Below are 57,671 nucleotides of genomic sequence, written 5' to 3' on the forward strand. Positions count from 1 at the left end.
AGCATGGTCAGAAAGATTCAGTTGATTGTCAACATGTATGTGGTTTTGAAGATACGATAATAAAGCCGGAGCGGATAAAATCTGTTCCGGCTTTTATGTTTTATAAACACAGACATATAAAGGGTGAACACATGGAATTTTATCAGTTAAAAATCACAAGAAAAGGAACAAAACCTCCGGTATGGAGGCGCTGCCTGATACCGGCAGACATTAACTTTGAAAAATTGGCAGAAATGCTGCAGGACATTCTGGAATATCAGAGTACAGATCTGTATGAAATTGAATTTTTCCAGAAAAAAGTCAGAATTTCCAACCTGACTGCACAGGGAGCAGACACCGCAAAAGGAAACTATGAATATCTGGAAGCCAAAGATACAAAGACTTCAGAGTTTTTTGATACAGAAGCATGGTTTACCTTCCGCGTAAAAGAAGCGGATCTTCCGGAATACCGTGCAGATATTGAGAAAAAGGTTGAAGATGCAGAAATCAAAACAGCTGATGGTGTAAAGAAAGTTTCCACCCCGGTTATTTTGAAAGAGACAAAATCTTCGGACGATGATTTCTGGTCAAAAGAGTCAGAGGAAATCAATACACTTCTTAATAAAAAGTATGGTGTACTCGGACTTGCAGATGTGATCGCAAAGAAAATTACAGAGATGGAGCTGGAATCCGGAGCAGAGCAGCCGGAAGTTTCCTTTACAAGAAATCCGAAAGTAAAAGATTATCTGAATTCCTATAATAAAGAAGATCTGGTTGAAAGTGCAAAAGAACTGGAGATCCCGTATGAAGGACTTTCCAAAGAAGAGCTTGCAGAGCAGATTGCTGCGAAAGTGCTTGATCCGGAAGTGATGAAATCTATTTTTCTGCAGGCGGATGAATGGGAAATAGATGCTTTTGACCATGCATCTACAAGAAAATGTTTCCTTGCAACACATAAAGACTGGAAAGAACTGGAATGGTTCAGCAATAAGGGTTACATTGTAGCATACAGTGATAATCATGCAGAAGTTCCGCAGGAAGTTATTGCTGTTTATAATCAGATCAATACCCCGGAATTACAGGAAAAATGCCGTCAGCTCAGCTGGATGCGTTCCTGCCAGAGTATGATGGGACTGATTTATGCAATCGCACCACTCAAGATCGTATACCGCATGTACCGCAAACGCGATGGCTTCAGAGTGAACTATGAAAAGTTCATGGAAATTCTGAATGAGCTGTCTGAAAAAGATGATATATGCATCATAAAAGGTGATAAGATGATCTGGAAAGCGGTTCTTCAGGACAACCTTTATGAGAAGATCGAAGAGTTCCAGGGAGACAGAGACTTCTATATTCCGACAGTGGAAGAAATTCTGGACTATGCAAAACACGGATATCCTTCACAGGATGTTTCCTACAGAAAACTGGCTTCTTTCCTGAGAGATGAACTTCATATTTCAGAAGAAAAGATTGAAGAACTTCTTTACATTGTGTACAAAGAATTTTCCATGGATGGAATGCTTTCTGACATCATGGAAGAGTTCAAAAAACGTGATATTGTGTTTGATTCTGACCGTCAGATGGAGAGATTTGCTCCGATCATGATGGAAGTAAATAATAACACAAGAATGCTTGATTTCCGCGGATATACACCAAATGAGGTCAGCCGTGCCGAACAGGCTGCTGCCCCGGCCCCGGTTGCTCCGGCAATGCCGTCTTTCGTACCGATGGCAAATACTCCGGCAGTAAATATGAAGCCAAAGAAAAAAGTTTATCCAAATGATCCATGCCCGTGTGGAAGTGGAAAGAAATACAAGAAATGCTGCGGAAGAAACTGATATTTAATGAAAGCATAGGGTTTATACAGAAAGGTTGAAACAAAAATGAAATTATTGATTGTGCGTCATGGTGATCCTGATTATTCTATAGATTCACTGACTGAGAAAGGCTGGAGAGAGGCAGAGCTTTTATCCAAAAAACTTTCAAAACTTGACATCAAAGATTTTTATGTTTCGACTATGGGACGTGCGAAGGATACAGCTTCGTGCACATTGAAAAAAATGAACCGTACAGCAACAGAATGCGACTGGCTTCGTGAGTTTGATGTACTGATCCATCGACCGGATGTGCCTGACCGCAAAATCTGCGCATGGGACTGGCTGCCACAGGACTGGACACAGGATGAGCGTTTTTATCAGTACGATCACTGGTTTGAGAATGAAGCCATGCAGGAAGCCAACATGAAATATTATTATGATCAGGTAACCGGTGAATTTGATAAAGTTCTTGCAGAGCATGGTTATGTCCGTGACGGACACTACTATAGAGTAGAAAAAGCTAATAATGATACGCTTGTCTTCTTCTGTCATTTCGGGCTGGGCTGTGTGCTTATAAGTCACCTGCTCAGTATGTCGCCGATGGTACTCTGGCATAATATGTGTGCAGCTCCGAGTTCTGTTACTACTCTGACAAGTGAAGAACGACGCAAAGGAATCGCAGGTTTCCGTATGAATTCCTATGGAGACATTTCCCATTTATATGCATATGATGAACCACCTGCATTTGCAGCACGTTTCTGCGAATGTTATGACAACGATGAACGACATGATTAAATAACAAAGACTATCCTTTTGGATAGTTCCATCTGTAATCCTCTTTTGATACAATTATTTTATGATAATTCGATTACATAAGATAAATTGTGCGAATCAAAGGAGGATTATTTTTTATGAAGAGAAAGACACTGGCTTTAATACTGGCAGCGGCTCTGACAGTAACTAGCGTGGAAGGAACGGCGGTTATGGCAAGCGCAGCCGAGTTCACATCGGAGGCTGTGGAAGAAACAGAGGCAGAATTGGAGACTGCGCCGGAAGATAGTGCTGATGTAGCAGTTTTGTCGGATCAGGGGGATTCATCTGAGTTGAATGAGATTGAAATTTCTGACAGTGAATCACAGGATAGCGATAGCGCAGAAGAGCAGATTGATGTATTCGAAGAGACGCAGGACGGTGCGGATGAAGAGGGAATAGAGATCACTGATGAAGAAGCGTTGACAGATGCAGACGCAGAGAATGAGGAAACGAATATTGAAGTTTTTTCTGACGGAGATGAAAGCACACCGACACTGACTGGTATGGAAGTAAAGGGAATAAGTGAGAATACCATGCGTGACGGTGTGGCAGGGATAGACTATTATGTTGCAGTTCAGATTACGTTAAAATTTGCTGATGATACGACTTCAGAGTTCATTTTTCCATTAGGTGAAACATCATATTGCGATGCTGAAAAGACAAAAGGATATACGATAAGGGCATCGCTGAGAAGAGGACCCGCAGGTGAAGATTTAATGGGACAGAAATTGCCGAAGGGCAATTACTATCTGTATTTTAAATGTGATGAAGATGAAACTATAAGCGCAGATATTCCTGCATATATACATAATCTTGAAGAAGTTGGAGTGTGCCAGAGTGAAATTACGACAGGAGAAACCCCAGTGATTTCGGTCAGAAATGCATACAGATATTATAAATTTGTGCCGCAAAGAGACGGTATTTACCAGGGCAGCACGAGTTCAGCCTATTGCATTCCATGGATTGAAGATAAATCTGCGGATGAAAGTACATCTTATAAAATCTATAAAAAACTTGAGGGCAGCAGGTGGGAGCTGAAAGCAAAGGAACCGGTTTATTTTCAGGTATATGGCGGAGATAAGGATGACTCTTCAAATGAAACGGCAACTATTACTTTAAGCGAAGTGCCACAGCTTGAAAGTATCAGCACCACACAGTCAGAAGTTACTTTGCTTGAGAATTACGAAACTTGGTATGGTGAAGCAATTTCGCGCCTTCTGCGCTTTAACTATACGAATCAGGAACCTAAGGATTTTGACGTAAAATTTGGTTATGCAACGTACAGAGATCCTGATGGAAATATAGTAATGTCAGATCTTGTTTATGCAGATGGTGAAAATAAGGGAAAGTCGTTTGACTGGAACAATGCATATGTGCCGAAAGGTTCTTATACGTACATTTTTACATTAGAAAAAGATGGTCAGGAACTTATGAAAGTGAAGGTTCCAATAAAAGTAGAATCTCTGGCAGACCGTTATGCTCAGCTGAATAGCATCAAAGAAGGAACACAGGAAATAGATATAACCAACAGACAGTTTTATAAATTTGAACCGGAAGTAACCGGAGACTATATGATCAGCGCAGAAACAGGGCTGTCGTATTTAGTAATAGAAGTGAAGGAAGACGGAACAACTGAGCGTCTGAATGAAATTAACGGAAGGGTTTTGTACAAACTTGAACAGGGTCATAAATATATCATTGATATTTATAATCATACGACAGATACCACCAGTACGAACCTGACTCTGAAACGACTGGCGAAAACGGAGTCTGTGGAAATTATATCTTATATGCCGCAGGAAATTAAGTGTATAGAGGGGCAGAAACCGGAATTCAATTTTATAAAAGTACGTATTAATACAGAAAAAGGATCTGAGGTTAGAAAACTGAATTACGGTGGTATTTTCGGAGTGGAAACAGATTCATATGGAAAGACTCTGAAATATTCCTTATATAAAAAAGAAAATGATCAGTATACGGAAGTATACGATCCGGAAGCAGGAGAATATGTATACAGAGTATTTTATGATGGCATAGAAGCGACGACTTCTATTCCGGTACATATTGCTTCTTTTGAAGAAGTGGCTCCGCAGGATAGCTTAGAAGAAGGCGAGAGCAAGACACTTTCAGCGAAAGACAATCAGATTTCTGCAAGGTATCTGGCTAATTTCACAGGCAGACACCGGTTTGAATTTAATAAGAAGGTAAATGTGTATTGTGTTGGGGATACAGGTACATCAAAGACCTATTCAAACGTTTCGGAATTTTGCGAAAAACTTGTAAGAGGAAACGCGTACTATCTGTACATTACATCAGACACAGGACTTGAAGATCTTCAGGTCAAAGTTACGGAATTGCAGAAACCGGTGAAGCTGGAAATACTTGCAGATAAGAACGAATACATTGCGGGCATAGATGATCTGTCGAATATCAATCTTCGAACCAGAGTTACATACAGTGATGGGTCTGGGCAGATAATAGGAATGAATGATCCGGTATACGGAGGTATGCTGTCATACAGAGCCAGTACAGAAGGTGGAAAAACAGCGGAATACTACAGTCTACTGACAGAAGGAGAATGGAACTGTGTACCGTATATTTACGGACAGGGGAATGAAATCTCACTGAGTGGAACTGAGATAATAGGTACAACAATTAAGGTAACGATGCCGAATGCAGAGAATCTTGAGGAGCTTGAAGAGGGGGCTTCAAAGACTGTCGAACCTGTAAAACGTAAATTTTATAAATTTATACCGAAAACAAGTGCCGGTTATGAAGTGAAGGTTTCTGACGGAGCGACTGTAAATGTGTATTCAGTTTATGATGGCAGCTTATCAAATCATGGAAGTATGCCGAATCTGACTACGGGTGTAACATATTTTGTCATGGTTTCCACACCGTATTCTGTAGATTTGCAGATCAAGAAAAGAGAGAATGCAGAAGATGATGGATATGTGATGGATGAAAAGTATGATCAGACATTTAACCTCAATGACATGCATAGGGAGGAACCGCTTTATTTTATATTTAAACCGACTGAAACAGGGTATTATAAGTTCTGGACAGAAGGTAATGTATATCCATATGTTGCACTTTATGAAGAAGATGAGAAGATTGGAGAGGTTTATCCTTATGCGGCAGATAATGTTGTCCTGACAGCAAAACTGGAAAAAGGAAAAACTTATGGATATTTAGTGATCTGGGATCCATATGAGGGATCAAATCTTACCGTACATTTTGCAAAGACAGAACATCAGAGCATCAAGAGTCTGGAACTGGTTCTGAAAAAAGGTGCGACAGAGGATGCAATGACAGTTATGAACGGAGTACTGGATGTATATGATCTTCGGATTAATTATGCAGATCATTCCACTCTGGTTGAAGCTGCATCGGAATTCAGATCCTGGGGTTCATATGACTGTGAAGGAAGCGATGAATATGGCAATAAGTGGAAGATATTTGTAGATAACAGCGAAGCAGTGCTGGATGCAAAAGACACAAAGTACGAGATAAAACTGACATATTATGATCCTGAAAAGGAAAACAAATATCAGAATACGGTTTGGATTCCGGTCAAAGGAATCGAGGGCATGAAGGCTATTGAAAATGGCACTTCTGTAAAACCATTCCAGAATAGTGGTGTAGATGCATATTTTACCTTTACACCATCTGAGTCAGGCGAATACATTATGCAGTTTGAGACAGAAGATGGAGAAGCGATACCATATGCTTATGCCTGCAGTTATAATGTGCAATATAGTGACTTTCAGTATATAGAAGTAAATAGTGTACCTGCAGAGACACTTACCGAAAAAAGTGTCTCTGCAATGCTTACCGGTGGTGAGACATATCTTGTCAGAGTCGGCAGAAGGAACATGGACTGTAACGGAAGCACCTCCTTCAAAATCGAAAAGGCAAAAACAGTAAAAAGTGTAGAAGTCAAGAATAAACCGATTCAGAATACGGTGTATAACACAGATGGTAATATAGAGGCTTCTCTGGAAGGACTGATTCTGACAGTTTACTACAAAGACGGAACTGAGGAAGATGTTGCTTATGGCGAAAATGATGCAGCAGGATATGGTATAACCGTAAAGGATGGGTATTGGAAAGATGCAGATACCTACACAGTCACTGTATCACTTCGAAAGTATTATCTTCAGGTAGATTATAATAGAGTAGATATTCCGGATGAGATACAGACAGTGAATACAGGTATCAGTACAAAGCTTCCTGCATCTGATCAGGTGGTTGTTCCGGTAATGTTTACCCCGGAAAAAACAGGCTATTATTTTGTTGATGTGGAAAATGGTTCTGTAAGCAGTGTACAAAAACTGGCAGCACAGGAGTCAGCGCAGGCCCGGATGCGTGGAACAGGAACTTCTTCGAATGCCGGAGATACGCAGTATTTTGAAGCAGATACTAGTTATATGATCTACATTTATACAAATAAAAAAGAATCTACGGTGACCATCCGGGAAGGTGCATGCAAATGGGAAACAATTGCAGGAACCATTGTTAAAGCATCCTGTACAACCGGTGCATCCTGCAAACAGGAATGCAAAGTTCATAACCATACACGTGTGGTTGAAGGTGATAAAGCAGCCGGTCACGGTTACAGTTCATGGAAAGTAACGAGGGAAGCTGACTGTACGAGAGCCGGTGAGAAACAGAGAAGATGTGTTTATTGTGGTCATGTAGAGAAGGTACAGACGGAACCGGCTAAAGGACATAAATATGGGTACTGGAAAACGACAAAAGAATCCACTGTCCTTAATACAGGACAGAAGGAACGTATCTGTCGCGTATGTAAAAAGAAAGAGAAAAAATCTATTGCGAAACTGAAGGCAACGATCAGTTTAAATGTATCAGGTACGATTCCGCTTAAGACGAGACAGACTTTCACAGCAAGAGTTACGATGGGAAAAGGCGACAGAGTTGTTTCCTGGAAGTCGAGCAATACAAGAGTCGTTTCTGTTGATAAAAACGGCAAAGTAAAAGGACTGAGAGCAGGTAAAACTGCGACGATCACTGTGCAGCTTCGGAGCGGTCTGAAAAAAAGTTTTAAGGTCAACGTTCAGAATGCAAATGTTGCGACAAGATCTCTGCAGGTGACAAATGCGTCTACCAGAAAGAGGGTTTCTTCACGGGTAAGTCTGAAACGCAGACAGACATTGAAACTTGCGGTGACACTCTCGCCAATTACAAGTAGAGAGAGAGTAGAGTATTTTTCTTCTGATAAGAGAATTGTAAGTGTATCTTCCAGAGGTGTGATCAGAGCAAACAGGACAGGCAGAGCAATCATTACTGTCAAATCCGGAAGAAAAATTTACAGGATCAGAATAACAGTTAAATAAAATGTGAGATATTTGATACAAAAAGTCATGCCGGGGGAAATCAATCCTCCGGCATTGCTTTTTGTACTTTCAAAACAAAGCATTTCGCGATACAATAGGAGCAGATGTAAAATATGAATTTGAGGATTAACAAATGAATGAAAAAATCCTGAAAGAGAACAAAAGTCAAAAGGAGAAAATATTTGATTTCAAAGACAATGCGCACGATCTTACACGCACTATCTTATGGAAATATTGAGGTGGAAGCATCCAGGCGGCTGGCAGATATCAAGAAGCTGGATGCGATGCGGATTTTTTTTAAGACATTAGATACAAAGGTTTATAATGGGAATCACGAGGTGCCGGTGCGGCTTTATTTTCCATCGGAGGAAGCCATGAGCGGCGATGTAGTAGAGGGAGAAAAATATCCGGTACTGCTGTTTTTTCATGGTGGCGGCTGGGTGACTGAAAGCATCGAAAATTATGACCGGGTATGCAGCCGGATGGCGCAGTCCACCGGACATATCGTGATGTCGGTGGAATACCGCCTGGCACCAGAATACCATTTTCCGATTCCGTTTGAAGACTGTTATGAGGCGGCAAAAGCACTCTATACAGGGCGGTTGATATTACCTGCTGATCCGGATCGAATCACGATCATCGGGGACAGTGCGGGCGGAAATCTGGCAGCGGCGGTTTGCCTGAAAGCCCGTAATACAGGAGATTTTACACCGAAAAAACAGATTCTGATCTATCCGGCAGTAAACAACTGTTATACAGCAAAATCACCTTACAGATCAGTACAGGAAAACGGAGAAGACTATCTTCTCACGGCAGTCAAAATGGAAGATTATCTGACCCTGTATGAGAGTTGTGCAGAGGACAGAAATAATCCGTATTTCTCTCCGCTGATGGAAAAAGACTATACAAATTTACCTGACACACTGATTCTTACAGCGGAATTTGACCCTCTCCGTGATGAGGGCGAAGAATATGGAAAACGATTAAAAGAAGCCGGAAATTATGTGGAAATACACAGGGTTTCGGATGCGCTTCATGGCTATTTTGCACTTGGAATCAGATTTTTGCATGTACAGGAAAGTTTTGATATTATGAATCGTTTTTTAAGTAAAGGAAGCGAATAAACGTGGAAAAAGGATACTCAAAATGGAGAAAATTAGATAACGCAGCACTGGCTTTTCCACTTGTCACAGATAAAAATGACACCAGAGTTTTTCGGTTTTATTGTCAGTTAAAAGAGGCTGTCAACAGTGAAATTCTGCAGAAGGCACTGGATCAGACATTGGAGAAATATCCGTTGTTCCGTGCAGTTCTGCGAAAGGGACTGTTCTGGTTCTATCTGGAGCGAAGAGATATAGATGCATTTGTAAAAGAGGAAAAGAGGCCGCCGTGCAGCAGCCTTTATATACCGGATAAAAAGAGCCTTTTATTTCAGGTGAGTTATTACAAAAACCGTATTAATTTTGAGGTATATCATGCGTTGACAGACGGTACCGGAGCAATGAATTTTTTAAGTGAACTGGTACAGAATTATCTGATCCTGACGCATCCGGAGGCAAACTTACCACGTGTAGAACATGCAGAGGAACCGACACCGGGAGCGCAGGAAGAAGATAGTTTTTCACAGTATTATTCCTCAGATATTCCGAAAAATAAAGAAAAAAAACCGTCAGCTGTGAAGCTGAAAGGTGAAAAATTACTGCATGCAGATATGCAGATCACAGAGGTAGTTATTCCGGTAAAAGAGACATTGGCGAAGGCGCGTTCTTATAGTGTTTCGATTACGGTTCTGCTTACTGCAATGTTGCTTTGTTCGATACATGAGGAGATTCCGAAGAACCGGCAGAAGAAGCCGGTTGCATTGATGATACCGGTCAATCTGCGCAATTATTTTCCATCTCAGTCGATGGGGAATTTCTTCGGATGGATTGAAGTTGGATATACTTTTTCCGATGAGACAATCTTTCAGGATGTATTATATGACGTAAAAAAACAGTTCAAAGAGAAGCTTGTAAAAGATAAAATAGCGATGGATATGAACGGATATGTGCGTCTGGAAAAGAATCCGGTAATACGTGCGGTGCCGCTTGAAATTAAAAAATATTTTATGATGGCGGGGGCGAATCTTGGCAGCAGGAGTATTACAGCGGTATATTCGAATATCGGGATTCTGCGTTTCCCAGAAGCGTATAAAACCTACATTGAACGGTTTGGTATTTTTGCAAGTACTAATTCTCTGCAGCTTTGTTCCTGTTCATATGAAAATCAGATGGTGCTTGGATTTACGTCCAAAATTCCGGATGACAGTATTCAGAAGAAGTTTATGCGGATGCTCCGTGAGGAAGAAATTCCATATAAAGAAGAGAAAAATGACTTTCCCGGATGTGGGGAGCAGCAGAAAAAAGAAGAGAAAAAGGTTTTACAGACATTCAATTTTCTGTGTCTTGCCGTAGCTGTGATCTGTGGGATGATCAACTATCTGATGCTGGAGACACTGAACTGGTTCTGGTTTGCTGCGGCTGGTTGTCTGTGTGCATGGCTTGTTGTCGGAGTGGCATATTTTAAACGCAGAAACATCCTCAAAAACCTGGCATGGCAGCTGCTGCTCATTACGATTTTGTGCGTATTATGGGATCATTTCATCGGATGGAAAGGCTGGTCCGTAGATTTTGTATTTCCGTTTGGGGCACTTGCGGTGCTTGGAAGTGTCCCTGTAATCGCAAAGGTCAGCCATCTGGAGAGGGAAGAATATTTGTATTATCTGCTTCAGGCGGCGATGATCGGATGCCTTCCGGCAGTTCTTATCTGGATCGGAATCATAAAATATACGATGCCTTCCGTACTTTGTACAGGCATCAGTTTTCTGGTTCTGGCGGGGATGTTTATCTTCCGAAAGAAAGATACATTAAGAGAATTTCGAAAAAAACTGAGAATGTAAAATGTGATTTACGAGAAAGGAAAATACCGATGTTAGAATGTGATTATGAAGTGAAACGGATTGATGGAGATTATGCACATCTGCAGAGAATCGACAGACCGGAGGAAGAACTGAAGCTGGTGGCGAGGGCACTGCTTCCGATGGAAATCTATGAGGGATGTATTCTACATTATGAAATGATGCAGTATTCCATGAAATAGAGGAGCAGGAAGCGGAGTTGTCTGCAATGCTTTGAGAAAAACCTCGGGAGAAAGTTATGGAACAGTATTACTACAACCATATGAATAAACAGGAACAGGCTGCCTATCATGGAATCCTTCAGGGACTTTCCGGACTGGCGGATGAGTTTCAGATTCCGGCACTGGACAGAGAAACTTTGTATAATGTCTTTTTCCAGCTGCGTCTGGATCATCCGGAGATTTTCTGGGCAACGGGATATAAATACCGATATTACAAAGAATCACCGAATATTATTTTTGTTCCGGAATATCTGTTTGATAAAGGCAAAATAAAAGAGCATCAGAAAGCAATGAAATCCAGAGTTGAAAAGCTGGTGCGTCCGGCGAAGGAGATGTCCGAATGGGAAAAAGAAAAATATGTACATGATTTTATCTGTCAGAATGTACACTATGACAAGCTCAAAAAGGCTTATTCTCATGAGATCATCGGCCCGCTCGGACAGGGAGTGGGTGTCTGCGAGGGCATTGCAAAGGCAGTAAAAGTCCTTCTGGATGCGCTGGGCGTCTGGTGCGTGATCGCAATATGTGGAAACAATCCGGAAAAAGGTATCAAATACCGTCATACCTGGAACATTGTCCGGATCGGAGGGACTTATTATCATCTGGATGCGACTTTTGATAATACACTCGGAAACAGTGATAAAGTCGAAGATATTCGTTATGATTATTTCAATCTTGATGACAAAAGTATCTTCCGGGATCATGAGCCACTGATCGCAGCAGCACCTCATTGTACAGATCACGATCGCTTTTATTACCGGGAAAAGAAGCTGTCTTTTACAAAGACAGAAGATGTGTATAAACGTTCACTTCAGGCAGCAAAAAAAGGAAAAACGCTGACATTTCACTGGAGAGGCGGTTACCTGACAAGAGAAGTTCTGAATGAACTGCTTGGGCTTATCCGTAAGGCCGGTGAAGAAAAAAACAAGACAGCAGCAGTCAATATCAACTGGCCGCAGGCTGTACTGCGTCTGCATTATACAGAAGCACAGATGCAGGAAAGCATCACAATGGAAGATGCAAATGAAGGGGAAAAGGAATAACAGATACACGGCAGTACAATGGTAATAAAAGGGGAGACAGACATGCTTGAGACATTCAATGTTCTACGAATCGATGAGCCGGATTTCGGATGTGAGGGACGTCCGGACGGGATGGCAGTGAAGGACAATGTCCTTCTGAAAAGTAATTATACAGGTGAAGAAATGACAGTCAGAGAGAAAGATGCCCGGCTGTATGAGCTGGATATCAATGAAGGAGATCAGGTATTTCTGATTGATGGTGAGATGCGTAAGATTCGCTGAGATGATGTGCCCTGATTGAACGCGGCTTACGGAGCGCTGATAAAAATAGACTAGAAAGTGCAGGAAGATAGATGGAATTAAATATTCTTGACTGGTTCCAGACGTTACATACACCGATTCTGGATAAAATTATGACATCGATCACAAAGCTGGGGGATGCGGGGATTTTCTGGATTATCCTGACACTGCTTTTTCTTATCATACCAAAGATGAGAAAAACAGGAATCATTATGGCAGCAGCACTGATCATGGATCTGCTGATCTGCAATGTAGCAGTAAAAAATCTGGCAGCAAGAACAAGACCATACGATGTAAACACCAGTGTGCAACTGCTGGTGGCAAAGCTTCATGATTATTCATTCCCATCGGGACATACAGCCGCATCTTTTGCTTCGGTTACCGCGTTATATCTCGCAGGTGAAAAGAAGCTCTGGAAACCGGCACTGATACTGTCCTGTCTGATCGCAGTATCGAGATTATATCTGTATGTCCATTATCCGACGGATGTTCTGGGTGGTATGTTTTTTGGAATTCTGGCAGGATATGTGGGCTACCGGTTGGTGAAATTTCTGGAAGCAAAGCTTTCCGGAAGAAAGAACGCAGGGAAACAGAAACAGGCACGGAGGTAATGACATGCACAGGATAAGACAATCCATTCAGTTCTATGGAAGAGTTCAGGGCGTGGGCTTCCGTTACAAACTTGGTTATCTGGCAGACAAATACAGTGTGACCGGATGGGCGAGAAATGAATATGACGGATCGGTTTCGACAGAGCTGCAGGGGCTGGAAGAAGATATTGACAAGATTGTACAGGCACTTTACAATGACCGGTATATAGAGATTGACGATATCCGAAGACGTGAGATTTCTGTGGATGAGGAAGAACGAAGATTCGGAGTTCGATACTAAAGGAGGGCACACGAGTGGACGAATTATATCAGGCAATTGAGGAGAAGATCAAAGCAGCAGGATATCCGAGAGAGATTTCCGGTCAGGCTGTGTACGAAGATATCTGTGACCAGATCGAGGGAAAAGAAAACGGCAGTTATGTGTTACTGTCCAAATTTGATGACGATGTGATTTTTGAGTATCACATTACGATCATGGATCACGAATTTAATCTCGGAATTCTTACAATGAGACTTCCGGAGGGCATATACGCAGCAAACTTTGATGAAGACTGACAGAACAGAGCGGGTGAAAACCTGCTCTTTTTGTATGATGGTTATGGTAAGTACTATAGCTACATGCAAACATTTCGCATTTTCGTGAAAAACTACAGAAAAACATTTTGCTATTTCGTGAAAAAAACAGGGATGTGCAGAATCTTTTCATAGATGAGATGGACGATTTGGATAGCTTTTTCCGTAATTTATTTCTTTTGAAGGGACGGGAATTGAAGGGGAAAAAGTGTGTCCTGATTTTTGATGAAGTTCAGTTGTTTCCGCAGGCAAGACAGGCAATTAAATATCTGGTAGCAGATGGTCGGTATGATTATATTGAAACAGGATCATTGATTTCGATACGTAAAAATATTCAAAATATCCTTATTCCATCAGAAGAATATAGGATAAAAATGTATCCAATGGACTTTGAAGAATATCTGTGGGCACTGGGCGATACGGTCACATTTGAGGCGATTAAAAGTGCTTACGAAAAGAGAAAACCACTGGGTGATTCTATTCACCGAAAAATAATGAAAAAGTTCCGGACATATATGGTTATAGGAGGAATGCCGCAGGCTGTCAGTGCATTTGTTGAAGGAAAAACTTTTGCACAGATTGACTTTATAAAAAGAAATATACTGAGTCTTTATGAAGAGGATCTGGCAAAATATGATCGAGATAATCGGGAAAAAGCGTCGGTGGTTTTTCGAACGATTCCGGAACAGTTGGAGAATAAGAATTCACATTTCAAATTTTCTGTGATTGATAAAAATGCAAGATATCAAAACTACGTAGATGCGGTAAGCTTTATATCAGAGTCTATGATGGGGAATGAGTGTATTAATGTAACGAAACCGGAAGTGGCACTTGAATTGTTTGCAGACCGTAGCAATTTCAAACTGTATATGGGCGATACCGGACTTCTGGTAACACAGATTATGAAGAGTAGAGATGAGACAGATGAAGATTTGTATAAAGCACTGATTATAGATAATCTCAGCGTTAATCAGGGGATGATTATTGAAAATGTGGTTGCACAGATGCTCAGAGCATCTGGTCATGAATTGTATTTTCATGAGTATTTATATACTCCGGAAGATTCTGTCAGGGAAAAGAAATATGAAATAGATTTTATGACTGTTAAAAAGAAAAAAATCTGTCCGATTGAGGTAAAATCTTCCGGATACATGTCTCACAAATCTTTTGATTATCTGACGAAAAAATACCAGTTGAAGATGCAGGATCGTTATATTATTTATACGAAAGACTTAAAATATAAAGATGAGATTATGTATATACCTATTTATATGACAATGTTGATATAATAGAAGTTTTGTAACTATTCAGAAGATGATTTGGAATGCATTTTGACTCGTAACTGTGAGGGTGCTGAACAGCACTTCAGAAGGGGGATATCAATAAAGTCGTCCCGATCGATAAGTCCAGTACGATTCTGACGATTTTACTTGCGCTGATTTTTCTTCATGAAGGATTATCATGGGCAAAGGCTGGATGTGTTATTACCGTGCCCTGCAGCAGGGACCGGCAAGTGTGGTCGTGCCAATCGACAAACTGAGCATTCTTGTGACGATTGCATTCTCATGGATCGTATTCCATGAGAAACTGACACGGAAATCAGCGGTGGGGGGTGTACTTATCACGGTGGGAACCGTATTGATGACAAAGCTATAAAGATTAGGAGTTAGAGATTATGGGACATTTTTATTTTATAAGACATGGACAGACTGTATGGAATGTAGAGAACAAAATCTGATTTTGAATAATCTACAAATTATGTGCACTGTGTTTAAAGGATTTACAGGTTGTACGGTTTACTGCAATATGCTATAATACACACTTGAATACTAGGTTAAAAGGAGCGTTTTATAGTGACTATTCATGATAAATATAGAGTACTACAGGAGAATCTCAAAGCACTGGGAAGTGTAGCAGTTGCGTTTTCAAGTGGAGTGGATTCTACATTTCTTCTGAAGGCGGCGCAGGAAGCTCTTGGTGACAAGGTGATCGCGGTTACGGCAAGCTCCTGTTCTTTCCCGAAGAGAGAGTTAGAAGAAGCAAAAGCATTCTGTGAAAAAAACGGAATCCGCCAGATCATTGTTGAATCCGAAGAACTGGATATCGACGGTTTTCGGCAGAATCCGAAGAACCGCTGTTATCTGTGTAAGCATGAACTGTTTGAGAAAATCTGGGAGATTGCGAAGGAAAACGGCATGAATGCTGTAGCCGAAGGATCCAATATGGATGACAACGGAGATTACCGTCCGGGTCTGATCGCAGTCAAAGAGCTCGGTGTCAGCAGTCCGCTTCGTCAGGCAGAGTTTTCCAAAGCTGAGATCCGCGAACTGTCCAAAGAAATGGGACTTCCGACCTGGGATAAACAGTCCTTTGCATGTCTTTCTTCACGTTTTGTATATGGAGAAACGATCAATGAGCAAAAGCTTGGAATGGTTGATAAAGCAGAGCAGCTGCTTCTTGACATGGGATTCTATCAGGTACGCGTCCGTATTCACGGAAATATCGCAAGAATCGAAGTTCTTCCGGAAGAGATCACAAAGATTGTTGAAGAAAAAAACAGAATGAAGATTGCATCGAAACTGAAAGAATATGGCTTTGATTATGTAACACTGGATCTTCTGGGTTACCGTACCGGAAGTATGAACGAAACACTTGAAGATAAGGAGATTAAGAGATAAATGTTGAATCAGTTTTCCAGAACACAGCTTTTATTTGGCAAAGAGGCAATGGAGAAACTGTCCGGCTCCCGTGTTGCCGTATTTGGAATCGGCGGAGTTGGTGGTTATACTGTCGAGGCACTTGTACGAAGCGGAGTCGGAGCAATTGACCTGATCGATGATGACAAAGTATGTCTGACAAATCTCAACAGACAGATCATTGCGACCAGAAGTACAATTGGCAAATACAAGGTAGACGTTATGAAAGAACGTATTCTGGACATCAACCCGAAGGTCGAGGTGAATGTTCATAAATGTTTCTATCTGCCGGAAACAAAGGATGAATTTGATTTTTCGCAGTATTCCTATGTGGTAGATGCGGTAGATACTGTGACTGCGAAGATTCAGCTTGTCATGGAGGCAAAAGAAGCCGGAGTTCCGATCATCAGCAGTATGGGTGCAGGAAACAAGCTGGATCCGACAGCTTTTGAAGTGGCTGACATTTATAAAACATCTGTCTGCCCGCTGGCGAAGGTCATGCGGCGTGAATTAAAGAAACGTGGAGTGAAAAAACTCAAAGTAGTTTATTCAAAAGAACAGCCGACCAGACCGATTGAAGATATGTCAATCAGCTGTCGTACTAACTGCATCTGTCCTCCGGGAGCTGCACATAAATGTACGGAGCGTCGTGATATCCCGGGATCCACTGCATTTGTGCCGTCCGTAGTTGGTCTTATTATAGCAGGAGAAGTCATCAAAGATCTTGCTGCAAAATAAATATGGCGGATGTCAGAACTAAATAAGGTCCCTGTTTCGGGCTGTTATCTTGCGATATATCGAATGAAATTGCGGATAATGGCCCGTTTTGGACTCGCTTTATATAGCTAAAACGAATTAATGATAAGATGAAAGTATCGTTTTGACTCGTAACTGTGAGGGTACTGAACAGTTACCGTATTTCTATACAAAGGAGAAAATTCGTATGAGAAGAAATAAAAAGAGTAGAATTCTTGCAGTCTTACTTGCCGTGTCCCTGTCAGGAAGTTCTGCAGTTTACGCACAGGCAGAGGTAAGTATTACTCCGGCAGCAGAAGCCGAAGATCCGGATACGGATATCGAGATATGTGGTGAAGAACATGAGATGAAGGAAGTGCAGGTAGTGGAACCTACCTGTACAGAAGCAGGATATGTACTCTGGAAATGTCCGAGCTGTGGCTACGAGGAAAAACGTGATCTCAAAAAGGCACTTGGTCATGAGCTTGAGGTGGTTTCTACAGAAGAAGCTGCGGAAAATACTCCGGGAAAAGTTGTTTATAAATGCAAAAGAAAAAACTGTGATTATACAGAGACCATACCGATTCCTGTCAAAGAACCGTGTACAGAGGGAAAAGAAGACAACAAGGATAACGACAAAGACAATAACCCGGGAAACGGTGAAAAGTCAGATGTGCCAGCTGATCCGAACGAAAATGATAAGACTGATAACAATGGTGAGACAAAGCCGGATACCGGAAATGAATCCGGTGAAGATTCTGATAAGACAGAGGAACCCGCGGTTGACGAAGAAGAACTCCCGGATGTGGATGAAGAATATGCGTCCTATGCTTCTTCTACATCTACGGAGGTTGTAGCAGAATATGATCCGACAACGGCTTCCCATACAATCAAAGTAGTGAAAGACGCGAAGCACCCGGAGGAAGTTGAGGAGATTGAGGGCAAAACTGTTGCAGATAATACAGCCAGAATCAGCAGAGATGAACAGGGAAACCTTACGGATCTGGCGATATCTACGGAAATTGAAAAGATTAAAAACGGATTTTCTCTGACCAGTGAATCAAAAACATTGAAATCTATTTCCATCATAAATGCGAAAGATCTGCCAAATGACTGGTTTACTTTAAATGCAGGCAAAACGGCAGGTGAACTTGGAATTCATGTAGAGTATACAAAAGATGAAATAGTTCTGACTCTGACGGAAAACAAGAAGATACTGAATATTGTAAACGTTACAGAGGATGAGACAACGATTACAATGAAGACTTCAACCGGCGGAAGCTTTGGGATTCGAAAAAATCTTCAGAAGTTTTCAACAAAACTTGAGGGCGTGGTAAAAGGCACAAAGAACCGGATCGTACTGAAAGGTACAGAAGGTGCGAAACCATCTGTGGAGCTGTCTTATGTGAAAGAGAAGAGAGAGGACGACACGGCAGTTAAAGAAACAGCAGAAAAAGATAATGAAACTGAAAATAAAGAAAACGATGAAGACTCTGCAAATGCAGAGGAAGAAAGAAATGAAGAACATTACTGGATCAGAGCCTATAACGACGAGGTGGAGGATCCAATTGTGATCACTGTTTATAAGAAATAAAAATTAACGGGGCATATCAAAACGATATGCCCCGTGATTTTAGTATTCGCCTACAACTGTAGCTTTAAGCAGGTTGGTGTTTCCGGAACGTCCAAGCGGAACTCCGACAGTCAGAACAACGACATCGCCTTTTTTTACATAGCCGTTTTCTTCGGCGGCTTCTGTAGCGTGAAGGAGAAGGATCTCCATGCTGTATTCTTCTTTTGTCAGGATCGGAGCAACACCCCATACCATGTTTAACTGACGCCATGTACGTTCATCCGGAGTACATGCGATGATCTGGCATCCTGGACGATATTTGGAAACCATGCGTGCAGTGTTTCCGGAACGGGTAACTGCGATGATGGCTTTTGCATTCAGGTCGATGGCTGTCATGCAGGTAGCATGAGAAATCGCAGTTGTTACGTTGGTAGTGTCATCTTTTGTACGAACACTGAACTGTTGGTTGTATTCAACATCAGCTTCTGTACGGCGGGCAATCTTGACCATCGTCTTGAGTGCTTCAATCGGATATTTACCGGCAGCAGTTTCACCGGAAAGCATGATCGCACTCGTTCCCTGATAGATGGCATTGGCAACGTCTGTAGTCTCTGCACGTGTCGGACGTGGATTCTTGATCATGGAATCCAGCATCTGAGTTGCTGTGATAACCTGTTTGCCGGCACTGTATACTTGGGAAATGATATCTTTCTGAATAACCGGAACGTCTTCAAGCGGAATTTCAACACCCATATCACCACGGGCGATCATGATACCGTCTGCGGCTTCAATGATGCTGTCGATGTTGTCAACACCCTGCTGGTTCTCGATCTTTGCGATGATCTTGATGTCGTGGCCGCCGTTTTTCTCGAGGATATCGCGGATCTCTTTGACATCGGCTGCTGTTCTGGTGAAGGAAGCAGCGATGAAATCATAGCCTTCTTTGATACCGAAAAGGATATCGTCATGATCCTTTGGGCTGATAAATGGCATATTTACTTCGACGCCAGGAAGGTTTACACCTTTTTTGTTGCTGAGGACACCGCCGTTTATAACGGTACAGACAATGTCATGACCTTTGATCTTTTTGACTTCAAGTCCGATCAGACCATCATCGATCAGAATGCTGTTGCCAGGTTTGACATCTTTATATAAATCCTTGTAGGTAACAGAAACGATTTTTTCATTTCCTTCGATCTCATCTGCAGTCAGAGTAAATTCCTGACCTTCCTTCAGAGTGATCTTTCCATCTGCAAATTCGCAGATACGAATTTCAGGACCTTTTGTATCGAGAAGCGCTGCAACTGGTTTGTTAAGACGTGTGCGGATTTCTTTTAATTTATCAATACGGCCTTTCTGTTCATCGTGTAAACCATGAGAGAAGTTAAAACGTGCTACATTCATTCCTTCTTTAATTAATTCTTCCAGAACACCGTCTTTGTCAGTAGACGGACCAAGGGTACAGATAATTTTTGTTTTGCGCATTCAAATTCCTCCTACTTTTCCTAAAAAATACACCTTTATTCTAACATATAATTGTCATTGTACAAGTTAAGTTTTTGATAAAATACACGTTAAATTTATAACATAATATCAAAGATTGTGGGAGCAGTTTAATACAAAACAATCTTTGATATCTAAAACACAACAATCGCCATACCAGTTTAAAATCTGGTATGACGATTGATGTATTTTGCCTTATATTTAGAATATACGATCGTCTGATCTTTATACAGTCCGTAATAACCGGAAACGGCATAGCTGATGGAAACTGCGATCAGATAATAGGAAACACCACGGAATCCGAAGAGCTCAAATGCGATCAGGATCGAGGTGATCGGGCAGTTGGTAACACCGCAGAAAAGTGCTGCCATTCCGGCGGCCGCGCAGATAGACGGGGAAAGTCCTATCAGATGCCCCATGAGACATCCGAAAGTTGCGCCGATGCAGAACGACGGAACAATCTCACCACCGCGGAATCCGGCACGCATGGTCAGCGCGGTCAGAAGAATTTTCCAGAAGAAATCCAGTGGACGCGTCTGTCCCTCTTCAATGGCAAGCTCGATCAGATTGTTGCCTGCGCCCATGTAATCAGTAGTTCGTAAAAGCAAAGTGATCGCAATGATGATCGCACTGGCAGCAACAATACGAATATAGGGATTTTTGAAATATTTTGTGTAAAGTTTGCTGATTCCCTGCAATGTCATGCAGAAAATGATACTGATCGCGGCACATGCGACAGCGACGAGAACCATTTTCAGACCGGTTTCCACAGTAAGATCCGGAATATCTACAACGTGAAAAGATTCTGGATGAATTCCGAAGTTGGCAGCAAATTCCGAAGCAATAATAGAAGATATCACGCATGGAACCAGTGCTGCATAGTACATGATACCGACGCTGACTACTTCCATGGAAAAAACAGCTGCAGCCATCGGAGTACCGAAAACAGCGGAGAAAGCCGCACTCATTCCACACATGACCATGACGTGACGGTCTTCTTCGTCGAGACGGAACCAGCTTCCGAGCTGATTACCGATACTTCCGCCAAGCTGGATCGCTGCACCTTCACGTCCGGCAGAACCACCGGCAAAGTGTGTCAGGATCGTGGAAATGAAAATCAGCGGAGCAGAACGGAAGGGAACGTCATCCTGTGAGCGGATGGTGGAAAGTACCTGATTGGTGCCGCCATCGTCCTGTCCGAGTTTCTGATAGAGAAAGACGATGACAAGGCCGGTAGCGGGCAGCAGAAAGAACACCCAGAAGTGTTCTGTGCGGTAAGTTGTAACAAATTTCAGTGCCCGTGCAAAAAGACTGCTGATGAAACCGACCATCAGCCCGGTCAGGACTGCGAGAAGCAGCCACTTGATCAGATTTGTCATGTCATACCGGATGTGCCCGGCATAATAGTGCAGATCGTGAGTTTTTCCCGGATTTTTATTATCCTGTGTGTTGTTCATAAGCTCCCCCAAAAGTTAAATAGTGTTTTGCATATTCCCGAAGTATTTTTGTTTATATCAGGACATGCAACAAACGGTTCCGGGAAATATTCTGCGGAACCGTCTGATGATTGTGATTATAAGTCTGTGTGATTTGGTATTACTCCTGAGTAATTCCTGTAACCTCATATCCTGCTTCTTTGATTGTAGCGCGGATCTTGTCTTCGTCAACTTTTTCCGGTGCTGTGAAAACAGTTGTGTTGCTTTCATGGGAAGATACGACATCTTCTGCGCCGAAAACTTTTTTGATTGCTTCATTTACATGTGCTTCGCAGTGTCCGCACATCATTCCTTCAACATTAACTGTAACTTTTACCATAGTTTTTTGCTCCTTTTCTTTTATATTATAATCATTTTTTAATTCAATGGAAGTAGCTTGTTTCATTTTTTTATCTTTTTTTGCATCGTGAATCTTAAACAGATTCAGACGAAGTGCATTTGTAACGACGCAGAAGCTGGAGAGGCTCATTGCTGCAGCGCCAAACATCGGGTTGAGTGTCCAGCCGAAAATTGGGATCCAGACACCGGCAGCGAGCGGAATACCGATGACATTGTAGAAAAATGCCCAGAAAAGATTTTCGTGGATATTTTTCAGGGTAGCACGGCTGAGACGGATCGTAGCAGGAACATCACTCAGGCGGCTCTTCATCAGGACAACATCGGCAGCGTCGATTGCAATATCTGTTCCGGCACCGATCGCGATTCCGATATCAGCCCGTGTAAGAGCCGGAGCATCGTTGATACCGTCACCGACCATGGCAACTTTGCCCTGCTCCTTCAGGGAACGGATCACGCTTTCTTTGCCATCAGGGAGAACTCCGGCAATGACATCGTCAACGCCTGCCTGAGCACCGATTGCTCTTGCGGTACGTTCGTTGTCACCGGTCAGCATAACTACGCGGATGCCCATGTTCTGAAGTTCTTTGATTGCCTGCGGGCTGTCCTCTTTGATAACATCAGCGACTGCAATAATTCCGACCAGTTTGCCGTTTTGTGCAAAAAGGAGGGGAGTTTTTCCCTGCTCGGCAAGTTTCTCTGCTTTCCGGGAGAGAGAAGCAGGAACGTGTACCCTGCTGCTGATGAATTTCATACTTCCGCCGATCAGGGTTTCATTATTCAATACCGCGGAAAGACCATTTCCCGGAAGTGCATGGAAATCGGAAACTTCCGGTGCAGTAAGGTGCAGGTTTTCGGCATGCTCTAAAATTGCTTTTGCAAGCGGATGCTCACTCTTTTTTTCAAGGGCAAATGCCATTGTAAGAAGCTCTGTTTCAGAAATTCCGTCAGCCGGGAGAAGGTCTGTTACCTCTGGATGTCCGCTTGTGATGGTACCCGTTTTGTCGAGTGCTACGATCTGGACTTTGCCTGCTTCTTCGAGAGAAACCGCTGTTTTGAAAAGGATGCCGTTCTTTGCGCCCATACCATTGCCGACCATAATTGCTACAGGAGTGGCAAGTCCAAGTGCACATGGACAACTGATGACAAGAACAGAAATTCCACGTGCAAGTGAGTAGCCAAATTCATGTCCGGTCAGAAGCCAGATAATGGTTGTAATGACTGCAATTGTGATGACTGTCGGGACAAAAATACCGGAAACACGGTCTGCAATCTTTGCAATCGGAGCTTTGGTGGCGGCGGCATCACTGACCATTTTGATGATCTGGGAGAGTGTGGTGTCTTCGCCTACACGGGTTGCCTCGCACTTGATAAATCCGGACTGGTTGACGGTTGCTGCGGAAACAAGATCACCGGCAGCTTTGTCAACAGGGATGCTTTCGCCGGTCAGTGCAGATTCGTTGATGGCGCTGGTACCTTCGATGATCACACCGTCGACCGGAATGTTTTCTCCGGGCCGTACGATGAAAATATCGCCTTTTTTTACCTGTTCGATTGGAACGGTGGCTTCCTGGCCATTACGGAGAATGACAGCTGTTTTCGGTGCAAGTTTCATAAGACTCTTTAATGCATCGGTTGTTTTGCCTTTAGAGCGTGCTTCGAGCATTTTTCCGACGGTGATCAGAGTCAGAATCATGGCAGCGGATTCAAAATAAAATTCCATCATGTAGTTCATGACTGCGGCGGAATCACCGTCAACCTGTGCTCTTGTCATGGCGAAGAGTGCATAAACACTCCATACAAAAGATGCCATGGAACCAAGTGCGACAAGGGTGTCCATGTTCGGAGAACGGTGCCACAGACTCTTAAAGCCGCTGATAAAGAATTTCTGGTTGATGACCATGATGATTCCGGCAAGCAGAAGCTGTACAAGCCCCATGGCAATATGGTTGTCGTTGAACCATGCAGGAAGCGGCCAGCCCCACATCATGTGTCCCATGGAGAAATACATGAGGACGAGGAGAAAACCTGTCGAGGCGATCAGTCGGCGTTTGAGAACCGGTGTCTCGTGGTCTTCGAGTGCTTCTTCAGCCTCGGACATGGAAACCTGTTCTTTGGCAGCGCTTTTGAGTGAGGCTCCATAGCCTGCCTGTTGTACGGCAGTGATGATATCGTGGGAAGAGGCAGTTCCCTCAACTCCCATAGAATTTGTCAGAAGGCTGACAGAACAGGATGTGACTCCCGGAACTTTTGATACAGCCTTTTCTACACGGGATGAGCAGGCAGCGCAGCTCATGCCGGTGACGTTATATTGTTCCATTGCGGTACCTCCTTATGAAATACTGAGAGAATCTCCTTTAAAGTGGTATGCAGCCTTGTGTGCTGCAAAGATCATGGCAATAATGACGATCAGTAAAATAATAATGTCATCTGGTTTCATGGTTATTTTTCCTCTGAAAATTCTTCAGTTTTATGTTTATCCAGTTGTTACAGTTACTTCATCAGTTTCTGAAGAGTTGCGACAAGCTCGTCAATTGTCTCGTCTTTGCCCGCGCGGATATCGCGTGCAACGCAGGTTCGGATATGATTCGCGAGAAGTTCTTTATTGAATGAGTTAACTGCGGCATTTACAGCGGCAGACTGGATAAGGATGTCGTTGCAGTAAGCATCGTTTTCCAACATTCCTATGATTCCCCGTATCTGTCCCTCAATACGTTTCAGACGGTTGACAAGTTTCCTGCGGTCAGCTTCTGAACGGTCTGTGTGCTTCATACTGCAGCAGGAACAGACCGGTGATTTATCGGATGTGGTATCACATGGCATTGCGTTTGCGGAAATATCGGCAGTTGTCTGGTCTTTATTACAATTACAATCGGACATAGGTAAGACTCCTTTCTGTATGTGAGTGGATTATTCGGATAAATACCCTGTAGGGGTATGATGATTCTGGTAACAATATATACCCCATAAGGGTATTTGTCAAGAGGGAATATAGAAAATGTGAGGGGTGGGTGACCTGGTAAGGGGAAAGGTCTGGCTGAGATAATGGGATCTGAGAGGTGTTATGACTCGTGGAGGAGAAAGGCTTGAGGAAGTCATCAAAAAGTGAGCGGTGTAATGACTTGCAGAGGAGAAAGTCATATAGAAGTCCACGAAATGTAGGTAAATCGGGTACCCAGCGGGAGAGAAAGTCATGAGAAAGTCATCAGAATGAGAAAAATCGGGTACCCTGTGGGAGAGAAAGTCATGAGGGGGTCCACGAAATGTAGGTAAACTGGGTACCCTGTGGGAGAGAAAGTCATGAGGGGGTCCACGAAATGTAGGTAAACTGGGTACCCTGTGGGAGAGAAAGTCATGAGAAAGTCAATGAAACAGTGAAAAATGGTGGACTCTGATAGGGGAATGTTCAAATGGAATCAACAAGAACATGAAAAAAGGTAGACTTCAGAAAGAGAAAGTCCCGACAGGGTAAATAAATTCGAATTAAGATTTGAATAAAGAATAAGATTCGAATGAAAAATGAGGTGTTTGAATGAAGATGAACAGGAGGAAGATTTGCGGAGAACAATGAAATATCCAGATGAAAATAAGATATGGTAGTCGCTAATAAAAAGATAAGATTTCCATCCAATAGAATGTCAACATACAGAAAAGCCTTTTACATATGAAAACCAGGGATACAGTGTGTAAATCAATATATTACATACCTGATATATCAAGAAATCTTATATAACCCAGGGGTGCGCGAGGGGACTGGTAAGTCCCCTCGGTTGGGTCCCTGAGGGAAACTCCCTCAACAGGGGGCTACGCCCCGATTCCGATAACCTTCCGACTGATCATAAATGACACCCCGGCGGTCAAAGCTTCTGCAATCCAGAATGCATTCCAGACTCCGACAGCCCCAAAGAAGTGACTTAAGATAAACGCGGCCGGCAGAATGATGATCAGATATCTGCAGAGAGAGACAACCAGCGAAGCACTGCCTCGTCCAAGTCCCTCCAGGGCACCACAGGATGTAACAGATACAGAAGAAACAAGAAAACCTGCGCAGATGATCCGAAGGGCAGTTTTGCCGGCGGCAATTGTCTCAGGATTGGTGGTGAACATCCCGATAAGCTGTCCCGGCACAGTCAGACAGATGATAGTTCCGATAAGCATGATCACACCACTCATACACAGAGTAACAAAATAAATTTTTTTCACACGTTTATGCTCTCCGGCACCGTAATTATATCCGATGACCGGACGCATGCCCTGGACGATGCCGCTCGCCGGAAGATACAGGAATGTCTGGAGCTTGTAGTAGATTCCGAGGATGACTACATAACTCTGTGAATATGCAGCCAGAAGTCCGTTCAGTGCAGAGACCAGCACAGAAGGAAGTGCCAGATTTAAAGCGCCGGGAATGCCGACAGAATACAACCGTGCTGCAAGGGCTTTATCTGGATGGAGATATCGGCGACTGATTCGTACCTGAATCGGACGCATCTTATAAACAATCAGATAAAAAGCAAGATTCAGTACCTGACCAAGTCCGGTCGCGAGGGCAGCACCTTCGATCCCCATGGCAGGGAACGGACCAAGGCCAAATATCATCAGAGGATCGAGCAGGATATTAGAAACACAGCCGACCATCAGTCCAATCATAGTTACCTTCATATTGCCGACACCCTGAAAGATTTTTTCGTACGCAAGGTTTATAGTGGTCACAATGGCAAAAAGAAATACAATCGTGGAATAGCGGACGCCAAGGCTGCTGACATTTTTATCTGAAGTAAAAACAGAAAGAAATTTTGGCATGATTGAAATACAGATGACTGTCAGCAGGATTCCATGTAAGGCGGACAGCGCCAGACCATGTGTAGCGGCTTTGCTTGCGGTTTCTTTATTGCCGGCACCCAGACAGATTGCAATCTGCGAGCTGATACCGATACCGAAACCAATTGCGATTGCATTTGAAAAATTCTGCACAGGAAAAACAAGTGACAGCGCGGTCATGGCATCTTCGCTGATCTGGGCAACAAAGAAACTGTCCACGATATTGTACAGAGAATTGACCAGCATGGAAATGACCATTGGCATTGCCATGGATAAAATTAGCGGAAAGACCGGCCGTTCTTTCATAAACGTATCATTCATAACAAACCTCCATAATAGCATCAAATTAGTATCTGTAAAAAATATCCATAAAAAAACGCCGCACAACTACCGCAAAGGGTAATTGTGTGGCGAAAAATAGTCAGACTTTAAAAGCATTGAACCAGAAAAGTCCACACGATGTTTTGGATAAAAACGCAGATGCCTGCGAATCTGGATAGATTCTAGCATAGAACATGAAAAGCCGTCAATAGCGGATTGAAAGTAATCAGACAAAGTACCGATTAAGCTATTTAAAAAATCGATCAGACATAATTGCTGTCGGGATAATTTTCAAATCTCCAGATCATCAGCATTCGCCATGTGAGTCTGGGTATAAAGGATAACGGTATCTCCTTCAAGAAGTATCAGGTTTCCGCTGGGGATGATCAGCTTTTTGTGGCGTCTGACAAGTACGATGATCGAATGTCTGGAAATATCAAGATTCCGCACCGATCACCATTACATCCCCGGCTTTCAGAACCGTATCACCTTTTGGGACAAGGATACGGTGATCGCGCTGGATTACTGCAACAATGATTTTCTGTGGAAAATCAAGTTCAGCAATGTGGTGTCCGACCCATTTGTCGTTTTTGTCAAGACAGATGCGGATAAAATGTACATCTTCCTCCTGTCCGTATTCACCGATTCGCTTCAGGCGCGAGTACTGATCGACAAATCCGGCGGAAATAATACCGGTGGGGATGGCAACCATACCGATACCAAGAAATGCGATAAATATTCCGAAAATCTTGCCCATGGTGGTGACAGGATAAATATCACCATAGCCAACGGTAAGCAAAGTGGAGGCAGCCCACCAGATTCCGGAAAAAGAAGTCAGGTATTTTCCAATCGCCCGTGGTTCTGAAACATCAGGATAAAGATATTTGGCAGTAAATACACGAAGCAGGAAATCAATAGCAAAGAAAGCAACCGTCAGGCGCTCCAGCGTCAGAAGGAGCGGGCCGTATTTCATTTCCATATTATCGAAGGTGTACATGATGCTGACTGTCAGATTCAGCAGGATCGTAAAAGTATTAAAAAAGTCGTAGCCCCAGCACCACGCATCGTAGTTGGAGCCGATTTCAATCAGTTCAAAGAGGCCTGTTCTTAAGATGACTTTGTATACAACTGCGTACAAACGGACTTCTTGCGACTCCTTCTGCGATGTGCTACACTAAAGTGGTTGTTTATCTTATTCTCAAAAGACGGTGAACAACTATCACAGAAGCACAATTAAAGAGAAAGGAAATAGTGTCTTCGATAAAACTGCAGACACTATATAGTAAATTTATGATAACTTTGCTGACACTGCAGCTCACGATTTTTATTCTGGTAGCTGTAGGATTTCTTATGAAAAAAATACATATCATTGGTCCGCCGGGGCAGAAAAATATCAATGATCTTGTAATCTATCTGATACTTCCCTGCAACATTCTCCACGCATTTACGCAGAGTGCAGCGGACGGTGATTTTACAAATTATCTGGAGATCCTTCTTATCTCCATCGGTATTCAGGTATTTTGCGTAATCTATGGAAAATTGATGTTCCGGGGAGAAGCAGAGGGACGTTACAAATGTCTTCAGTACGGTACGATCTGTTCCAATGCAGGGTTTCTCGGTAATCCGATCGCTGAGGGAATCTATGGAATGGAAGGTCTTGTACTTGCCAGCGTCTATCTGATTCCACAGCGAATTATGATGTGGTCTTCCGGCCTGGCTGTTTTTTCCGGAAGCAGTGATAAGATGAAAACACTGAAAAAAGTCGTAACGCATCCGTGTATTCTCGCCTGCGTTCTCGGAATAATCATGATGGTGACCGGCACGCAGCTTCCGCCGGGACTTGACGGAGCGGTTACATCAGTCGGAAACTGCAATACAGCAATGTCCATGATGGTTATCGGAATGATCCTCGCGGACATTGACCTGAAAGATTTCTGGGACTGGACTGTTGTCAAATATACAGTGCACAGACTGGTGATCATTCCGGCAGTGGTTTATCTCGTATGTAGAATGCTTCCACTCAGTAAAACCGTTCTTGGCTTATGTGTACTTCTCGCTGCAATGCCAGCAGGCGCAACGACAAGTATCCTTGCGGAAAAATATCAGGTAGATTCCCCGTTTGCAACAAAGATGGTTATTTTTTCCACCTTACTGTCACTTCCGACCATTTGCCTGTGGAGCATCTTCCTGCAGTGAAATACACTTTCAGACAACAATGTGTCTAATTTTCTTTGTCAAAATCGTAACAACACATCCCCCCTACAGGCTTGTGGAGGGGATGCTTTTTTTATATAATGAAAAAATATGAGGGTGGAAATTCAGAGAAAATTTTGCTTTTGTGCAATAAAAATTACGAATCGCCCAAATAAACATGACAAGCGTGAAAAGAGAACAGACTTATGAATAATTTGAAAAACGAAATTCATGACTACTGGACGAACCGTGCCAGAGGTTATTCAGAATATAATCAGCAGGAAATGGCGGATGCCCGCAGAACGATGTGGAGGGACAAGCTCCTTTCCCTGCTTGGAAATCAGTTTCCGGAAAAGAAACCGCAGGAGATCAAAATTCTCGATGTCGGAACCGGCCCGGGATTTTTTGCAATTCTTCTTGCAGAAGCCGGGTATCAGGTTACTGCAATCGATTATACCGAAGAAATGCTGAAAGAAGCACAGAGCAATGCAGGTGAGCTTGCAAAGTGTATTGTGTGGAAAACAGGCGACGCACAGGCGCTTGATGTGGAAAACAACAGTTTTGATGTGATTGTAACGAGAAATGTTACATGGAATCTGCCGCGCCCGGACCTTGCATACAGAGAATGGCTTCGTGTCCTGAAGCCGGGGGGTGTCCTTTATAACTTTGATGCTGACTGGTACGGTCATCTTTATAATGAAGAGAAACGAAGCAGTTACGAGAAAGACCGTAAGCAGACGGAAGAGCAGAATGTGGAAGATTATTACAGCGGAACAGATATTGAGAAGATGGAAGAAATTGCCCGTCAGGTTCCGCTAAGCCGTCTGGAACGTCCGAAGTGGGATATCGAAACGATGCAGAAAGCAGGATTTCTTGATGTTTCCTGCGATGAAGAAGTATGGAAAGAGGTCTGGACAGAGGAAGAGATCATCAACAACAGTACTTCTCCGATTTTTTTGCTGACAGGAAGAAAAAGAGATGCTTTTTATCTGAAAAATGTAACGGTGCAGCCGGGACAGAAGTGGCACGGGGAACTGGAGCTTGCAAATGGTGAGATCAGACTGCCGGCGACTGTTCTGCACGGACATGGCACAGGAAAAACCATGCTGATCACAGCAGGTGTTCATGCCGGTGAATATGTAGGGATCCAGGCAGCCATCGAGCTTGCACAGAAACTGAAAATCGAGAAGGTAACAGGAACGGTCATTATCATAAAAGTGTTGAACCGTCCGGCATTTGAAGCACGAAAAGGCAGTATGGGGCTTACAGATGGGAAGAATCTGAATCGTGAATTTCCGGGAAATCCGGACGGAACGGAGATGGAACGTCTTGCATGGGCTGTTTCTCAGGAATTGCAGCCGGTAGCAGATTATTATATTGACCTGCACAGCGGAGACGATTATGAAAAACTTACTCCATATGTTTATTATGCAGGAGCGGCAGCAGAGGAAGTTGTCAGCTTTTCGAGACAGATGGCAGAACAGGTCGATGTGCCTTACATGGTAAAATCCAACGTGGCATCCGGCGGTTCTTATAACTATGCGGCTTCACAGGGAATCCCGAGTATTCTGATCGAGCGTGGAGGAATGGGTGACTGGACTTATGAGGAAGTCAGATCCACCCGCAGGGATGTCCGTAATATTCTCTGTCATCTGGGAATTTATCAGGGACTGAAAGATTTCCGTACCTACTATCCTCTGGATGTAGCTGATATTCGCTATCAGGATGCCGAGGAAAACGGACTCTGGTATCCGTTTAAAAAAGTCGGTGACATGATCCGGGAAGGTGATATTCTCGGAGAAGTCCGCGATTATGAGGGCAATGTAAAAGAAGTCAGTGTCGCGGAGTTTGACGGTGTACTTCTTTATCAGGCAGGAACTCTTCAGGTGCTTGAAAACGGTCCGATGGTCACATATGGAAGAATTGTCAGCCGGTATGATGAGCGCAAGGAGAGAATCGTTAATTACTGGGAAAAACGAAGCGACAGTTTTCTCGTGCAAAAACGTCAGGAACTGCACAGTGCCATGGCAGAACGCTGGATGAAAGAAATACGTGCGCAGCTTCCAAAAGGAAAAAAACTGCGTATTCTTGATGTGGGATGCGGTGCTGGATTTTTCTCCGTTCTGCTTGCAAAAGAAGGCCATCAGGTGACAGGTATCGACCTGACACCGGATATGATCAAAAATGCACGTCTTCTTGCATCAGAGGAAAAAACAGACTGCGAATTTCTGGTAATGGATGCCGAAAATCCAGAATTTCCGGAGGGTACATTTGATGTGATCATTTCCAGAAACCTGACATGGACACTGCCGCACGTAAGCCATGCTTATGGCGAGTGGCTCCGCGTCCTGAAAAAGGGCGGGGTTCTGCTTAACTTTGATGCAAACTATGGAATCACAGATTTTTCCAATGTTGCAGATCTTCCGGAAAATCATGCACACAACATTCTCGGTGATGATATGATGCGTGAGTGTGAGGAGATCAAGCGTCAGCTTCCAATCAGTTCTTACAGCCGTCCGGCATGGGATCTGGAAACCTTAGGTTCTATGGAAGTAAAAGATTTCAGAGTGGATCTGGGTATCAGCAGCAGGATTTATCTGGAAAAAGACGAATTTTATAATCCCACTCCACTGTTTATGCTGCGGACAGTTAAATAACGGGCAGACAATAGGACAGACTATAACAATATGCGGAGAATCATATGGATTTAAAACAATTACAATATTTGGTGACATGTGCGCAGGCCGGATCTTTCAGTGATGCGGCAAAGATCCTTTATTCTACACAATCAAGTGTCAGTAAAGTGATAAAGGCACTGGAGGATAATCTCGGAATGCAGCTTTTTGAGCGGCTGCCACGTGGAATACGCCTTACGGTACAGGGACAGAAGGTTTATCATTATGCCTGCAGGATCACAAATGAGGTTGAAGTTCTGGAAAATATGTCGGCAAACGGTATGACAAAATGGATCCGTATTTCCATGAATCCCAGTTCCTGGTTTGCCGATCTGTTTGTGGATTTTTATAATGAAACATATGAAAAAAATTATCATTTCCAATTGACGACAGCAGGTGTGCGAAGTGTTATGGAGCGCGTCCGTGACTATATGGATGACATTGGTTTTGTCTATATCCTGAGCCAGCAGAAAGAGAATTTCCTGCATGAACTGGCAAAAAACAAGCTGCAGTTTGTATCTCTGTATGAGACAGATGTGATCCTTTATCCGGGACGGCAGACAGAACTTTATGATTTGGAAAAAGAGACTGTAAATCTGGGAGAGCTTGAGGGAGTACGGTTCATACAGAATTATCAGGATGAATTTTTTGATATCGGATCTGTCAATGAGGAGGCTTTTCAGTGGAAAGACCTTGATATTTCCGTGCTGACCAACAGTGATTATATTATGGAAAGAATGCTGAAAAACAGTAAAGTCTCCAATGTGAGCGGAAGCTATCTTTCCGAAAATAAGGCAGGCACGGCACCGGGAATCCCTCTGAATATGGGGGACAGCAAAGTTATTTTTGGCTATATCCTTCACAGAGGAGAAGAAATGGATGAAAGTATACAGGAATTTCTTGAGTTTCTGATGAGCAGACTTCCAAAAAGTTAATCCACTGTGAACGAGTATAAAGTTAATCCGCACTTATTCCATAACATGCATAAAGTATTCAATTTAAGAATAGCACAGAACCCTCCTACGGGGTTGTGTGCTTTTTTGACATTTGCTAGACTGTAATTGTTAAATTATTGTAACTGTGAGGATACGGGCCAGTTACGATTTATCATGCGGATATGTTGTCTGATGCTATGCAGGCATGAAGGAGAACAAATGATTAAATATATTTTAAAAAGACTTCTTCAGTTGATTCCGATTCTGATCGGAATCACTTTTTTGTCTTTTGCCATGATGCGTCTGGCGGGCGGTGATGCAGTGACCTACATGTATGAAAATGCAGGTTCGGCAGTCTCACAGGAAGTCATTGATGAGACGAGAAAAGAGTACGGGCTGGATCAGCCGTTTCTTGTGCAATATGCAAAGTGGTTTGCAGGAATGGCAACCGGAGATATGGGCAAGAGCTATGTATCGAAGAGAGATGTTTATGAAACTTTCATAGAAAAACTTCCGGCAACAATCATGCTGACGGTTTCTTCAGTATTGCTGACAATGCTGATTGCAATTCCGTTTGGAATCCTTTCGGCAGTAAAACATAATAAATGGATCGATTATTTAATTCGTTTTTTCAGTTTCATAGGAAATTCCATGCCGAATTTTTTTGCGGCGCTGGTGCTGATGTATTTCTTTTCTATCAGACTGGGATGGCTTCCGGTCATTACCAGTGACAACGTGGCGTTAAGTCTTGTCCTGCCTACGCTGACGCTGGCAATTTCCATGGCATCAAAATATACCCGTCAGGTAAGAGCGACAATCCTTGAAGAACTGAATAAAGACTATGTGGTCGGAGCCAGAGCGCGAGGTGTCAGAGGCAGTGTGATTATCTGGAAAAATGTGATGAAATCTTCCATGCTCACGATCATTACGCTGCTGGCATTGTCCATAGGAAATCTTCTGGGTGGAACCACGATCGTTGAGACTATTTTTATGTGGGACGGTGTCGGTAAAATGGCAGTAGATGCCATAACTATGAGAGATTATCCGATCATTCAGGCGTATGTGGCATGGATGGCGATTATTTATGTAGTGGTAAATCTGATCACAGATATCATTTATCATTATCTGGATCCTCGCGTAAGACTGGGAGGTGACAGAGTATGAGTAAAACGAAAAAAACGATAACTGTCCGCAGGCAGAAAATAAAGAAAAACCATGTGAGAGAAAAGCTGATCTTTTTTACAATACTGGTACTGATCCTGCTTGTAATTGCAGCCTTTGCCCGGAAACTCTGCCCGTATGATCCGGATATGCAGGATCTTCTGCTGGCGCAGAAACCGCCCAGCGCAGAACATATACTGGGAACTGACCGTTACGGAAGGGATATGCTTTCGAGAGTACTGGTGGGAAGCACAACGAGTATTTATGCAACACTGCTTCTGGTAGCACTCATTACTGTAGTCGGAACCGCAATTGGTATTATATGTGGCTGGTGCGGAGGAATTCTGGATACTGTTCTGATGCGTGTGTCCGATCTGTTTCTGGCATTTCCGAGCCTTGTATTTGCCCTTGCGGTAGCTGGTGTGCTCGGTGGAGGTATTCAGAATGCAATCATAGCTCTGGCTGTAATTGGATGGCCGAAGTTTGCCAGACTTGCCAGAGGACTGACTCTTGCACAGAAAGACTCAACGTATCTGATGGCGGTGAGACTGTCGGGAAGCAACACATTTAAGATTATGTTTAAACATATTTTGCCGAATATTGCCGGTCCGATATTGGTTACTTCGGTTCTTGATATCGGAACGATGATGATGGAACTGGCCGGACTTTCTTTTCTCGGGCTTGGTGTACAGCCGCCGATGGCAGAGTGGGGAAGCATGATCAATGATGGAAGAAGTATGCTTCAGATCTCACCATGGATGGTACTTGCACCGGGACTTGCCATATTTATAACGGTTATGATCTTTAATCTTTTCGGAGATACGCTCAGGGACTATATGGATCCAAAAGAAAGAGCTAAGAGATAAGCATATAAAGAAAGGAAAAACTACTATGAAGAAGAAATTAATTGCGGTAATTCTTACAGGAGTAATGCTGGCAGCAGGAATGTCCACAAGTGTATGGGCTGATGGTGAAAAGTCATTTGTATATGGAACAACCGGTTACAGTGAGGAAATGGGAGATGCGGGATTAAACCCGCACGATAATTACTCCGGATGGAGCGCACTTCGTTATGGCGTCGGAGAAACTCTTTTCAAATACAATGACAATATGGAAGTAGAGCCGTGGCTTGCAACAGATTATGAATTCGTGGACGATACAACTGTAAAGATCACACTTCGTGACGGCGTGAAGTTTTCCAGTGGACGTACCATGGATGCAGAGGCAGTCAAAGAATGTCTGGAAGATCTGATCGCAGTTCATGACCGTGCGCCTTATGATCTGAAGATCGACCATATTGATGCGGAAGGGCTGATACTTACTATTTATACGACAGAACCATGTCCGGCAATCATCAATTATCTTGGCGATCCTTATGGTGCAATCATTGATATGGACTATGGAATCCAGGGAGAAGGCGGTTCAGCGAATGTGGCAGGAACAGGCCCGTATATTGCAGAGAATGTTACTCCAACCCAGATCGATCTGGTCAAAAATGAGAACTACTGGGGTGGCGAAGTAAAAGTAGACAAAGTTACTGTCAAATCTTTTGCAGACGGAAGTGCGCTGACAGCAGCCCTGCAGACCGGAGATATTCAGGGAACTTATGGACTGCAGTATGACAACTATCCTCTGTTTGAAAACAATTCAGACTATACCATTAACTCCTGTGCGACCAGCCGCTGCTTCTTCGGACAGTTCAATATGGATTCAGAGATCATGCAGGACCAGAATGTCCGCAAAGCTGTTGAGATGGGAATCGACAAAGACGGATTCTGTTCTGTGATCATGCAGGGACGTGGCGTTCCGGCCAAAGCAGCCTTCCCGAGCAGCTTTTCCTATGGAAATGACGCTGTAGAAACCGTTTCCTATGATCCGGACGGTGCAAAGAAACTTCTTGAAGAATCCGGATGGACAGATACAGACGGTGATGGATATGTAGACAAAGACGGACAGAAACTCAGCATTAACTGGCTGACTTACCCGACCCGTCTCGAACAGCCGAAGCTGGCAGAGTATGCACAGGCTACGTTGAAGGATATCGGCATTGATGTTGTTGTAAATAATACATCTGACCATATGACAATTGCCAAGAGTGGAGATTTTGATGTATATGTAAGCTCTACAACTACAGCACCGACAGGAGATCCGGAATACTTTTTTACAAGTACGGTGACAGGTTCTAAAAATTACGGAAACTACCAGAATGAAGAGGTAACAAAGCTTACAGATCAGCTTCATCAGACTTTTGATAAGGACGAAAGAGGTAAACTTGCAATAGAACTTCAGCAGGATATTCTGGATGATGATGCATACTTCTTTGTATCACATCTGAATATGGGAATCGTGACAAAATCAAATGTAAAAGGAATGGCAGCGCATCCATGTGATTATTATGAGATCACGGCAGAACTGGATGTGGAGTAGCCTGAGGAGAACAAAATATTATGGATTCTTTGCTTCGTGTAGAGCATGTGACAATTTCATATAATGGAGAGCCGGTGGTTCAGGATGTCAGTTTTGAATTAAAACAGGGCGAGATTCTTGGAATCGTGGGAGAATCCGGAAGCGGTAAAAGTACGATTGTCAAAGCCATCATGGGACTTCTGGGGGAAGAAGGCCTGGTTACAAGAGGTGATATCTGGTATAAAGGTGAAAATCTTACAGATATGAGTGAGAAAAAGCTCCGTAAGCTTCTGGGAACAGAGATCGGAATGGTATTCCAGGACTGCAAAGCTGCATTATGTCCTGTCCGGACAATCGGGGCACAGATACATGAGGCAGTGTCAGAACATAAGAAAATCAGCAAGAAGGAAGTCCGGGAACGTGCAGGAGAGATCATGAAGAAGATTGGTCTGGATGACAGTGACCGTGTGCTGGAAAGCTATCCGTTTGAACTCTCCGGTGGAATGAATCAGAGAGTAGGGATCTGTACAGCCATGATCATGCATCCGAACCTGCTTCTGGCAGATGAACCGACCAGCGCCCTGGATGTAACGGTTCAGAAGCAGGTAGTGGAGGAACTTCTGCTTATGCGTAAAGAATACAATACTGCAATGATTCTTGTAACTCATAATATCGGTGTTGTAAGGATGATGGCAGACAGGATACTGGTTCTCCAGAACGGACAGGTAAGAGATTATGGAGCAACCGAAGAGGTTCTGGATCATCCGAAAGATCCATATACTAAGAAACTGATGAGCTCTGTGCTTCATTTGAAACGGGACTGAACTCAGGAGGCATGAAGAAATGACAGAGATTATTTTAAAAGCAGAACACCTTAAGAAGGTTTTTGTCTCAGGAAAGAAGTCCATGACAGCGGTAGATGATGTCAGTTTCGAACTGAATCGGGGCGAATGTCTTGGAATCGTAGGCGAATCCGGTTCGGGAAAGAGCACGATAGCCAAAATGCTCACACATCTGGAGCCGGTGACAGATGGACAGATTTTTCTTAAAGGAAAGGATATTACCCGCCTCAGAGGCAAAAGCTTAAGAAAAACCTATCAGGATATCCAGATGGTTTTTCAGATGCCGATGGAATCTTTTGATCCGAGACGTACTCTGGGAGACGGAATTGGGGAAAGTCTTCGGAACATGGGGATAAGCCGCGCAGAAACACGGAAACGTGTGGAAAATCTTCTCGAAAGATGTGGCCTGGATGCGGAATACGCAGATCGCTATCCACATCAGGTCAGTGGAGGACAGTGTCAGAGAGCAGCAATTGCCAGAGCGCTTGCAGTCAGTCTGGACATCCTGATCTGTGATGAGGCAACCAGCGCACTTGATGTAACCGTGCAGAAACAGATTCTGGAACTTCTGACCGAACTGAAACAGAAAGAAAATCTGTCATTTATCCTGATCTGCCACGATCTTGCACTGGTGCAGGCCTTCTGTGACAAAGTCCTGGTTCTCTATCATGGAAAGACCGTAGAATACGGAACTCCGTATGATATCATCGATCATCCGAAGATGGATTATACAAAGAAATTAATAGATTCAGTTTTATAAAATTAACAGCATAATAATCAGCGACAATAACCGGAGGGCAGGAAGTATGGTTGTAAATGTTTTTCTGTCTGATGATTTTGAAGTGATGGATGCGTTTGGCCCGATACAGATTTAAGAGCATGAACTGAAAATGGTATAAAAAAAGTACTTCCCGCGGAGTTGGAAGTACTTTTTTAATGGGTTGAATGTGCATCATAATATGTGGAGGTCTGTGCACTTTTATTTGGTAGATAACACAATTCATGTGTTGATTGTATTTTAACAAAATGCAGTGTAAAAACAAGCCTCCCGGGGGGATACAGAGCTATGAAAAAAATGCAGGATCTATGCGATATATGAATAGGTTAATATCCCCCTGGGATGGTTATATACGGTCAGAATTGATGGTATACTGATAGAACTTGTTATGCATAATAAATAAAAACAAATCCTGAAAGTGTTGATAGACACAGCACTGTGCATAAATGAGAACAAAAGGAGGAAATGAGATAATGAAGAGAAAATTACTGGCGGTTATGATGGCGGTCTGCATGACTGCATCCTTTGCAGGGGGAACTGCGACTGTATTTGCAGCACAGGAAGAAAGTACAGCGAAGGACGAAGTGATCGTAACTATGCCGACAACATCAGAGCCGGAATCTGGTTTTGATCCGGCATATGGATGGGGCGCAGGAGAGCACGTACATGAACCTCTGATCCAGAGTACGCTTACTACTACAAATACAGATCTTTCTATCGGGAAAGACCTGGCAACTGATTATTCGGTAAGTGATGACGGACTTACCTGGACCGTTAAGATCCGTGATAATGTTAAATTTACAGACGGAGAACCGCTGACAGCATCGGACGTGGCATTTACATACAATAACTGCCGCGATAACAGTTCCGTCAATGATTTTTCCATGCTGAAAGAAGCAGTGGCGGTGGATGACACAACTGTTGAATTCCATATGAATACACCATTTGCAGTCTGGCCATATACCATGGCAATTGTAGGAATCGTTCCGGAGCATGCTTATGATGAAAATTACGGACAGAATCCAATTGGTTCCGGACGCTATATCATGAAACAGTGGGACAAAGGACAGCAGGTTATTTTTGAGGCAAATCCGGATTACTATGGAGAAGCACCAAAAATGAAAAAAGTAACAGTTCTTTTCATGGAAGAAGATGCAGCACTGGCAGCAGCTCAGTCTGGCACGGTAGACGTGGCACATACAGCGGCATCCTATTCAGATATAACGGTTGACGGATATGATCTGTTCAGCGTGCAGACGGTAGACAACCGTGGATTTAATCTTCCGGCAACTGCGGCAGAGGAAATTGACGGAGTAACTTATGGAAATGACTTTACCAGTGATGTAGAAGTAAGACGTGCGATTAATATTGGCATTGACCGCGAAGAAATGATCGAAAATGTTCTGAACGGTTACGGAACTCCGGCATACAGCGTGTGCGACAAGATGCCATGGTACAATGAAGAAGCAGAAGTAGAATACGATCCGGATAAAGCAAAAGAAATTCTTGAAACAGCAGGCTGGGCAGAAGGTGATGACGGAATCCGTGAGAAAGACGGTGCGCGTGCAGAATTTACCATGCTGTATCCGGCATCTGATTCTGTTCGTCAGGCACTGGCAGAGGACAGCAAGAATCAGCTTGCCGAACTTGGAATTGAAGTGACAACAGAGGGTGTTGACTGGGATACTGCCTACACAAGAGCAGAGTCTGAGCCGCTTGTATGGGGATGGGGTGCACATACACCAATGGAACTGTACAATATCTATCATACAATGAGCGAGACCGGTCTTGCAGAATATTCTCCATATGCAAACGAAACCGTAGACAAATACATGGATGAAGCTCTGAAGTCCAGTGATCTGGAAACGTCTTATGATCTCTGGAAAAAAGCTCAGTGGGATGGCGATAGCGGAATTATACAGGAAGGTGATATCCCGTGGATCTGGCTCTGCAATATCGATCATCTGTACTTTGTCAAAGACGGACTTAAGGTAGCTGACCAGAAGATCCATCCACACGGACATGGCTGGTCTATCGTAAATAACGTAGATCAGTGGTCATGGGAGTAACAGATCTTGAATAATTTAAAAGCAAAATTTATTTTAAAAAATTTCATCAAAGTGCTGCTTCTGCTGTTTGCAGTCAGTGTTGCTGCTTTTGCACTTATGACAGCTTCTCCGATCGATCCTCTGAAAGCGAATGTCGGACAGGCCGCCCTTGGAAGCATGAGTCAGGAACAGATTGCAAAACTTGAAGAATACTGGGGCGTGGGACAACCGCCCCTGCAGCGCTACATTGCCTGGTTCAGGGATTTTGTAAGGGGAGATATGGGAATATCTCTCCTTTATCGCCAGAAAGTTACGACAGTGATCGCGGTAAAACTTGGGAATTCTTTGTTCCTGATGATCATTGCGTGGGTTTTGTCCGGACTGATTGGATTTTTGCTGGGTTCACTTGCAGGTATGAATCGTGGAAAGCCGATTGATAAGATCATCAAAGGATACTGTCTGGTGATCTCCAGCACTCCGGCATTCTGGATTGCCATGCTGTTGCTGATCATCTTTGGGGTATGGCTCAAAATACTTCCCATAGGATTAAGCGTACCGATTGGAGTAGAGGCAAGCGGAGTGACTTTTCTTGACCGCGTGCGTCATGCGATTCTTCCGGCAGTGACACTTTCCATTACAGGAATATCCAATATTGCCATGCACACCAGGGAAAAAATGATCGACATCTGCGACAGTGATTACGTGCTTTTTGCAAAAGCAAGAGGAGAGAGCAGCTGGCAGATTTTCAAAAATCATGGTTTCCGCAATGTCCTTGGACCGGCCGTGACACTTCAGTTTGCTTCAATCAGCGAGATCTTCGGCGGCTCAGTACTTGTGGAGCAGGTCTTTTCCTATCCGGGACTTGGACAGGCAGCGGTCAGTGCAGGTCTTGGAAGTGATATGCCGCTTCTGATGGCGATTACGATCATAAGCGCATTGTTCGTGTTTGGAGGAAACTTTATAGCGAATATTTTGTACGGAGTCATTGACCCACGAATCCGAAGAGGGGGTGTGGGAAGATGAATAACAGGTGGAATCGCAGAAAAACACTGGTACTCTGGCTTGTTATCGCAGTGGTGTTTCTTGCAGCAGTCTGTATCGGCGGTCTGTTCTGCGAAGATGCGGCAAGGGCAACAGATTTTTCCAGAAAGAACATTGCACCCTGCCTGAAATATCCGTTTGGTACAGACTGGCTTGGAAGAGATATGTTTGCGCGGACAGTCAGAGGACTTTCTATCAGTATCATCATAGGAGTATGTGCAGCTACGTTCAGTGCGGTCATGGCATTCATTCTGGGGGTTGTATCTGCAACAATGGGAAAAACAGCAGATACCATTGTGACATGGATCATAGATTTGGTTATGGGAATCCCACATATGCTTCTTCTGATCCTTATCTGTGTCGCATGCGGAAGAGGACTTAAGGGAGTCATTCTTGGAGTTGCACTGACGCACTGGACATCTCTGGCGAGACTGATCAGAGGTGAAGTGCTGCAGCTCAAAGAACAGATCTATATAAAAACAGCCAGAAAACTTGGAAAAAGCAACCTGTATATTGCGATGAAACATATGGCTCCACATCTGCTTCCGCAGTTTATCGTCGGACTTGTTCTTCTTTTTCCACATGCGATCCTTCATGAATCCGGTATTACTTTTCTTGGGTTCGGGCTGTCAAACGAGCAGCCTGCAATTGGAATTATTTTGTCAGAAGCAATGAAATATCTGATCACAGGCAAATGGTGGCTTGCACTGTTTCCGGGAATCATGCTGGTGATTACCGTTGTATGTTTTTATACAACAGGAGAAAACCTTCGCAGACTGCTGGATCCGGCAAGTGCACACGAATAGGAGATTAAAATGGATAAGGAAAAAATTCTGGAAATCAACAATTTGAAAATATCCTTTACCCAGTACCAAAAGGGAATGCAACAGACAGAACTGTCTGTGATCAAAGACTTAAGTGTCACAATCCACGCAGGAGAAATGGTGGCAGTAGTCGGCTCTTCCGGCTCCGGCAAAAGTCTGCTGGCACATGGAATCCTGGGGATTCTGCCATATAATGCAGAAATGGGTGGAGAAATACGATACTGCGGAAAGCCTCTGACAGAAAAAAACATTCGAAAACTGCGGGGAAAAGAGATTGTTCTGGTTCCACAGAGTACGGCTTATCTGGATCCTCTGATGAAGGTAGGGAGGCAGATCTGCAAAGGACAGAAAGATAAAGAAAAGAAGCATCGTCTGGATACAATTTTTGAGGAATATTCGCTGGACAAAAAGGTTCAGGAGCAGTATCCGTTTGAGCTTTCCGGAGGAATGACCAGAAGAATTATGATCTCTACAGCGTTGGTCGAAAATCCTAAGCTGGTTATTGCAGATGAGCCGACACCGGGACTGGATCCGAAACTTGCAAAACGTGCAATGGAACATTTCCGGCAGCTTGCAGATATGGGAGCTGCCGTTCTGGTCATTACACATGACCTGGAGCTTGCGTTGGAAACAGTGGACAGGGTACAGGTATTTTATGCCGGACATACGATAGAAGATGCGTCGGTGGATGATTTTGAGAGAGAAGAAACTCTGCGCCATCCATATAGCAGAGCACTCTGGCGTGCAATGCCGAAGCATGGTTTTCATTATATTGGTGGTGTACAGCCCTATGTAAAAGATAATCTGCAGGGATGTCCGTTTGCACCGCGATGTGACATGGCATCGCGGGAATGTCAGGGTGAAATTCCATGGAAAGTTTCCGGAAGTGGATATGTGAGGTGCATATTATGAAACTTGAGGTCAGAGATCTGTCCTTTTGGTATGAGGAAAAAGGCAGACAGATATTGAGTCAGTTCAGCCTGAGTGCAGACAGCAGTGAACGTGTGGGAATCATAGCTCCCAGCGGCTTTGGAAAAACAACTCTGTGTAAGATTCTGTCCGGATACGAAATGCCGCAAAGCGGCGAGGTACTTCTTGACGGCAAAACACTTAAAGAGTATGGTACATACTGCCCGGTACAGATGATCTGGCAGCACCCGGAGCAGGCGGTAAATCCGAGACTTCGCATGAAAAATGTAATCGAAGAGGGAGACAGGACAGATTCGGAACTGATTGAAAAGCTGGGAATAGAACCCGACTGGATGAACAGATTTCCGACAGAACTTTCGGGAGGAGAACTTCAGCGATTCTGCATTGCAAGGGCTTTGGGACAGAGAACACGTTTTCTTCTCGCGGATGAGATTACAACCATGCTGGATCTTATTACCCAGAGCCAAATCTGGCATTTCCTCATAGAGGAGACAGAACGGCGGGATATCGGGATGCTGGTAGTCAGCCACAACCCGGAACTGATAGGGAAAGTATGTACAAGAATTGTTGAACTGAATAAATAATTAGGCACCGGTTTATCAGGCTGTAATATGGAAAGTCAGGCTTGATAGACTGGTGTTTTTCTTTTTCTCTGTATGAAAAACCACCAAAATTTGTTGATCCAAATTGTGCATAAGAGATAAAAATATAATATTTTATTTAAGTATATTGACATAAGTAACAAATATTGTATAATGACATCATAAATTGGTTCAACCAATCAACCACAGTACCACAGAACCAGAGAAATGCGCAAAGAAAGGAAAGAAAGAAATGACAGACAATCAGGATTTACTGGCAATGACACATGTGGGTGAAGATCCGCATAAATACATGAAATCAGTTACACCACCGATTTTCATGAACTCACTTCATGTATTCGACACAGTGAAAGACTATTTTGACGTAGATATTTTTAATGATGAATTTTATTATGGAAGAGCATCCAACCCGACTGTTGCAATTCTTGAGAAAAAGATCGCAGCACTGGAACACGGCTCAAGAGCAGTTGTATTTTCAGCAGGAATGGCAGCATGCGCAGCAGCAATCTTAAGAGTCTGCACAGCAGGAAGCAATGTAATCTGCATTAAAGAAAGCTATGGCCCGGTACAGCATCTTCTTGATGAGTTCCTTGGACCGAAATACAATGTTTCTGTTACATATGTAGACGGAAGAACAGTCAAAGAATTTGAAGATGCGATCCGTCCGGAAACAAAGATGATCATTCTTGAGAGCCCTACAACCCTCTTATTCAATGTTGTAGATCTGGAAGGTGTTGCAAAACTTGCAAAAGAACACGGCATTAAAACTTACATCGACAACACATATTCCACACCGCTTTTCCAGAAGCCACTGGATATGGGAATCGACATTGTTATGCATACAATGACAAAATACATCGGCGGACACAGCGACCTGGTAGGTGGAGTACTTGTTTCCAAAGATGAACAGCTGATGCGTGACCTTATGGTTCAGAGAGACTGGTTCGGCGGTGTTATGGGACCTATGGAAGCATGGCTTGCGATCCGCGGTCTTCGTACTCTGGATGTACGTATGCAGAGACATTATGAGACAGCAATGGAAGTTGCAAAATTCCTTGAAAAACAGCCAAAAGTTAAACGTGTATTCTTTACAGGACTTCCGTCACACCCACAGTACGAACTTGCAAGAAAACAGCAGAAGGGTGAATGTGGTCTGATGAGCCTTGAGATCGACGGAACACTTGAAGAGACAGAGACCTTTGTAAACAGTCTGAAGCTCTTTGAAAAAGGATGCTCATGGGGCGGATTCGAGAGCCTTGCAATCGCTTATACGTACAACTGGACAGACGAGCAGTGTGCATTCCTGAATGTATCACGTAATATCGTCAGAATCCACTGTGGACTTGAAGGAACAGAAAACCTGATCGCAGATCTGAAACAGGCGCTTGACAAAATTTCATAAAGGAGAACTTTCATGGAAACTAAAAAGAAAGAAATCAGGAAACCAACACTTTTCACGGCAGTACTGCCATTAATTTTTATGTTTGTTGTCCTTTTTACAGGACTGGTAATTTACAGCATTGATATCAAAATCCTTCTGATCATCTGTGCAGCATTTACAATCTGTGTGTGCATGTATCAGGGACACACATGGAAAGATATTGAAGATGAGATTGTTGCGAAACTTGCAAAAGCTTTCCCGGCGATCATGATCCTGATCTGCGTAGGTCTTATGATCGGCGCATGGGTAGTAAGCGGAACAATTCCGTTCCTTGTATATATCGGACTTCAGATCATCAGCCCTAAATATATTATCATCACTTCCTTCCTCGTTACTGTAATCCTTTCTGTAAGTACAGGTACTTCCTGGGGAGCAGCAGGTACAGTAGGAGCCGCTCTTATCAGTGTGGCAGCAGGTATGGGAGCACCGCTTCCGGCAGTTGCAGGTGCGATCGTAGCAGGTGCATACTTCGGAGATAAAATGTCACCACTTTCTGACAGTACAAATATGTCTGCCATTGCAACAGAGACAAACCTGTATCAGCATATCGGACATATGTTTTATACAACCGTTCCCGGATTTATCGTAAGCTGTATTGTTTATCTGGTCGCAGGAGCACATTTTGCAAGTGATTCACAGGTTGGACAGGTAGATGAGATCATCAATACTCTTGGTAAACTTTTCAATCTTTCCATGCCGACCGGACTGCTTCTTCTGATTCCATGCGTGATCGTAATCGCAGGATCACTTATGAAAAAACCTACAATTCCGGTTATGATCATTTCTTCAGCAGTTGCAGTAGTAATTGCCATGGCAATTCAGGGATTCTCTTTCTCAGACTGCGCAGCAAGTATGGTAAGCGGATTCAAGATGGAAATGCTTCACACATCTGTAGATCTTGAAAATATTGTTGAGCAGATACCGAACCTTCTTCAGAGAGGTGGTATGAGTTCCATGATGAACACCGCATTGATGGCATTCTGTGGTTTCTCCTTCATCGGCGCACTTACCGTATGCGGAAGTATGGAACTGATTCTGGAACGTATCATGAAACATATTCATGGTACCGGCCAGCTGATCACACTGACTGTTGCTCTTGGCGTAGTTATGATTACAGTAATCGGAGAAGCTACCGTAACATTCCTTATGATCGGTGGTATGTTCCGTCCGGAATACATCAAACGCGGACTTGAGTCCAAAAACCTTTCCAGATCTTTGGAAGACAGCATTACAGTCGTAGAGCCGCTGGTACCGTGGTCACTGGCAGGTGTATATATGACATCTGTACTTGGTGTACCGACTGTTCAGTATGCTCCGTGGGCAGTTCTCTGCTACACAGGTGTATTCTTTGCAATCCTCTGGGGATTCACAGGATTCGGAATCAAAAAGATCACAAAAGATTCTCCGGCATACGAAGAGTATCTTCAGTTATCCGGAAAATCAGCAGAGGAATAATACCGGTTTAATCGGGGAGCCTCTATTGACGTTTCTATAAGATTTCCTTATAATTAAAAGGATTCAGTGTCCATCAGGGATATTGAGTCCTTTTATTTGGTGTCAAAGTATGCGAGAGAAGCTGCCACTGGCAGCTTCTCTGTATCGTGGATTCTGCAGAGAGCAGAAATTTATAGAAATTGAGGAAACTTTATGAATAATGAAACAAATACTTCTTCGGATCAGGGAAACAGAATCTCGATGAAGCCGATCGAGAAAAAATCTCTGTATCTGAAAATCTCGGATTCGATTTATCGTTATATTCAGATGAATAATCTGCAGCCGGGAGATAAACTTCCATCCGAGCGTGATATGTCCTCTATGCTTCAGACAAGCAGAAACTCAGTACGTGAAGCTCTGCGTATACTGGAAGACAGGGGGCTGATATATGTAAAGACCGGAAGCGGTGTGTTTATTAATAATCCATATGGAGAGAATAATTCTCTGACGATTCAGCTTACGAACTGTTCGTTGACGGAGATGGAGGAGCTTCAGAGTGCGCTTGATCACGAAGCAGTAAAAAATGCGATGGAGAGAGGCACGATTCAGGAAAAAGACCAGCTGCTAGCTACAGCAACAGAGATGGTTCGCCTGGCTTCTGATAATCTTTACAGCCATGTGCTGGACCGCAGTTTTCATGACAGCCTGTACAAGATCGGTCGAAATAATGCGATTGAGCAGATGATCAACAAGATTCGTTCATATCGTTTTATTCAGCAGGAAGATTCCCAGAATGGAAATGACTCTATCTGGCTGGCTACGATTCCGCAGCATCTGGCGCTGGCGCAGGCCCTTAAAGACTGTAAGCTGGCAGCCGCGATTCAGGCGATCGATGAGATCAATGAGTATGGATTCAAAATTGCAAGAAAGTAAGATACAGTTTTTGAAGTTTATTTGTAACTATTCTAATAAAGTAAAATCAGGGAACGGAAAGAGGCAGGAGAAGCCATGTCGGCAGATGGACAGAGCATCAAAGAACTTCACAGAGGTATCATTGAGGGCAAAACACAGGAAGAGCTTGACGTTCTTTTATGGGATGCAGTTCTGACATATCAGGATCAGATGCTGTATACTTTATCCGGGCTGGAATTTTCCTACACAGTAAAACATAAGAAAAATGGCGAATACAGCGGGGAACTTCTTGTTTCCCGCAAGGAAACCAGCAAGACACTGACAAGAAGCTCTGTATTGCTGGCTTTTCATAAAGTTCTGGAAGCGACAGAAGTAACTTCGGAGGGTGATGAAGCATCCTTTCAGCCACCGGCATACCGTGGTCCGAAGGCAATCGGACAGATTTTCGGGATTTCTTATATTTTCAGTCTGTTTCTGGAATTTGGTCTGATTCGTCTACAGGGGAATGGTCGGGGAAGAAAAGCATGAATAAAAAAGTATTGATTTTTTTCTTGACATTCTCTTTTTTTAGATATATACTTTGATAATCAAAATATTCTAAAACCAAAACAAATAAGAATATGAGGAAACAACAATTATGAATAAAGAACAGACCATAACCGGTGTCATCCGGGGAACGGGAGCCTGTGTACCAAAGCGTATTCTGGATAATAAAGAAATTGCAGGCTTTGTAGACACCAGCGATGAGTGGATCCGGGAAAGGACGGGCGTGAGAAGGCGGCGCATCGCAGAAAAAGAAACGACAGTTTCGATGGCATGCGAGGCGGGACGCCAGGCAGTCGAAGAAGCCGGAATTTCACCGGATGAGATCGACATGATCCTCGTTGCAACAGGTTCGCCGGATCAGATTTTTCCGTGCACTGCCTGTCGGGTGCAGGAAGCACTTGGAGCGGATGGAGCGGTCGGATTTGATCTTAATGCCGCTTGCAGCGGATTTCTTTTTGCTTACAATACTGCACAGGCATACATTGCATCTGGTATTTACCGAACCGTGCTGGTAATCGGAAGTGAGAGCATTTCGAGGTTGGTTGACTGGACAGACCGCGGTACCTGCATTTTGTTTGGAGACGGAGCCGGAGCGGTTCTGATTCAGGCAGCAGAGGGAAAAACTTACCGTCCGGCGGCACACTCGGATGGAAGTGGCGGTGCAGCACTTACGGGTCCGGGTGTCAGAAACAGGATCCGCAGTATTGATAAAGATGGCAGAGAAGCAAAAACAGAATACATTACCATGAATGGCAAGGATGTCTTTCAGTTTGCAGTCCGCAAAGTTCCACAGGTGATACAGGAAGTTTTAAAAGAAAATGAACTTTCTGTGGAGGATATTGACTGGTTTGTTCTTCATCAGGCGAATGCAAGGATTGTGGATGCAGTTGCAAGACGGCTTCATATAGGAATGGAGAAATTTCCGATGAATCTTCAGGATTACGGAAATACCTCATCTGCCAGCATTCCGATTCTTTTGCATGAACTGAACCGAAATGGTGTCCTGAAAAAGGGACAGAAACTTGTTCTGGCAGGTTTTGGAGCAGGCCTTTCGTGGGGAGCCAGTATTCTGGAGTGGGATATCAAGGGCTGAAAATTTCAAATATAAAAGCAGATATCCTCAATATAAAAGTAGATATTCTAAAATAAAAAATGAATTGTAAAAAAGGAGAAAACGAAAATGTTAGAAAGAATTATTGAACTTACAGCAGAAACTTTAGGAGCAAATGCAGCAGAGATCACAGCAGAGACCTCTTTCATGGATGATCTTCATGCAGACTCTCTTGATCTCTTTGAACTGGCAATGGCACTCGAGGAAGAATTTTCTGTAGAGATTCCGAGTGAAGACCTTGAAAAGATTACAACTGTAGCAGATGCAATGAATTACCTGACAGAGCATCAGGCATAAGAGCTGCAGATTAAGAGGATTTTATTATGAAGACAGAAATCACAGAATTATTGGGAATTGAATATCCGGTGATTCAGGGCGGTATGGCATGGGTGGCAGAATGTCATCTGGCAGCAGCCGTATCCAATGCAGGCGGTCTTGGACTGATCGCAGCAGGCGGAGCACCGGCAGAATGGGTAAGAGAGCAGATCCGGGAAACAAAAAAACTGACCGATAAACCGTTTGGTGTCAATATTATGCTGATGAATCCGGAATCAGAAAAAGTCGCGAAGGTAATTGTGGAAGAAGGCGTGAAAGTCGTGACCACAGGAGCCGGAAGCCCGGAAAAATACATGGCAGACTGGAAAGCAGCCGGAGTTAAAGTGATTCCGGTTGTAGCATCTGTAGCACTTGCAAAACGTATGGAACGCTGCGGCGCAGATGCAGTCGTTGCGGAAGGATGCGAAGCAGGCGGACATATCGGAGAACTTACTACGATGGTGCTGGTTCCGCAGGTCGCAGATGCAGTGAACATTCCGGTGATTGCCGCCGGCGGCATTGCAGACGGCAGAGGAATGGCGGCGGCATTTATGCTTGGCGCAAAAGGAATCCAGATGGGAACTGTTTTTGCTGCATCCAAAGAATCTGTGATTCATGAAAACTATAAAAACAGCATTCTTAAAGCAAAAGATATCGACAGCCGTGTTACAGGAAGAAGTACCGGTCATCCGATCCGTGTTCTGCGTAATGATATGGCGCGTAAATATCTGGAACTGGAAAAATCCGGAGCACCGTTTGAAGAACTGGAACAGCTTACCCTGGGAAGCTTAAGAAAAGCAGTTCAGGAAGGTGATACAAAGAACGGAAGTCTGATGGCAGGACAGATAGCAGGAATGATCAAAGAGGAACGCACCTGTGCAGACATTATCAGCTCGACAGTATCAGAAGCCTGCAAACTGATGAATGGAGTAAGTGCAAATGAGTAAGATTGCTTTTATTTATCCGGGACAGGGGGCACAGGCTGTTGGAATGGGCGCAGATTTTTATGAAAAAAGCCCTTTATCAAAAGCTGTATTTGATCAGGCATCCGAAGTGGTTTCACTGGATCTGAAGAAACTCTGTTTCGAAGAAAATGATCTTCTGAACAAAACAGAATATACACAGGTGGCAATGGTAACTGCCTGTCTTGCGATGACAAGAGCTGTAGAAGCCATGGGACTTCATGCTGATATGACGGCCGGTTTAAGTCTTGGTGAGTACTGCGCAATTGCGGTGGCAGGCGGGATGTGTGATCTGGATGCAATCCGTACGGTGCGTGCAAGAGGAATTTTTATGGAACATGCAGCACCGGAAGGAACAGGAGCAATGTCCGCGGTACTCGGCCTTGACGCAGGCGTGATCGAGGATGTTTTAAGAGACAGAGAGGGCGTATCCATTGCGAATTATAACTGTCCGGGTCAGATTGTGATCACCGGAGAGGCGAAGGCAGTTGACGAAGCAGGAAATGCGCTTAAGGAAGCAGGTGCAAGAAGAGTACTTCCGCTTAAAGTCAGTGGGCCTTTTCATTCACCGATGATGCAGCCGGCAGGAGAAGAACTGGCGAAGGTTTTTGCCGGAGTCAGCATGAACCCATTGAAGTTGCCATATGTGGCAAATATCAATGCGGAAGTTGTCACGGACTGCGGAAAAATTGAAGGACTTCTGGTAGCGCAGGTTAGCGGTTCTGTTCGCTGGCAGCAGAGTGTGGAGACCATGATCCGCGAAGGTGTAGATACTTTTGTGGAGATTGGACCGGGCAAAACACTGACCGGATTCCTTCGAAAAATTGATAAAAATGTAAAAGCTTATCACATCGGAAGCTGGGAAGAAGCTGTTTCGGTGTGCGAGGAACTGAAACAGAAATAGACAGATATAGCCAGATGCCGAGAGGAGAGAAATAAGTGGCAGAGCAGAATAAAAAGAAAGTAGCTGTTGTGACCGGCGCATCCAGAGGAATCGGAAGAGCCATTGCCCTGGAACTTGCATCAAGAGGTGCAGCAGTTGTGATCAATTATAATGGTTCGGAAGAACGTGCAAAAGAAGTACAGAAAGAAATTGAGGAAAAAGGTGGCGAGGCAGAAATCAGACAGTGGAATGTGGCTGATTTTGCGGCCTGTGAAAGAGCAGTAAAAGATATCGTAAAAACACATGGAAGTATCGACATTCTGGTAAACAATGCCGGAATCACAAAAGACGGACTTCTGATGGGAATGTCAGAAGCAGATTTTGACAGTGTAATCGATGTCAACCTCAAGGGAGCTTTCAATATGATGCGTTTTGTTTCCAGACAGATGCTCCGCCAGCGCTGTGGTCGTATTATCAGTATGGCATCTGTAGTCGGAATCACCGGAAATGCAGGACAGGCAAACTATGCGGCATCCAAAGCAGGAATCATCGGCATGACAAAAAGTGCGGCAAGAGAACTTGCATCCCGTGGGGTTACAGTCAATGCAGTGGCACCGGGATTTATTGAGACAGAAATGACAGCAGTATTATCCGAAGAAGTAAAAAAAGCATCTGCCGCACAGATTCCGCTCGGTTATTTTGGCAAACCTGAAGACATTGCAAAAACAGTAGCTTTTCTGGCTTCAGATGATGCAGCATACATTACAGGACAGGTAATTCAGGTTGACGGAGGTATGGTCATATGAGCAAGAGACGAGTAGTTGTTACCGGGCTTGGCGCGGTTACTCCTATTGGAAATAATGTAAAAGATTTCTGGGCAGGTATCCGTGCCGGAAAGGTCGGTATCGGACCGATTACAAAGTTTGACACCATAGATTACAAAGTAAAAATTGCCGCAGAAGTAAAGGACTTTAATGCAAAAGACCATATGGATCCGAGATCGGCAAGACGTATGGATCCGTTCTGCCAGTATGCAGTGACGGCGGCAAAAGAAGCACTTGAAGATTCCGGTATTGATATGGAAAAGGAAGATTCTTTCCGTGTCGGCGTGATCGTCGGATCAGGAATCGGAAGCCTTCCGCAGGTTGAAAATAACTATGAAAAAATCATCACGAAGGGACCGGGAAAAGTTAATCCGCTGATGGTGCCGATGATGATCTCCAATATGGCAGCAGGAAATATCTCCATTCAGTTTGGGCTTCGCGGCAAATGTACTGACGTTGTGACAGCCTGCGCTTCGGGAACACACAGTATCGGCGATGCGTTCCGTGCGATTCAGTACGGGGATGCAGAGGTTATGCTGGCAGGAGGAACCGAAAGCTGTATCTGCCCAACCGGTGTAGCCGGGTTTACCGCACTTACCGCACTTACTAAAACAGAAGATACCACAAGAGCGTCCATTCCGTTTGATAAAAACAGAAGCGGCTTTGTACTTGGGGAAGGCGCCGGAATCGTTGTTCTTGAAGAACTGGAACATGCAAAAGCAAGAGGTGCCAGAATTTATGCAGAACTGGTTGGTTATGGTGCAACAGCAGATGCATTTCATATCACATCCCCGGCAGAGGATGGGGCAGGAGCGGCCAGAGCAATGGAACTTGCCATGGAAGAAGCGGGTGTACAGCCATCCGAGGTTGAATATATCAATGCACATGGAACAAGTACCCATCACAATGACCTGTTTGAGACAAGAGCTATCCATAAAGCATTTGGTGATGCGGCAAAAAATCTTGTTGTAAATTCTACAAAATCCATGATCGGACATCTTCTTGGAGCAGCCGGTGGTGTGGAGTTTGTGACATGTGTTAAATCTCTGGAAGATGGTTTTATCCATCAGACAGTCGGAACAACGGAGCCGGATGAAGAGTGTGATCTGAATTATGCGATCGGTGCACCGATTGACAAAGAAATCCGCTATGCAATGAGCAATTCACTCGGATTCGGCGGACACAATGCAACACTTCTTGTAAAGAAATATGAGGGTTGATAAATAATGGAATTTGAAAATCTTCTTACATTAATAAAAACTGTGTCAGACTCTGAGCTGACAGAGTTTTCCTATGAAGAAAACGGAAGCAGCATTCATCTGAAAAAGAAAAAAGAAACTGTGGTGGTTGCAGGAAATACATCTGATATACCTGTTATGGGACTTGAAAATATGCAGACAGCAGGAAATACAAGACTGAAAGAGTCAGATATTGTACAGCAAAAATCAGATGAGCCGGAAGGCCAGATTGTCAAATCTCCACTGGTCGGAACTTTTTATGCAGCACCATCGGAGGACGCAGAACCGTTTGTTTCTGTCGGTGATCAGGTAAAAAAAGGTCAGACGCTTGCAATTGTAGAAGCGATGAAGCTGATGAATGAGATTGAGAGTGATTTTGACGGAAAAGTTGCAGAAATTTATGCAGAGAACGGACAGGCAGTGGAGTATGGACAGCCATTGTTCCGCATTGTGTAAAGTTACGGAGAAAAGAGTGGACAATTCGGACGTACTAAGAAAGCAATGTGTATAAGTTGTTCATTGCGAACGGGAGTATAGATTATGAATAGATTAGGTGTAAAAGAAATAGAACAGATTCTTCCTCACAGACATCCATTTCTTCTTGTGGATTATATCGAGGATTATGAGCCGGGTAAGTTTGCCATCGGTTATAAATGCGTGACTTTTCGTGAGGATTTTTTTAAGGGACATTTTCCGCAGGAACCGGTCATGCCGGGAGTCCTGATGGTGGAAGCACTTGCACAGACAGGTGCTGTGGCAATCTTGAGTCTCGAAGAAAACAAAGGCAAGATTGCATATTTTGGCGGAATCAAAAACTGCAGATTTCGCGGAAAAGTTGTTCCGGGAGACAAGCTCCGTCTGGAAACAACGATTATCAAATGCAAAGGACCGGTTGGCGTCGGCCATGCGGTTGCAAGCGTTGATGGCAAAGTAGTTGTTGATGCAGAACTGACTTTTATGATTGGATAGGTGACACACAATGATTAAAAAAGTGCTGATTGCAAATCGGGGAGAGATTGCTGTGCGGATCATCCGTGCATGCAGAGAAATGGGAATAGAGACCGTAGCTGTTTATTCAGAGGCAGACAGAGATGCCCTGCATACACAGCTTGCAGATGAAGCAGTCTGCATCGGACCGGCTCCGTCCTCCCAGAGTTACCTCAGCATGGAAAACATCATCAGTGCAACAATTGTTACAGGCGCCGATGCAATTCACCCGGGATTTGGATTTCTCTCGGAAAACAGCCGTTTTGCAGAACTTTGTGAGCAGTGCAACATCACATTTATCGGACCTCCGGCAAATGTGATCGCAAGTCTCGGTAACAAACAGGCGGCAAAAAATACCATGGCAAATGCTGGCGTTCCGATCATTCCGGGTGGCAAAAATCCAATCTACACAGTAGAAGAAGGGCAGAAAGAAGCGGAAACGATCGGATATCCGGTTATTATTAAAGCCGCGCTTGGCGGTGGCGGAAAAGGCATGCGTGTGGCTGATACACCGGCGGATTTTGAGGAAAGTTTCCGCACCGCGCAGAAAGAAACGCAGATGGCTTTTGGAGATTCTACCATGTATGTAGAACATTTTGTGCGCCATCCGAGACACATTGAATTTCAGATCATGGCGGACAAGTTTGGAAATGTGATTCATCTGGGCGAGCGTGACTGTTCTATTCAGAGAAATCATCAGAAGATGATCGAGGAATCTCCGTGCGAAGTGATTTCAGAGGAACTTCGTAAGAAAATGGGTGATGCCGCCGTAAAGGCAGCAAAAGCAGCCGGTTATGAAAATGCCGGAACGATAGAGTTTCTTCTTGATAAAGAAGGAAGATTCTATTTTATGGAGATGAATACCCGTATTCAGGTTGAGCATCCGGTGACCGAGTGGGTAACAGGTGTGGATCTTGTCAAAGAGCAGATACGTATTGCATCCGGACTGCCGCTTTCCTTAAGCCAGGAGGATATTCATCTGACCGGTCATGCAATTGAGTGTAGGATCAATGCAGAAAATCCAGCGAAAGGTTTCCGACCTTCACCGGGCACAATCACGGATATGTATTTTCCGGGAGGAAAAGGAATTCGTATCGATTCCGCAGTTTACAGTGGTTATACGATCCCGCCGTATTATGATTCTATGATCGCGAAGGTGATCGTGTGGGCAAAGAACCGTACAGAAGCAATACGCAAGATGCAGAGTGCGCTTGGTGAGGTGATCATCGAGGGAATCGACACCAATGTAGACTATCAGTATGAGATTCTGGAGAACCCGGATTTTCAATCAGGAAACACCGATGTGGAATTTATTGAGCGGATGGAGGCGAACTGACGATTATGAAATTGGATAACATGTTCAAAAAGACAAGAATTGTTTCCAGAATACAGAGCCATAATGCAGCACGCGCTTCCAGACCGGAAGTGCCGGAAGGACTTCTTCGTAAGTGCAACAAATGCGGTGCGGCGATCATCACAGAAGATGTCAAACAGAATCATTATACCTGTCCGAAATGTGGCGGATATTTTCGTGTTCATGCATATCGCAGAATCCAGATGGTGCTGGATGAGGGAACCTTTGAGGAATGGGATCATGACCTGATCGGTGAAAATCCGATGAATTATAAGGGATATCCGGAAAAGGTGAATGCTCTTCAGGCAAAGAGTGGGCTGAAAGAGGCAGTTGTCACGGGAAAAGGAAAAATTAACGGAAGGGAAACCGTAATTGCTGTCTGTGATGGAAGATTCCTGATGGCGAGCATGGGCTGGGCTGTCGGAGAAAAAATCACGAGAGCGGTAGAACGCGCGACTAAGGAGAAACTTCCGGTCATTATTTTTGCCTGTTCCGGTGGAGCCAGAATGCAGGAGGGAATCACATCTCTGATGCAGATGGCAAAAACGTCCGCGGCACTTGAACGCCACAGTAAAGCAGGGCTTCTTTATGTCAGTATTCTGACTGAGCCGACGACCGGTGGAGTGACGGCAAGTTTTGCGATGCTGGGAGACATTATTCTTGCGGAACCTGGGGCATTGATCGGTTTTGCGGGACCTCGTGTGATCGAGCAGACGATTCGCCAGAAACTGCCAAAGGGTTTCCAGAGAGCAGAATTTCTTGTAGAGCACGGATTTGTTGATGATATTGTAAGACGTGAGAATCTGAAAGAGACGCTTGGGAAGATTCTGGAGATGCATGAGATCTCCAATTCCTCAGACGATTCAATAGATGAAATGCACTCAGCGAAATCTTCATCGGAGTCAGATTTTGAGTCTGCCGACATCAACCCTTACCTCACAGCATGGGATCGTGTGCAGCTTTCACGTAAGATCGACCGTCCGTCCGGCAGTGATTATATAAAAGCTCTTTTTACAGATTTTATGGAATTCCATGGTGACCGCAATTACGGTGATGATAAGGCAATCATCGGTGGAATCGCGAAATTTCACGGCAGACCGGTCACAGTCATTGTACAGGAAAAAGGAACAAACACGAAAGAAAACATTGCACATAACTTCGGTATGCCGATGCCGGAAGGCTACCGCAAAGCGTTGCGTCTGATGAAACAGGCGGAGAAATTTCACCGTCCGGTTATCTGTTTTGTTGATACGCCGGGGGCATTTTGCGGAATCGAAGCGGAAGAACGCGGACAGGGTGAGGCGATTGCCCGTAATTTATGGGAACTTGCCGGATTGAAAACACCGGTTCTTTCGGTTGTGACCGGAGAAGGCGGAAGTGGCGGTGCGCTTGCACTTGCAGCAGGAGATCAGGTATGGATGCTGGAAAATTCCGTGTATTCCATTCTTTCTCCGGAAGGTTTTGCGAGTATTCTCTGGAAAGACAGTACGAAGGCAAAAGAGGCGGCAGAGGTTATGAAGCTGACGGCTGCTGATCTTTATGAGAAGGGAATCATTGAGCAGGTGATCCCGGAACCGGAGAATCTGACACCGGAAAGTATGTGGCAGGTAACGGAAGAACTGGATAACCGGATTGACGATTTTCTGAAAAAATATGACAGCTTATCAGAAGAGGAACTTCTGGAGCACAGGTACACGCGCTTCCGCAGGTTCTGAGTTTAAATAATAATATAGTATATACGACAGACAGATCCCATACTGGGAAGGAAAATACCGCTGCGTCAAATGACGCAGTACTCGCGAGTATTTTCTACCTCAGTATGGGATATTTTGCACGGATCGGTGTGCATGCAATTATCGGAAACTTTCCGGATCTTGCAGAAAAGGCATTGAATCCATATCGATAGAGAGCGTTTGAAAAAGAAAAATACAGGACAAAACCGGGAAAGTGTGGAAAAAGCGAACACTTTTCCGGTTTTGTCTATATAAAACGGCAGAATCAGGTATTATAATATGTGAAAATAAAAAGAAACTCAGACAGGGGGAACTACGAATGAAGGAAGTAAAATCTCCGAAGAAACCGTTGTTTTATTACTACGGCAT

50 protein-coding genes and 1 pseudogene (1 of these 51 running past the window's edge) are annotated in these 57,671 nt (G+C 43.8%); 44 read left to right on the plus strand and 7 right to left on the minus strand.

Going from position 1 to position 57,671, the window contains the following annotated elements; genetic code table 11:
* The 16 genes and pseudogenes from DWW86_RS07240 to DWW86_RS07315 form a co-directional block, all read left to right on the plus strand.
* The coding region (locus DWW86_RS07240; RefSeq protein ID WP_286187672.1) for an IS1096 element passenger TnpR family protein at positions 1-1,817 on the plus strand (1,817 nt) is incomplete at its 5' end.
* Positions 1,818-1,862: 45 nt separating this feature from the next.
* Positions 1,863-2,591, plus strand: coding sequence for a histidine phosphatase family protein (locus DWW86_RS07245; RefSeq protein WP_072522633.1), 729 nt, complete (start codon positions 1,863-1,865; stop codon positions 2,589-2,591).
* A 116-nt stretch (positions 2,592-2,707) separates the two neighbouring features.
* Positions 2,708-7,966, plus strand: a complete 5,259-nt coding sequence (locus DWW86_RS07250) for an Ig-like domain-containing protein (RefSeq protein ID WP_117942709.1) — start codon at positions 2,708-2,710, stop codon at positions 7,964-7,966.
* Positions 7,967-8,148: 182 nt separating this feature from the next.
* Positions 8,149-9,090 carry an alpha/beta hydrolase gene (locus DWW86_RS07255; protein ID WP_353652680.1) on the plus strand — a complete coding sequence of 314 codons (942 nt, stop codon included), beginning with the start codon at positions 8,149-8,151 and terminating at the stop codon, positions 9,088-9,090.
* Positions 9,091-9,092: 2 nt separating this feature from the next.
* Positions 9,093-10,904: a DUF6320 domain-containing protein gene (locus DWW86_RS07260; protein WP_117942710.1), complete on the plus strand. Its 1,812-nt coding sequence runs from the start codon at positions 9,093-9,095 to the stop codon at positions 10,902-10,904.
* Between the two features lie 29 nt (positions 10,905-10,933).
* Positions 10,934-11,104: a chorismate--pyruvate lyase gene (locus DWW86_RS07265; RefSeq protein WP_072522636.1), complete on the plus strand. Its 171-nt coding sequence runs from the start codon at positions 10,934-10,936 to the stop codon at positions 11,102-11,104.
* A 56-nt stretch (positions 11,105-11,160) separates the two neighbouring features.
* The gene (locus DWW86_RS07270; protein WP_117942711.1) at positions 11,161-12,186 is read left to right on the plus strand and encodes a transglutaminase domain-containing protein; all 1,026 of its coding nucleotides are present in this window, start codon (positions 11,161-11,163) and stop codon (positions 12,184-12,186) included.
* A 42-nt stretch (positions 12,187-12,228) separates the two neighbouring features.
* Positions 12,229-12,447: a hypothetical protein gene (locus tag DWW86_RS07275; protein WP_015540607.1), complete on the plus strand. Its 219-nt coding sequence runs from the start codon at positions 12,229-12,231 to the stop codon at positions 12,445-12,447.
* 71 nt (positions 12,448-12,518) lie between these two features.
* Positions 12,519-13,076 carry a phosphatase PAP2 family protein gene (locus tag DWW86_RS07280; protein WP_117942712.1) on the plus strand — a complete coding sequence of 186 codons (558 nt, stop codon included), beginning with the start codon at positions 12,519-12,521 and terminating at the stop codon, positions 13,074-13,076.
* 4 nt (positions 13,077-13,080) lie between these two features.
* Positions 13,081-13,356 (plus strand): acylphosphatase, encoded by a 276-nt coding sequence (locus DWW86_RS07285; protein ID WP_117942713.1) that lies wholly within the window; start codon positions 13,081-13,083, stop codon positions 13,354-13,356.
* Positions 13,357-13,370: 14 nt separating this feature from the next.
* Positions 13,371-13,631 (plus strand): hypothetical protein, encoded by a 261-nt coding sequence (locus DWW86_RS07290; RefSeq protein ID WP_117942714.1) that lies wholly within the window; start codon positions 13,371-13,373, stop codon positions 13,629-13,631.
* Positions 13,632-13,738: 107 nt separating this feature from the next.
* On the plus strand, positions 13,739-14,938 hold the full coding sequence (locus DWW86_RS07295) for an ATP-binding protein (RefSeq protein ID WP_286187673.1): 1,200 nt from the start codon (positions 13,739-13,741) through the stop codon (positions 14,936-14,938).
* A 175-nt stretch (positions 14,939-15,113) separates the two neighbouring features.
* Positions 15,114-15,305: pseudogene (locus tag DWW86_RS17545) on the plus strand (EamA family transporter); the annotation flags it as partial.
* Between the two features lie 197 nt (positions 15,306-15,502).
* Entirely contained in the window at positions 15,503-16,327 is an 825-nt protein-coding gene (gene larE, locus DWW86_RS07305) for an ATP-dependent sacrificial sulfur transferase LarE (RefSeq protein ID WP_353652681.1), read from the plus strand.
* Positions 16,328-17,083, plus strand: coding sequence for a tRNA threonylcarbamoyladenosine dehydratase (locus tag DWW86_RS07310; protein ID WP_072522642.1), 756 nt, complete (start codon positions 16,328-16,330; stop codon positions 17,081-17,083).
* Positions 17,084-17,288: 205 nt separating this feature from the next.
* Complete coding sequence (locus DWW86_RS07315) at positions 17,289-18,674, plus strand: hypothetical protein (protein WP_117942717.1); 1,386 nt, start codon at positions 17,289-17,291, stop codon at positions 18,672-18,674.
* Positions 18,675-18,713: 39 nt separating this feature from the next.
* Here the strand turns inward: DWW86_RS07315 and pyk are convergent, their stop codons facing one another.
* The 7 genes from pyk to DWW86_RS07350 form a co-directional block, all read right to left on the minus strand.
* Complete coding sequence (gene pyk, locus DWW86_RS07320; RefSeq protein WP_072522644.1) at positions 18,714-20,138, minus strand: pyruvate kinase; 1,425 nt, start codon at positions 20,136-20,138, stop codon at positions 18,714-18,716.
* A 179-nt stretch (positions 20,139-20,317) separates the two neighbouring features.
* On the minus strand, positions 20,318-21,613 hold the full coding sequence (locus DWW86_RS07325) for a chloride channel protein (RefSeq protein WP_117942718.1): 1,296 nt from the start codon (positions 21,611-21,613) through the stop codon (positions 20,318-20,320).
* Positions 21,614-21,752: 139 nt separating this feature from the next.
* Positions 21,753-24,308: a heavy metal translocating P-type ATPase gene (locus DWW86_RS07330; protein WP_117942719.1), complete on the minus strand. Its 2,556-nt coding sequence runs from the start codon at positions 24,306-24,308 to the stop codon at positions 21,753-21,755.
* Between the two features lie 173 nt (positions 24,309-24,481).
* Positions 24,482-24,811: a metal-sensing transcriptional repressor gene (locus tag DWW86_RS07335; protein ID WP_072523424.1), complete on the minus strand. Its 330-nt coding sequence runs from the start codon at positions 24,809-24,811 to the stop codon at positions 24,482-24,484.
* A gap of 981 nt (positions 24,812-25,792) precedes the next feature.
* The gene (locus DWW86_RS07340) at positions 25,793-27,127 is read right to left on the minus strand and encodes an MATE family efflux transporter (protein ID WP_072522647.1); all 1,335 of its coding nucleotides are present in this window, start codon (positions 27,125-27,127) and stop codon (positions 25,793-25,795) included.
* 291 nt (positions 27,128-27,418) lie between these two features.
* Complete coding sequence (locus DWW86_RS07345; RefSeq protein WP_117942720.1) at positions 27,419-27,577, minus strand: TrkA C-terminal domain-containing protein; 159 nt, start codon at positions 27,575-27,577, stop codon at positions 27,419-27,421.
* A complete protein-coding gene (locus tag DWW86_RS07350) occupies positions 27,564-28,265 on the minus strand; it encodes a potassium channel family protein (RefSeq protein WP_117942721.1) in 702 nt (233 codons plus the stop codon). The genes DWW86_RS07345 and DWW86_RS07350 overlap by 14 nt, the downstream gene beginning before the upstream one ends.
* 152 nt (positions 28,266-28,417) lie before the next feature.
* Between DWW86_RS07350 and DWW86_RS07355 the strand changes: the two genes are divergently transcribed.
* From DWW86_RS07355 to ftsH, 28 genes are all read left to right on the plus strand, one after another.
* On the plus strand, positions 28,418-29,323 hold the full coding sequence (locus DWW86_RS07355; RefSeq protein WP_117942849.1) for an AEC family transporter: 906 nt from the start codon (positions 28,418-28,420) through the stop codon (positions 29,321-29,323).
* Positions 29,324-29,526: 203 nt separating this feature from the next.
* Positions 29,527-31,977: a methyltransferase domain-containing protein gene (locus DWW86_RS07360; protein ID WP_117942722.1), complete on the plus strand. Its 2,451-nt coding sequence runs from the start codon at positions 29,527-29,529 to the stop codon at positions 31,975-31,977.
* Between the two features lie 44 nt (positions 31,978-32,021).
* Positions 32,022-32,930, plus strand: a complete 909-nt coding sequence (locus DWW86_RS07365; RefSeq protein ID WP_072522651.1) for a LysR family transcriptional regulator — start codon at positions 32,022-32,024, stop codon at positions 32,928-32,930.
* Positions 32,931-33,149: 219 nt separating this feature from the next.
* Entirely contained in the window at positions 33,150-34,094 is a 945-nt protein-coding gene (nikB, locus tag DWW86_RS07370; protein WP_117942723.1) for a nickel ABC transporter permease, read from the plus strand.
* Positions 34,091-34,957 carry a nickel transporter permease gene (gene nikC, locus DWW86_RS07375; protein ID WP_117942724.1) on the plus strand — a complete coding sequence of 289 codons (867 nt, stop codon included), beginning with the start codon at positions 34,091-34,093 and terminating at the stop codon, positions 34,955-34,957. Before nikB ends, nikC begins: the two co-directional genes overlap by 4 nt.
* A gap of 25 nt (positions 34,958-34,982) precedes the next feature.
* Positions 34,983-36,518: an ABC transporter substrate-binding protein gene (locus DWW86_RS07380; RefSeq protein ID WP_117942725.1), complete on the plus strand. Its 1,536-nt coding sequence runs from the start codon at positions 34,983-34,985 to the stop codon at positions 36,516-36,518.
* 20 nt (positions 36,519-36,538) lie between these two features.
* Complete coding sequence (locus DWW86_RS07385) at positions 36,539-37,321, plus strand: ABC transporter ATP-binding protein (RefSeq protein ID WP_117942726.1); 783 nt, start codon at positions 36,539-36,541, stop codon at positions 37,319-37,321.
* Between the two features lie 19 nt (positions 37,322-37,340).
* Positions 37,341-38,099, plus strand: a complete 759-nt coding sequence (locus tag DWW86_RS07390) for an ABC transporter ATP-binding protein (RefSeq protein ID WP_117942727.1) — start codon at positions 37,341-37,343, stop codon at positions 38,097-38,099.
* 491 nt (positions 38,100-38,590) lie between these two features.
* Positions 38,591-40,186 (plus strand): ABC transporter substrate-binding protein, encoded by a 1,596-nt coding sequence (locus DWW86_RS07395; RefSeq protein ID WP_117942728.1) that lies wholly within the window; start codon positions 38,591-38,593, stop codon positions 40,184-40,186.
* A gap of 6 nt (positions 40,187-40,192) precedes the next feature.
* The gene (locus tag DWW86_RS07400; protein WP_235816107.1) at positions 40,193-41,188 is read left to right on the plus strand and encodes an ABC transporter permease; all 996 of its coding nucleotides are present in this window, start codon (positions 40,193-40,195) and stop codon (positions 41,186-41,188) included.
* On the plus strand, positions 41,185-42,012 hold the full coding sequence (locus DWW86_RS07405) for an ABC transporter permease (protein ID WP_072522659.1): 828 nt from the start codon (positions 41,185-41,187) through the stop codon (positions 42,010-42,012). The genes DWW86_RS07400 and DWW86_RS07405 overlap by 4 nt, the downstream gene beginning before the upstream one ends.
* Positions 42,013-42,021: 9 nt before the next feature.
* Positions 42,022-42,942, plus strand: a complete 921-nt coding sequence (locus DWW86_RS07410; RefSeq protein ID WP_072522660.1) for an ABC transporter ATP-binding protein — start codon at positions 42,022-42,024, stop codon at positions 42,940-42,942.
* Complete coding sequence (locus DWW86_RS07415) at positions 42,939-43,544, plus strand: ABC transporter ATP-binding protein (RefSeq protein WP_072522661.1); 606 nt, start codon at positions 42,939-42,941, stop codon at positions 43,542-43,544. Before DWW86_RS07410 ends, DWW86_RS07415 begins: the two co-directional genes overlap by 4 nt.
* A 250-nt stretch (positions 43,545-43,794) precedes the next feature.
* Entirely contained in the window at positions 43,795-44,964 is a 1,170-nt protein-coding gene (locus DWW86_RS07420) for a trans-sulfuration enzyme family protein (RefSeq protein WP_072522662.1), read from the plus strand.
* Positions 44,965-44,976: 12 nt separating this feature from the next.
* Positions 44,977-46,458 carry a Na+/H+ antiporter NhaC gene (gene nhaC, locus DWW86_RS07425; RefSeq protein ID WP_117942729.1) on the plus strand — a complete coding sequence of 494 codons (1,482 nt, stop codon included), beginning with the start codon at positions 44,977-44,979 and terminating at the stop codon, positions 46,456-46,458.
* A gap of 192 nt (positions 46,459-46,650) precedes the next feature.
* Positions 46,651-47,370 (plus strand): FadR/GntR family transcriptional regulator, encoded by a 720-nt coding sequence (locus DWW86_RS07430; RefSeq protein ID WP_072522664.1) that lies wholly within the window; start codon positions 46,651-46,653, stop codon positions 47,368-47,370.
* Between the two features lie 75 nt (positions 47,371-47,445).
* Positions 47,446-47,877 carry a hypothetical protein gene (locus tag DWW86_RS07435; RefSeq protein WP_117942730.1) on the plus strand — a complete coding sequence of 144 codons (432 nt, stop codon included), beginning with the start codon at positions 47,446-47,448 and terminating at the stop codon, positions 47,875-47,877.
* A 109-nt stretch (positions 47,878-47,986) separates the two neighbouring features.
* On the plus strand, positions 47,987-48,988 hold the full coding sequence (locus tag DWW86_RS07440; RefSeq protein ID WP_181985322.1) for a beta-ketoacyl-ACP synthase III: 1,002 nt from the start codon (positions 47,987-47,989) through the stop codon (positions 48,986-48,988).
* An 87-nt stretch (positions 48,989-49,075) separates the two neighbouring features.
* A complete protein-coding gene (acpP, locus tag DWW86_RS07445) occupies positions 49,076-49,303 on the plus strand; it encodes an acyl carrier protein (protein ID WP_015540647.1) in 228 nt (75 codons plus the stop codon).
* A 26-nt stretch (positions 49,304-49,329) separates the two neighbouring features.
* Entirely contained in the window at positions 49,330-50,268 is a 939-nt protein-coding gene (fabK, locus tag DWW86_RS07450) for an enoyl-[acyl-carrier-protein] reductase FabK (protein WP_072522666.1), read from the plus strand.
* A complete protein-coding gene (fabD, locus tag DWW86_RS07455) occupies positions 50,261-51,187 on the plus strand; it encodes an ACP S-malonyltransferase (RefSeq protein ID WP_072522667.1) in 927 nt (308 codons plus the stop codon). Before fabK ends, fabD begins: the two co-directional genes overlap by 8 nt.
* Positions 51,188-51,222: 35 nt before the next feature.
* A complete protein-coding gene (gene fabG, locus DWW86_RS07460; protein ID WP_117942731.1) occupies positions 51,223-51,972 on the plus strand; it encodes a 3-oxoacyl-[acyl-carrier-protein] reductase in 750 nt (249 codons plus the stop codon).
* On the plus strand, positions 51,969-53,210 hold the full coding sequence (gene fabF / locus DWW86_RS07465) for a beta-ketoacyl-ACP synthase II (RefSeq protein WP_117942732.1): 1,242 nt from the start codon (positions 51,969-51,971) through the stop codon (positions 53,208-53,210). The genes fabG and fabF overlap by 4 nt, the downstream gene beginning before the upstream one ends.
* 6 nt (positions 53,211-53,216) lie before the next feature.
* Positions 53,217-53,684 (plus strand): acetyl-CoA carboxylase biotin carboxyl carrier protein, encoded by a 468-nt coding sequence (accB, locus tag DWW86_RS07470; protein WP_117942733.1) that lies wholly within the window; start codon positions 53,217-53,219, stop codon positions 53,682-53,684.
* An 84-nt stretch (positions 53,685-53,768) separates the two neighbouring features.
* Complete coding sequence (gene fabZ / locus DWW86_RS07475) at positions 53,769-54,197, plus strand: 3-hydroxyacyl-ACP dehydratase FabZ (RefSeq protein WP_015540652.1); 429 nt, start codon at positions 53,769-53,771, stop codon at positions 54,195-54,197.
* Between the two features lie 10 nt (positions 54,198-54,207).
* Positions 54,208-55,551: an acetyl-CoA carboxylase biotin carboxylase subunit gene (locus tag DWW86_RS07480; RefSeq protein ID WP_072522671.1), complete on the plus strand. Its 1,344-nt coding sequence runs from the start codon at positions 54,208-54,210 to the stop codon at positions 55,549-55,551.
* A gap of 5 nt (positions 55,552-55,556) precedes the next feature.
* Positions 55,557-57,284: an acetyl-CoA carboxylase carboxyltransferase subunit alpha gene (locus tag DWW86_RS07485; protein WP_117942734.1), complete on the plus strand. Its 1,728-nt coding sequence runs from the start codon at positions 55,557-55,559 to the stop codon at positions 57,282-57,284.
* 337 nt (positions 57,285-57,621) lie between these two features.
* Positions 57,622-57,671, plus strand: the 5' portion of a protein-coding gene (ftsH, locus tag DWW86_RS07490; protein ID WP_117942735.1) for an ATP-dependent zinc metalloprotease FtsH. 1,843 nt of this gene lie beyond the right edge of the window; 50 of the gene's 1,893 nt are visible here — the first part of the coding sequence; it begins with the start codon at positions 57,622-57,624; its stop codon lies off the right edge, out of view.

This window comes from Ruminococcus sp. AF17-22AC (genome assembly GCF_003460065.1).
GTDB lineage: Bacteria > Bacillota > Clostridia > Lachnospirales > Lachnospiraceae > Blautia_A.

What these genes read in the sequence shown, in the direction of transcription:
- DWW86_RS07365 (WP_072522651.1), top strand. Translation starts at nt 32,022, where the DNA reads ATGGATTTAAAACAATTACAATATTTGGTGACATGTGCGCAGGCCGGA.
- DWW86_RS07405 (WP_072522659.1), top strand. Translation starts at nt 41,185, where the DNA reads ATGAATAACAGGTGGAATCGCAGAAAAACACTGGTACTCTGGCTTGTT.
- DWW86_RS07280 (WP_117942712.1), top strand. Translation starts at nt 12,519, where the DNA reads ATGGAATTAAATATTCTTGACTGGTTCCAGACGTTACATACACCGATT.
- accB (WP_117942733.1), top strand. Translation starts at nt 53,217, where the DNA reads ATGGAATTTGAAAATCTTCTTACATTAATAAAAACTGTGTCAGACTCT.
- fabK (WP_072522666.1), top strand. Translation starts at nt 49,330, where the DNA reads ATGAAGACAGAAATCACAGAATTATTGGGAATTGAATATCCGGTGATT.
- DWW86_RS07380 (WP_117942725.1), top strand. Translation starts at nt 34,983, where the DNA reads ATGAAGAAGAAATTAATTGCGGTAATTCTTACAGGAGTAATGCTGGCA.
- DWW86_RS07420 (WP_072522662.1), top strand. Translation starts at nt 43,795, where the DNA reads ATGACAGACAATCAGGATTTACTGGCAATGACACATGTGGGTGAAGAT.
- DWW86_RS07360 (WP_117942722.1), top strand. Translation starts at nt 29,527, where the DNA reads ATGAATAATTTGAAAAACGAAATTCATGACTACTGGACGAACCGTGCC.
- DWW86_RS07395 (WP_117942728.1), top strand. Translation starts at nt 38,591, where the DNA reads ATGAAGAGAAAATTACTGGCGGTTATGATGGCGGTCTGCATGACTGCA.
- DWW86_RS07340 (WP_072522647.1), bottom strand. Translation starts at nt 27,127, where the DNA reads ATGAATGATACGTTTATGAAAGAACGGCCGGTCTTTCCGCTAATTTTA.
- DWW86_RS07315 (WP_117942717.1), top strand. Translation starts at nt 17,289, where the DNA reads ATGAGAAGAAATAAAAAGAGTAGAATTCTTGCAGTCTTACTTGCCGTG.
- pyk (WP_072522644.1), bottom strand. Translation starts at nt 20,138, where the DNA reads ATGCGCAAAACAAAAATTATCTGTACCCTTGGTCCGTCTACTGACAAA.
- DWW86_RS07385 (WP_117942726.1), top strand. Translation starts at nt 36,539, where the DNA reads ATGGATTCTTTGCTTCGTGTAGAGCATGTGACAATTTCATATAATGGA.
- DWW86_RS07485 (WP_117942734.1), top strand. Translation starts at nt 55,557, where the DNA reads ATGAAATTGGATAACATGTTCAAAAAGACAAGAATTGTTTCCAGAATA.
- DWW86_RS07245 (WP_072522633.1), top strand. Translation starts at nt 1,863, where the DNA reads ATGAAATTATTGATTGTGCGTCATGGTGATCCTGATTATTCTATAGAT.
- DWW86_RS07440 (WP_181985322.1), top strand. Translation starts at nt 47,987, where the DNA reads ATGAATAAAGAACAGACCATAACCGGTGTCATCCGGGGAACGGGAGCC.
- acpP (WP_015540647.1), top strand. Translation starts at nt 49,076, where the DNA reads ATGTTAGAAAGAATTATTGAACTTACAGCAGAAACTTTAGGAGCAAAT.
- nikC (WP_117942724.1), top strand. Translation starts at nt 34,091, where the DNA reads ATGAGTAAAACGAAAAAAACGATAACTGTCCGCAGGCAGAAAATAAAG.
- DWW86_RS07335 (WP_072523424.1), bottom strand. Translation starts at nt 24,811, where the DNA reads ATGCCATGTGATACCACATCCGATAAATCACCGGTCTGTTCCTGCTGC.
- DWW86_RS07330 (WP_117942719.1), bottom strand. Translation starts at nt 24,308, where the DNA reads ATGGAACAATATAACGTCACCGGCATGAGCTGCGCTGCCTGCTCATCC.
- DWW86_RS07355 (WP_117942849.1), top strand. Translation starts at nt 28,418, where the DNA reads ATGATAACTTTGCTGACACTGCAGCTCACGATTTTTATTCTGGTAGCT.
- DWW86_RS07285 (WP_117942713.1), top strand. Translation starts at nt 13,081, where the DNA reads ATGCACAGGATAAGACAATCCATTCAGTTCTATGGAAGAGTTCAGGGC.
- DWW86_RS07410 (WP_072522660.1), top strand. Translation starts at nt 42,022, where the DNA reads ATGGATAAGGAAAAAATTCTGGAAATCAACAATTTGAAAATATCCTTT.
- DWW86_RS07265 (WP_072522636.1), top strand. Translation starts at nt 10,934, where the DNA reads ATGTTAGAATGTGATTATGAAGTGAAACGGATTGATGGAGATTATGCA.
- fabF (WP_117942732.1), top strand. Translation starts at nt 51,969, where the DNA reads ATGAGCAAGAGACGAGTAGTTGTTACCGGGCTTGGCGCGGTTACTCCT.
- DWW86_RS07250 (WP_117942709.1), top strand. Translation starts at nt 2,708, where the DNA reads ATGAAGAGAAAGACACTGGCTTTAATACTGGCAGCGGCTCTGACAGTA.
- nikB (WP_117942723.1), top strand. Translation starts at nt 33,150, where the DNA reads ATGATTAAATATATTTTAAAAAGACTTCTTCAGTTGATTCCGATTCTG.
- DWW86_RS07310 (WP_072522642.1), top strand. Translation starts at nt 16,328, where the DNA reads ATGTTGAATCAGTTTTCCAGAACACAGCTTTTATTTGGCAAAGAGGCA.
- DWW86_RS07415 (WP_072522661.1), top strand. Translation starts at nt 42,939, where the DNA reads ATGAAACTTGAGGTCAGAGATCTGTCCTTTTGGTATGAGGAAAAAGGC.
- DWW86_RS07270 (WP_117942711.1), top strand. Translation starts at nt 11,161, where the DNA reads ATGGAACAGTATTACTACAACCATATGAATAAACAGGAACAGGCTGCC.
- DWW86_RS07325 (WP_117942718.1), bottom strand. Translation starts at nt 21,613, where the DNA reads ATGAACAACACACAGGATAATAAAAATCCGGGAAAAACTCACGATCTG.
- DWW86_RS07275 (WP_015540607.1), top strand. Translation starts at nt 12,229, where the DNA reads ATGCTTGAGACATTCAATGTTCTACGAATCGATGAGCCGGATTTCGGA.
- fabZ (WP_015540652.1), top strand. Translation starts at nt 53,769, where the DNA reads ATGAATAGATTAGGTGTAAAAGAAATAGAACAGATTCTTCCTCACAGA.
- DWW86_RS07480 (WP_072522671.1), top strand. Translation starts at nt 54,208, where the DNA reads ATGATTAAAAAAGTGCTGATTGCAAATCGGGGAGAGATTGCTGTGCGG.
- DWW86_RS07435 (WP_117942730.1), top strand. Translation starts at nt 47,446, where the DNA reads ATGTCGGCAGATGGACAGAGCATCAAAGAACTTCACAGAGGTATCATT.
- DWW86_RS07390 (WP_117942727.1), top strand. Translation starts at nt 37,341, where the DNA reads ATGACAGAGATTATTTTAAAAGCAGAACACCTTAAGAAGGTTTTTGTC.
- DWW86_RS07430 (WP_072522664.1), top strand. Translation starts at nt 46,651, where the DNA reads ATGAATAATGAAACAAATACTTCTTCGGATCAGGGAAACAGAATCTCG.
- nhaC (WP_117942729.1), top strand. Translation starts at nt 44,977, where the DNA reads ATGGAAACTAAAAAGAAAGAAATCAGGAAACCAACACTTTTCACGGCA.
- fabD (WP_072522667.1), top strand. Translation starts at nt 50,261, where the DNA reads ATGAGTAAGATTGCTTTTATTTATCCGGGACAGGGGGCACAGGCTGTT.